The sequence below is a fragment of the Streptomyces sp. NPDC013187 genome (genome assembly GCF_042899705.1).
GTDB classification, from domain to species: Bacteria; Actinomycetota; Actinomycetes; order Streptomycetales; family Streptomycetaceae; genus Streptomyces; species Streptomyces hawaiiensis_A.
In genome coordinates this window covers 428,402-472,738 of sequence record NZ_JBIBAF010000006.1, presented here as the reverse complement: position 1 = coordinate 472,738, position 44,337 = coordinate 428,402, and the positions used below count along the sequence as shown (strand labels likewise).

The following is a 44,337-nucleotide window of genomic DNA, read 5'->3' as shown; positions in this document are numbered from 1 at the left end:
TCAAGTGTCTTGACGATGACCCGCTCGACGTCCGCGTCGGTGATCTTCCGGGGGACGCCGGGCCGCGGCTCGTCGGACAGGCCGTCCAGGCCCCGTTCAAGGAAGCGCCGCCGCCAGGTGCGGACCGTGTCCGGAGTGACCCGCAGCCGACGTGACACCTCCATGATCGAGTGTCCCTCTGCGCACTCCAGCACGATCCGCGACCGCTGGGCCAGCGCCTGAGCCGTCGTACGGCGACGTACCCAGCCCTCCAGCACAGCCCGCTGGGCATCGGTCACCGACAACGGCGGAATCTTAGGACCCGGACGACTCATACCGAACCAACGATGAATCTCCGACTCGGGTCACTAGGACACGGTCAGGTAGATCTTGCGCACGGTTTCGATGGTCTTCCAGACACCGACGTAGCCCGGCTTCATGACAAAGCTGTCGCCTGCCTTGTAGACCACCGACTCGCCGCCTTCCGGCGTGAGTTCGACGACGCCGGAAAGGATGTGGCAGAACTCGAAGAGCTCGCCCTTGATCGAGCGCGTCTCGCCGGGCGTCGCTTCCCAGACGCCCGTTTTGATCGTTCCCTCGCGGGCGGCGTCCTGGGCCCACGTCTTGTACGTCGGGTCACCGGAAATCAGGCGCTCCGGCAGCGGGCTGGACTCCTGGGGTGCGAAGGAGGGGTTGGGATCGATGGTCTTCAGGAGCGACATGCTTATTCCTTTACTGTTTCGGGAACGGCATGAGTCGGGAACGGACATACCAAGGTCGCCGGACCGACCAAGCTGCGGACTGTTGCTGTCCGTCGAGTATCTCCGTCACCCCGCACGGAGCCCACGCGTGATCTGTCCGTTGCGGACACGGTGATCGGACGTTGTGTCAAGCACGGGGCCGGCAATCGGCATTCCCGGCCCTCTCGGCCCGGGGAGATATGAGACCTCCGCCGTGTGCACCCGCAGCGGTGTCCTTACAACAAGACTGCGCCGAGGCGGCGGAAGTGGGCGGCTACCTGGTCTTGAACCGGCCCGGACGCACGAAGTCCAGGCCGTCGACGGTCTGCTTGCCGAGCGCCTCGTGTGCGGCGATCTGCCCGAAGCCGGTCGGCATTTTGAAGCCCTTTCCCGAGAATCCCGTGGCGCAGTAGACCCTGGAAGAATTCGGTGACGATGTCGGTGACCTTTTCTGATTCTTCCCTGGTGAGTTCTCTGGGCACGCGGTCCGGGTCGGGGGTCTTCCTTTCGCGTCCGTCCAGCGGTGCGTCCACCGATGCCTTGACAATCACACCGTCGACCGCGGGTGCGCCGAACATGGAGCGATCACCGTACAGCCGGCTGAAGACGGGGAAGTTTTGATATCCGAGACGGCCTTGAGGTGGTCGGGCATGAGCCTTCGGGACCAGCCGCCCGAGGCGACGATGACGCTCTGCCCCATTGACGCACGCGGCGAGCGCGAGGGCTGGGGCCGTCGTGACGATCGGGAAGCTCATGTGCCTGTTGACCTGCAGGGCGGCGGCCACAGCGCCTGCGGTGCGGAGTACGGTTCTGCGGCCTGTCCGGTCGCATCGCGCGTCAGATGCCCAGCATCTGGTTGAGCTCGTTCAGGGACTTGATGGTCACGTAGTCGTAGCCGTGAGTCACCGGGTCGCAGCCGCGGTCCAGGAGGACGAGATTGCGGAAGCCCATGTCGTGCATCGGCATCAGGTCGTAGCGGGTGTGCGAGGAGACGTGCACGAAGTCCTCGGGGGACGCGTCGAGCTGGTCGAGCATGTACTCGAAGGCCGCGTACCGGGGCTTGTAGTAGCCGGCCTGCTCCGCGGTGAAGACCGCGTGGAAGTCAGCGCCGAGCCGGGGCACGCTCTCCTCGAGGAAGGCGTCTTCGGCGTTGGAGAAGATCACCAGCTTGTAGTTCCCGCCCATCTTCTTCAGCGGTTCCGGCACATCCGCGTGCGGGCCCCAGCTGCGCACGCCGTCCGCGAACCGCTTGCCGGCGTCCGGGGCTGCCTTGATGCCCCACTTGCGGCAGACCCGCTCGAAGGAGTCCTGCAGCACCTGCTCGTAGGGGTAGTACTCGCCGCGGACCTGGTCGTAGCGGTAGCCGCGGAACTCCTTGACGAACTGGTCCCAGTGCTCGGCCGGGATCTGGTCGCCGACGAGTTCACGCGTGATGGGGGTCATCGGCCACTCGATCAACGTGCCGTAGCAGTCGAACGAGACGTACTTCGGGCGGAACTGGAACGAGGGAACGGGCATGGAAGCGCTCACTTTCCTGCTGCGGGGAACTGGTTACGGGCGACGGCAGCGGGCACGGTCCGGCCGTACGCCGGCCCGACCCGCCCCCGCCGCTTTCGGGCATGCCTATGACAGGGATGTCGGGGTGGGGGATGATGCGGTCGGCGTTCGGCGGGGTCAGGCGGCGTCGACTCGCGCCGGAGCGAGGAAGTCGACGGGGTGGTCGGTGGTGCCGTCGAGCGCCAGGTCGGCGGCGATCTCTCCCATGGCGGGCGAGAGCTTGAAGCCGCTGCCGGAGAATCCGGCCAGGACGATGATGTCGTCCTCGCCGGGGAGATGGCCGACGAGCGGGTTTCCGGACTTGGTGTAGCCCTCCATGTAGGCCGACATCCTGATGGGGTCGGGGTTCAGGTCGGGCATGAGTTCACTGATGAGCTCGTGGAAGGTGCCGAGTTCCTCGGGGCGGACCGTACGGTCGAGCCGTTCGGGTTCGGGCACCGGCGCATGGTATTTGAAGGACAGACCGAGCTTGACGGAGATGCCGTCGGGCGACGGGATCCCGAAGCAGTCGTGGGGTGTGCTGCGCACGAAGGAGGGAGCCCCGCCCGCGAACCAGTCGTAGCGGGTGGGCAGGTGCCAGGAGCAGACCACCCGGCGGACGTCGACGGTCTGCGGCAGTTCCGCGAGCAGTGTGTTGATCCAGGGGCCCACACTCACCACGGCGGCGTCCACATGGTCCGTGCCCTGGTCGGTGACGACGTTCACCCCGCCACCGGCCGCGGGGACGACCTCCCGCACCGGGGTGTAGCGGCGCAGCCGGGCACCCAGCTGCTCGGCACGCGCGGCGGCCGCCTGGATCGACGCCTCCGGCCTGATCATGGCGCCCAACCGGTCGAGTACGGCGGTGTGCCCGTCCGGGAGACGATGCTGCGGGTAGCGGCGGGCCAGGGCGTCCCGGTCCAGTGCCTCGTGATCCAGGCCATGGGCGGCGCTGGTGGACAGCAGGAGGCGCATGGCAGGCGAGGCGGTCTCTCCCATCACGAGGCTGCCGCTGCGGCGGCGCAGCTGCCGGCCCGTCTCCGCCTGGAGCTGCTCCCACAGCTCGTCCGCGAGCCGCAGCAGCGGAATGTACCCGGGTTCGCCGAGGTGGGCGGCTCGGAAGATGCGGCTCTCGCCCCCGGCCGCGCCGCGGTCGTGGCCCGGCGCGTACCGGTCGTAGCCGATGACCTCGGCTCCGCGGGCGGCCAGCCGCCACATGGCCTGGCTGCCCATGCTGCCGGCGCCGATCACGGCGACGCGCTTCGGGATGCTCATGAGGTCGCTCCCTTCTTCCGGTTTTGTCCCGCTGGGAATGGCGTTCACCATCAGCCCGGGAGACCTGCGGGTCAACCCACCCTTTGTGTCACCTTGAGGCAGGGGGGACGGCTCAGATGAGTTCGATCAGCTTGTCGGTGAACTCGGCGGTGCCCGCGGTTCCGCCCAGGTCACGGGTGCGGACATCGGTCTTGGCCAGGACCGTGGCGATCGCGTCCGTGATGTCCCTGGCCGCGGCGGGATGGCCGAGGTGGTCGAGCATCATGGCCGCGGACCAGATCGCGCCCAGCGGGTTGGCGATGCCCTGGCCGGCGATGTCGGGTGCGGAGCCGTGCACCGGCTCGAACATCGAGGGGAAGTCCCGCTCGGGGTTGAGGTTGGCCGCCGGAGCGATGCCTATGGATCCGGCTACGGCCGCCGCGAGGTCGCTGAGGATGTCGCCGAAGAGGTTGGAGGCGACGACGACGTCGAAACGGGCCGGGTCGAGGACGAACTTGGCCGCGAGCGCGTCGATGTGCTCCTGGTCCCAGGTGACCTGCGGGAACGAGGCGGCCCGCTCGGAGACGAGCTGGTCCCAGAACGGCATGGTGTGCACGATGCCGTTCGACTTGGTCGCGGAGGTCAGGCGGCCGCCGCGCTGGGAGGCGAGCGTGAAGGCGTAGTCCAGCACGCGTGTGACCCCGGCCCGGGTGAACACGGCCTCCTGCACGGCGATCTCCTCCGGGAACCCCCTGTGGAGCCGGCCGCCGACCTCGCTGTACTCGCCTTCCGTGTTCTCGCGCACGACGACGACATCGACCTCTCCCGGCCGTGCGCCGCGCACCGGACTGTCGATGCCTTCGAAGACACGGATGGGCCGGAGGTTGACGTACTGGCGGAATTCGCGCCGGATCGGGATCAGCAGCCCCCACAGCGAGACATGGTCGGGCACCCCCGGGTATCCCACCGCGCCCAGCAGGATCGCGTCCTTGTCGCGCAGCTGGTCGATCCCGTCGGCGGGCATCATGGCGCCCTCCCGCAGGTACCGTTCGCACGACCAGTCGTACGACGTGTAGGACAGGTCGAAGCCGTGGCGGCGGCCGACGACATCGAGTACCTGCTGTGCCGGCGGCAGTACCTCGGCGCCGATGCCGTCGCCCGGGATCAGGGCAATGCGGTGGTTCTTCGTCATGCCGACGATTGCAGCAGGGCGGTCCGCAGGGCGTCCAAGACGCAAAGCGGATCTCCTTTATAAGCCGTACCTATCAGCGGTCGGCGGCCGAGGTCGCGGCCGCGACGAACGCCGAGGCTGCGGGCGACAGGATGCCGCGGCGGGCGACGAGGGCGATGTCCAAGGTGCTCTCCGGCTCAATGTCGAGGACGCGGGCGCCCAGCCGCCCGGCGAGGTCCCGCCAGGAGTCCGTGACCACCGCGAGTCCGACCCCGGCCAGCACCAGGGGCATCAGCGACACCCGGTGCTCGGTCTCGACCGCGACGGTGAACTCGATTCCCTGCTCGCCCAGCGCATCGACGTAGGCCCGCATCCCGGTACCCGACTGCCCGACGATCAGCCGCTGTCCCGCAAGCTCCCGGTACTCCACCGCCGTTCGTCCGGCGAACGGGCCGTCGGCCGACACCACCAGCACGAAACGCTGCCGCCCCAGCGAATAGGAGACGACCTCTTTGTCGGAAAGAGAACCGGCGGACGCCAAGAGCCCCAGCTCCACCGCACCCGTGCGCACCATGTCGATCACATCACGCGCCGTGAACGCCGCATTGATCGTCACGGAGACACCGGGATAACGGCGGCTGAAGGCACTCACCAAGCTCGTCAGCGGCTCCACCGCCTGTGACGGCATCGACGCCACATCCAGGCGCCCCTCACGCAGCTCATGCACCGCCGCAACACTCGCCCGCGCCGTCTCCAGACTCCGCACGGCCTCCCGGGCAGGCTCGATCAGGGCCCTTCCCGCCTCCGTCAGCACGGCCCTGCGCCCGATGCGATGGAACAGCTCGGAGCCGAGATCACGCTCCAGTGCCCGCACTGCCTGCGACAGCGACGGCTGGGACACGTACAGAGCCGACGCCGCACGGTTGAACCCCCCACGATCAACAATCGCGAGGAAGTACTCCAGCTGCCGAATGTCCATACGCGCCCTCCGCCCTGGAAGACATAGACCGACGACTCGACCGGTCCCGACCATGGTGGCGTGAAGGATCGCCTCGACGCAGTACGGATCACCGACGCACTGGCCGTCATCCTCACCGACTCCAAGACCTCGGATCCGGCTCGCTCCACACCTCGTACCGCCACCCGCGCGACGTGACCGCTTCACGCGTCCAGACGAGAGTGCAGGCGACCGAAGTCGGCGAACATCAGCCGCCCCGGCTCCAGCCGCGACTCGTAGATCACTTGATCGTCCAGTGGCCGGCCAATCGGTGCCCGATCAGTGCTGCTGCAACTACTCGTCCACAGAGCACGATTTCCATCCCCGTGTCCTATTGGCCAAGTGGCGGCCATCGCTGATGGAAAGTGGCCACGGGGTCTGGAAACCTACTCCCGCTCAGCCGCCGTACGCGCCCGAAGCGGTCAGACGCAGCGCCGTGTCGATCAGCGGCACGTGGCTGAACGCCTGCGGGAAGTTGCCGACCTGGCGCTGCAGGCGTGGGTCCCACTCCTCGGCCAGCAGGCCGAGGTCGTTGCGCAGCGACAGCAGCTTCTCGAACAGCTTGCGGGCCTCGTCGACGCGGCCGATCATCGCCAGGTCGTCGGCCATCCAGAACGAGCAGGCCAGGAACGCGCCCTCGTCACCGGGCAGACCGTCCACGCCCTCGTCACCGCCCGAGGTCGGGTAGCGCAGGATGAAGCCGTCCGGGGTGGACAGCTCCCGCTGGATCGCCTCGATGGTGCCGATGACCCGCTTGTCGTCCGGCGGCAGGAAGCCCATCTGCGGGATCAGCAGCAGGGAGGCGTCCAGCTCCTTCGAGCCGTACGACTGCGTGAAGGTGTTGCGCTCCTTGTCGTAGCCGCGCTCGCACACGTCCCGGTGGATGTCGTCGCGCAGTTCCCGCCAGCGCTCCAGCGGGCCGTCCGCGTCACCGGACTCGATCAGCTTGATCGTGCGGTCGACGGCGACCCAGGCCATCACCTTGGAGTGCACGAAGTGGCGGCGCGGGCCGCGCACCTCCCAGATGCCCTCGTCCGGGTCCTGCCAGTGGTCCTCCAGGTAGCGGATCAGCTTCAGCTGGAGCAGGGAGGCGTAGTCGTTGCGGGCGAGGCCCGTCATGTGGGCCAGGTGCAGGGCCTCGGTGACCTCGCCGTACACGTCCAGCTGGAGCTGGTGGGCCGCGCCGTTGCCGACCCGGACCGGGGTGGAGTTCTCGTAGCCCGGCAGCCAGTCCAGCTCCGCCTCGCCCAGCTCGCGCTCGCCGGCGATGCCGTACATGATCTGCAGGTTCTCCGGGTCGCCGGCGACCGCCCGCAGCAGCCATTCGCGCCAGGCGCGGGCCTCCTCGCGGTAGCCGGTGCGCAGCAGCGAGGACAGGGTGATCGCCGCGTCGCGCAGCCAGGTGTAGCGGTAGTCCCAGTTGCGGACGCCGCCGATGTCCTCCGGCAGGGAGGTGGTCGGCGCGGCGACGATGCCGCCGGTCGGGGCGTACGTCAGGGCCTTCAGCGTGATCAGCGAGCGGACCACGGCCTCCCGGTAGGGGCCGTGGTACGTGCAGTGGTCGACCCACTCGCGCCAGAAGTCCTCCGTCGCCTCCAGCGACTGCTCCGGCTCGGGCAGCGGCGGCGGCTCCTTGTGCGAGGGCTGCCAGGAGATCGTGAACGCGATCCGGTCACCCGGCGCGACCGTGAAGTCCGCGTAGGTCGTCAGCGACTTGCCGTAGGTCTCCGCGGATGTGTCGAACCACACGGAGTCGGGGCCCGCGACGGCCACCGTGCGCCCCTCGTGCTTGTGCACCCACGGCACCACCCGTCCGTAGGAGAACCGCATCCTGAGCGCCGAGCGCATCGGCACGCGGCCCGAGACGCCCTCCACGATCCGGATCAGCTGCGGGGCGCCGTCACGCGGTGGCATGAAGTCGGTCACCCGGACCGTGCCCCGCTGGGTGTCCCACTCGGATTCCAGGATCAGCGAGTCGCCCCGGTAGCTGCGCCGCGCGGCGGTGGGGGGCTGCTGGTCGGAGGCGTAGGCGGGTCCGAGCCGCCAGAAGCCGTGCTCCTCGGTGCCCAGCAGGCCGGCGAAGATGGCGTGCGAGTCGAAGCGGGGCAGGCACAGCCAGTCGACTGTCCCGTCCCGGCAGACCAGGGCAGCGGTCTGCATGTCTCCGATGAGTGCGTAGTCTTCGATGCGCCCGGCCACGTGCAACTCCAGTCGAACGGCCACGTCACCCCACGAGGGGGCTGTCGCTAGTGCGGTCAAGGGGGGTTTCAGCAGGTCTTGCAATGCGTCATTGAGCGATGAAGCAAAACAGGTCGCTCAGCCGTGATGCAAAGCGTCAATTGTTGCTCAACGAACTGACGAGCTCACGTTGTTCCGGTGCTTACGGGCGGGGGGTGGTGCCGTTGGGCCGGACGGGCTCGGCAGCGAGTGTCCGAGCAGGATACGACGCACGCAGATGATCTGGGTGCTCGTCCAGGCAAGGTGGGTACGCCGAACGAGTGAGCAACGGGTGAGGAAGCGGTGAGTGTGGCCGCCTCCGTGTCGGGATGTGTGCGGAGCGTGGCCGGAAGCCATCGCCCCGCGGCGCTGATACGCTGGTAGCCCGTGGACCGGTGGGCCCCTTCCCGACAGGGAACCCCCGAACCGCAGCGACGGCACCCCGGAGATCTCCGGCGGGCAGCCGTACCGCACCCCCAGACCGCGACCACGGGAGCCCCGTCTTGGCCATGCCGCCCGCCGCTTTTCGTAATTCGACGACCAAGCACATCTTCGTCACCGGGGGTGTCGCCTCCTCGCTGGGCAAGGGCCTGACGGCCTCCAGCCTCGGCATGCTGCTCAAGGCCCGCGGTCTGCGCGTCGTGATGCAGAAGCTCGACCCGTACCTGAACGTGGACCCGGGCACGATGAACCCCTTCCAGCACGGTGAGGTGTTCGTCACCAACGACGGCGCCGAGACCGACCTGGACATCGGCCACTACGAGCGCTTCCTCGACCGCGACCTCGACGGCTCCGCCAACGTGACCACCGGCCAGGTCTACAACACCGTGATCGCCAAGGAGCGGCGCGGCGAGTACCTGGGTGACACCGTGCAGGTCATCCCGCACATCACCAACGAGATCAAGCACCGCATCCGCCGCATGGCGACGGACGAGGTCGACGTCGTGATCACCGAGGTCGGCGGCACGGTCGGCGACATCGAGTCGCTGCCGTTCCTGGAGACCGTCCGCCAGGTCCGTCACGAGGTCGGCCGTGACAACGTCTTCGTCGTCCATATCTCGCTCCTGCCGTACATCGGCCCCTCGGGTGAGCTGAAGACGAAGCCCACCCAGCACTCGGTTGCGGCCCTGCGCAACATCGGTATCCAGCCGGACGCGATCGTGCTGCGCTGCGACCGCGAGGTGCCCACCGCGATCAAGCGGAAGATCTCGCTGATGTGCGACGTGGACGAGGCCGCCGTCGTGGCCTGTCCCGACGCCCGCTCGATCTACGACATCCCGAAGACGGTGCACGGCGAGGGCCTGGACGCCTACGTCGTCCGCAAGCTGGACCTGCCCTTCCGCGATGTCGACTGGACGACCTGGGACGACCTGCTCGACCGCGTCCACAACCCCGACCACGAGATCACCCTCGCCCTGGTCGGCAAGTACATCGACCTGCCCGACGCCTACCTGTCGGTCACCGAGGCGCTGCGCGCCGGCGGCTTCGCCAACCGGGCCCGCGTCAAGATCAAGTGGGTCACCTCCGACGACTGCAAGACCCCGGCGGGCGCGGCCCAGCAGCTCGGCGACGTCGACGGGATCTGCATCCCCGGCGGCTTCGGCGACCGCGGGGTGCTCGGCAAGGTCGGCGCGATCAAGTACGCCCGCGAGAACAAGATCCCGCTGCTCGGCCTCTGCCTGGGCCTGCAGTGCATCGTGATCGAGGCCGCGCGCAGCCTCGCGGACATCTCCGACGCCAACTCCACCGAGTTCGACCCGGCCACCGCCCACCCGGTCATCTCCACGATGGCCGAACAGCTCGACATCGTCGCCGGTGAGGGCGACATGGGCGGCACCATGCGACTCGGCATGTACCCGGCGAAGCTGGCCGAGGGGTCGATCGTGCGCGAGGTGTACGACGGCAAGGAGTACGTCGAGGAGCGCCACCGGCACCGCTACGAGGTGAACAACGCCTACCGCGCGGAGCTGGAGAAGAAGGCGGGCATCCTGTTCTCCGGCACCTCCCCGGACGGCAAGCTCGTCGAGTACGTCGAGTATCCGCGCGACGTCCACCCGTACCTGGTCGCCACCCAGGCCCACCCGGAGCTGCGCTCGCGTCCGACGCGTCCGCACCCGCTGTTCGCCGGGCTCGTCAAGGCCTCGGTCGAGCGGAAGACTTCGAAGTAACACACCAGTTGTACGGTGGCCGGGGTGCATCCCTTCAAAGGGTGTGCACCCCGGTTTCGTTTCAGCAGGTCGCGCGGCACGTGGAAGGACAGGCATGACGATCAAGGACACCCCGGAGGAGTGGGAGATCCGGGCGACGGCGACCCCCTTCACGGGCAACAAGACCTCCGTCCGCACCGACGACGTGGTCATGCCCGACGGCACCGTGGTCGGCCGTGACTACCAGGTCCACCCCGGCTCCGTGGCCGTCCTCGCCCTCGACGAGGCGGACCGCGTGCTGGTGCTGCGCCAGTACCGCCACCCCGTGCGCCACAAGCTGTGGGAGATCCCGGCCGGACTGCTCGACGTGCCCGGCGAGAACCCGCTGCACGCCGCGCAGCGCGAGCTGTACGAGGAGGCGCACGTCAAGGCCGAGGACTGGCGGGTGCTGGCCGACGTCTACACCACGCCCGGCGGCTGCGACGAGGCCGTCCGGATCTTCCTCGCTCGGGACCTGTCCGAGGCCGAGGGCGAGCGCTTCGCCGTCGCCGAGGAGGAGGCCGACATGGAACTCGACCGGGTGCCGGTCGAGGACCTCGTGCGGGGTGTGCTGGCCGGTGAGCTCCACAACAACTGCCTCGTCGTGGGCGTCCTCTCCCTGGTCGCCGCGCGGACCGGTGACGGGCTGGACGCCCTGCGCCCGGCCCAGGCGCCCTGGCCGGCGCGGCCGTTCGAGGCGTAGCGCTTCACCGGGGGCTGGGCCGGGGCGGGTGGGTGCCGCAGAGGTCGTCGGTCGGGTGCGGCGGCGTCGTGGCTTGTCGCGCAGTTCCCCGCGCCCCTTTCAGGGGCGCGCCCCCGACGGTGTCAGTCCTACGATCTGTTGATCCGATCGGGGGATGCCTTCGCCGTGCTCCACCCGGAACGTTGCAGAGCGTGAACTAGGCTCTGGGGCACGCCCGAACCGGAGTCCCGGCGGGCTCGCGTGTGCGGTGGGACGGGAGTGTGGCCCGTGACGGATCAGGTCGTGGAGACAGGCGACGTGCGGCCGGCCGGGCCCGCTGCCGGGGCGAGCGAGTTCCTCGGCCGCACACGGGAGTTGAAGGAACTGCGCGCCGACATCGAGCGCGCCGGACTGGACACCCTGGCCGGCCGCAAGCCACCCCGCGCACGCGTGCTGCTCATCGCCGGCCGGCCGGGCTCGGGCCGCACCGCACTCGCCGAGGAGCTCGTCCGGCAGGTCGCTGACCGTTACCCCGACGGAGTCCTGCGCGCCCGCCTCACCGACCCGGACGGCACCCCCGTACCCGTCGGACGCGCCGCCCGGAACCTCCTCACCGCCCTGGACGAGCAGGCTCCCGCCGGGGCCTGCGAGGACGACCTCACCGACGCCCTGCGCACCGCCCTGGCCGACCGCCGCACCCTGCTCCTGCTGGACGACGCGGCCGATGCCGAGCAGGTCGACGCCCTGCTGCCCGACACCCCCGACTGCCTCGTCGTCGCGGTCTCCGAGGGCCCGCTGACCGGCATCTCCGACGTCCGCCCCTGCACCCTGGGCGGACTGGACGCCAAGTCCGGGGTCGAACTGCTGGCCCGGCACACCGGCTCGGTCCGCATCACCGTCGACCCCCGGGCCGCCGAGGGCCTCGCCGAGGAGTGCCAGGGGCAGCCCGCCGCGCTGATGCTGGCGGGCGGCTGGCTCGCGGCCCGCCCCAAGGCCGCCATCTCCGACCTGGCCAAACAGTTGCGCGCCGACGACTCCGAGGGCACCGCCCTGACCCGGGTCTTCCGGCTCGCCCATGCCGCCCTGCCCACGACCGCCGCCCGGATGCTGCGCCTGCTCGCCCTCGCCCCGGCCGGCCTCGTGGACCCGCAGACCGCGTCCGCGCTCGTCGGCTGCTCGGTCGACAGCGCCCGTACCCTCCTCGACGACTTCGTCGCGCTGGGCTTCCTGCACGCGGTGGACTCCCCGCTGCCGCAGTACGAGGTGCCCGGCTGTCTGCACCCGCAGCTGCGGATCCTCGCCGAGCACCACGAACGCCCGGCCGATCTCCAGTTGGCCCGCGCACGCATGCTGGAGCGCACCGTCCGGCTGCTCCAGGCCTGCCGGGCGATCACCGAGACCGACAGTCCGCAGGCCCGCCAGAAGCTCCTCGACATGCCCCGCGCGCTGCGCTTCCCCACTCCGCGGGCGGCCGCCGACTGGCTGAGCCTGACCCGCCCCGCCCTGCTGGCCGCGGCCCGGCTCGCGGTCGCCGACGGTGAGCTGGACACCCTGGCCCGACGGCTGATGTCCCAGCTGGTCCGGGCGATGGCGGCGCACGTCGGCACCCGGGCCGCCGCGCCCGACCTCTACGAGATCCACGGCATGGTGTTCGACGTCGCCGAGCGCCGTGAGCTGCCCCGGGAGCGGGCCGCCGCCCTGCTCAACCTCGGCGACCTGGACGCCCGCACCGGCCGTACGGCCGACGCCCTGGCGCGCTACCGGGCCGCGCTGGACGCCGGGCGCGAGGTGAACGACCCGTACGCGACCGGCCGCGCGATGGAATCCGTAGGCGGCGCGCACCTGGAGCTCGGCGACTTCGACCGGGCCGCCGACTGGTTCGGGCGTGCCCTGGTCGAGCGGCTCGCCCGGGGGGAGCGCGCCGAGGCCGCCCGGCTCTACGGGCGCATCGCCGCCGCCCACACGCTCGCGGGCCGCTACGGCGAGGCCCTGCGGAACTGGCGCGCGGCGATCGCCGGTCACCGCAAGAACGGCGACGTGGCCGCCCAGGCCCGGGCCCTGGGCGAGCTGGCACGGGTCCAGGAGTACGCGGGCCGCCCGGAGGAGTCGCTGCGCACCTGCCGGGAGGCCGTCGAGTGGGCGCGGCGCGCCGAGGACCCGCGGCTGCAGGCGGCCTTGCACCTGCGGGTCGCCGACACCCTCGAACGCCTGGGTGATCCGGCGTCGGCGGGGCTGCACCGGGGCGCCGCCGAGGGGCTTCTCGGCGAATCAAACCTTCAAACTGACCCTGACGCCTGCGAAATCCGTACCGCATCAGCCGAAGATTGATGCAATGAAAGGCTGGACAGCGAGAACACCTTCATTAGACTGGCTCTGCCGCACGTTCTCCTGCGGTCTCTCCCGGTGTGCCCGCGCGTGCCCGGGTATGTCTAAGTAAGACCCCCCATACCCTCTGAGCCAAGGACCGTGATCGACGTGAAGGTCGGCATCCCCCGCGAGGTCAAGAACAACGAGTTCCGGGTGGCCATCACCCCCGCCGGCGTGCACGAGCTGGTGCGCCACGGCCACCAGGTCGTCATCGAGCGCGACGCCGGCGTCGGCTCCTCGATCACGAACGAGGAGTACGTCGCCGCGGGTGCGCAGATCCTGGGCACCGCCGACGAGGTGTGGGCCGCCGCCGACCTGCTGCTGAAGGTCAAGGAGCCCATCGCCGAGGAGTACCACCGCCTCCGCAAGGACCAGACGCTCTTCACCTACCTTCACCTGGCCGCCTCCAAGGAGTGCACGGACGCCCTGCTGGAGTCCGGCACCACGGCCATCGCCTACGAGACCGTCGAGCTGCCCAGCCGCGCGCTGCCGCTGCTCGCCCCGATGTCCGAGGTCGCGGGCCGGCTCGCTCCGCAGGTCGGCGCCTACCACCTGATGCGCGCCAACGGCGGCCGCGGTGTGCTGCCCGGTGGCGTCCCCGGCGTGCTGGCCGGCCGCGCCGTCGTGATCGGCGGCGGTGTCTCCGGATGGAACGCCGCACAGATCGCCATCGGCATGGGCTTCCACGTCACCCTGCTCGACAAGGACATCAACAAGCTCCGCGAGGCCGACAAGGTCTTCGGCACGAAGATCCAGACCGTCGTCTCGAACGCCTTCGAGCTGGAGAAGGCGTGCCTGGAGGCCGACCTCGTCATCGGCGCGGTGCTGATCCCCGGCGCCAAGGCCCCGAAGCTCGTCACCAACGAGCTCGTCTCGAGGATGAAGCCCGGAAGTGTCCTTGTCGACATCGCGATCGACCAGGGCGGCTGCTTCGAGGACTCCCGCCCGACCACCCACGCCGAGCCGGCGTTCCGGGTCCACAACTCGGTCTTCTACTGCGTCGCCAACATGCCCGGCGCGGTGCCCAACACCTCCACCTACGCGCTGACCAACGCCACGCTGCCGTACATCGTCGAACTGGCCGACCACGGCTGGGCGGACGCGCTGCGCCGCGACCCGGCACTGGCCAAGGGCCTCAACACCCACGACGGCAAGGTCGTTTACCGCGAGGTCGCCGAGGCGCACGGCGTGGAGCACGTGGAGCTGTCCTCGCTGCTCGGCTGAGCCGCCCACCGGCCCTCGGCAGCCGGTAAGTCGGCTAAGTAACCAACCGGCAAAGGCGATACGTCAACACCGGTCGTCAACGCCGCAAGCCAGGCCGGACCTTGCCCGACAAGGTCCGGCCGGATGTGTGTATGGTCACTTCGCGATTCTCGGGCAACTCGCCTCGAACGTAACCCTTCAACCGATTCGCACACCGGTGAAACCTGCCGTGCGACGGCCGTACGCCCTTGACAGCGGGATGTTTCATTGCCGACACATCGGGCCGGGTCCGGCGGATTGTGTTGCTGCGGACGCCCGACACGCCATAGAGTCGCCAGCTGTCGGCATGGTGCCACGCTGACCTGTCTAGAAGTTTCCTGGTCACCAAGGAGGTAAGACGACTTGTGAATGAGTCGACATTTACTCCCGGGGGTGGCCAACCAGGAATGCCTGCACGGGACCAGGAGCCCGCGGGACTCGCGGCTGTCGGCTCCGTCGCTGTGCGCACCTTCGCAGCCCACCAGAGTCAGCAGGCGACTCACACTGCACACCAGAAGATGGATGGCCATCACGTGAACGCCATGGCCGGCGACGGAAGTGGCGCGCCCCACAACCACTTCGCCGACTACGACGAACTGCCCGAGGGGCACTTCTACGACCCCGACGCGGAGTACGAGCCCGACCCCGAGTACGCGGCCACTCTCGCGCCCGACGCGGCCAGACAGCGCCGGGAGCGTGTCGGCCCGACCGGGCGGCCGCTGCCGTACTTCCCGATCCCGGGACCGCTGCCCGAACACGGTCCCGCGAAGATCATCGCGATGTGCAACCAGAAGGGCGGCGTCGGCAAGACCACGTCGACCATCAACCTGGGTGCCGCGCTCGCGGAGTACGGACGCCGGGTCCTGCTCGTGGACTTCGACCCGCAGGGCGCGCTGTCGGTCGGACTCGGTGTCAACCCGATGGAACTCGACCTCACCGTCTACAACCTGCTCATGGAGCGGGGGATGGCGGCCGACGAGGTGCTGCTGAAGACGGCGGTCCCCAACATGGACCTGCTGCCCAGCAACATCGACCTGTCGGCGGCCGAGGTCCAGCTGGTCTCCGAGGTCGCCCGCGAATCGACGCTGCAGCGCGCCCTGAAGCCGCTGCTGCCCGACTACGACTTCATCGTCATCGACTGCCAGCCCTCGCTCGGCCTGCTCACGGTGAACGCCCTGACGGCCGCGCACAAGGTGATAGTGCCTCTGGAGTGCGAGTTCTTCGCGCTGCGCGGCGTGGCCCTGCTGACGGAGACCATCGAGAAGGTCCAGGAACGGCTCAACCCGGAGCTGGAGCTCGACGGCATCCTCGCCACCATGTACGACTCACGCACGGTGCACAGCCGTGAGGTGCTCGCGCGGGTGGTCGAGGCGTTCGACGACCACGTCTACCACACGGTCATCGGGCGCACGGTCCGCTTCCCGGAGACCACGGTCGCCGGTGAGCCGATCACGACGTACGCCTCCAACTCCGTCGGTGCCGCCGCCTATCGCCAGCTCGCCAGGGAGGTGCTCGCCCGGTGTCACGCCGAGTGAGTCTGCCGGGGGCCGACGAACTCTTCCGTACGACAGGGGGGATGGCGCTTCAGTCGTCCCAGCCCAGGCGTCAGGCGGGCGGCGACGCCCGGGTGCCCGCTCCGGCGGGGGAGGGCGACGCGGCGGCCGCCGCGGCGGAGGACGCGCCGCAGGCGGTGCCCGCGCAGGGCGGTGACGGCGAGGGTCCGGAGCATGTCGCGGCGGACGCGGAGCCGGCCGAGGCCGGGGAGGGCCACAGTCGTTCCGCGGCCGGCGAGCGCTCCGGCGCCGCCCGTCGGCAGGCGGCGCAGGAAGGTTCTGCCACCGGTGCCGCAGCGGCCGCGCCCCGCAAGCGCGGGCGGAACCCCTCGCGCCGCCCCAGCGGCCGTGAGCGGCACGACGAGAAGATCACGGTGTACGTGTCGGCCGAGGAGCTCATGGACCTCGAGCACGCCCGTCTCGTCCTCCGTGGCGAGCACGGTCTGGCCGTGGACCGCGGGCGCATCGTCCGCGAGGCGGTCGCGGTGGTCCTCGCCGACCTGGAGTCCCGCGGAGACGCCAGCATCCTCGTACGACGACTGCGCGGGCGGTAGCGGTAGCCTGCGGGGGCCATGACCTCGAACGCTTCCCCCCCTCCCCCCAGCGGCCGGCCCGGCCGCCGGCGTGCGCTGGGGCGGGGAGCGGCGGCCCCCGAGACCGAGCAGCTCGGCGCTCCCACGGCACCGGACCCGGCAGTTCCGCCGGTCGAGCAGCCGACGCATGCTGTGGAGGCGGGCTGGACAGTTCCGCCGGTCGAGGAGCCAGGCCCTGTTGTGGAGGCGGACCGGGTGGTTCCGCCGGTCGAGCAGCCAGGCCCTGTTGTGGAGGCGGACCGGGTGGTTCCGCCGGTCGAGGAGCCGGAGGAGACGGTCCCGGCCGCGGTGGCGCCTGCGGGCGGGGCGGCCGGGCAGGGCGAAGCCGTCCCCGGCCCCCGGCCCCCGGCCGACGATGCCGAAGCCACCGGCGACGGGGTTTTCAAGGTCCGGCTCGCCAATTTCGAAGGGCCCTTCGATCTGCTGCTGCAGCTGATCTCGCGGCACAAGCTGGACGTCACCGAGGTCGCGCTGTCGAAGGTGACCGACGAGTTCATGGCGTACATCCGGGCGATGGGGCCGGACTGGGACCTGGACGAGACGACCGAGTTCCTGGTCGTCGCCGCCACCCTGCTCGACCTGAAGGCCGCGCGGCTGCTGCCCGCCGCCGAGGTGGAGGACGAGGGCGACCTCGCACTGCTCGAAGCGCGGGACCTGTTGTTCGCCCGGCTGCTCCAGTACCGCGCGTACAAGCAGATCGCCGACATCTTCAGCGGGAGGCTCGACGACGAGGCCCGGCGCTACCCCCGGACCGTCGGGCTCGAGGCGCACCACGCCGAGCTGCTGCCCGACGTCGTCATCAGCATCGGGGCGGAAGGATTCGCCAAGCTCGCCGTCAAGGCGATGCAGCCCAAGCCCAAGCCGCAGGTCTACGTCGACCACATCCACGCCCCGCTGGTCAGCGTGCAGGAGCAGGCGCAGATCGTCGTGGCCCGGCTCAGGGAGCTCGGCGAGGCCGGCTTCCGGGCCCTCGTGGCGGACACCGACGACACCCTGACCATCGTGGCGAGGTTCCTCGCCCTGCTGGAGCTGTACCGCGAGAAGGCCGTCGCCCTGGAGCAGGAGACCGCGCTCGGGGACCTGCTCGTGCGGTGGACCGGCGGCGACGGGGACGAGACACCGACCGTCACCGACGAGTTCGACCGGCCGCCCGAGCCGCCGAAGGAGGAGAAGAAGGCGTGAGCGAGCGAACGACCGATCTGCCGGCCGGGCCGCGTACCGTCGCCGATCTCGACCTCAAGCCCGCCCTGGAGGCCGTCCTCATGGTCGTGGACGAGCCCGCCACCGAGGAGCACCTCGCGAAGATACTGGAGCGGCCGAGGCGCCAGATCGCGGACGCCCTGCGTGAGCTGGCCGACGAGTACACCGTCCAGGGCCGCGGTTTCGAGCTGCGGTACGTCGCGAACGGCTGGCGCTTCTACACCCGGGCCGCCTTCGCGCCGGCCGTGGAGCGCTTCGTCCTGGACGGCCAGCAGGCCCGCCTCACCCAGGCCGCCCTGGAGACCCTGGCCGTCGTCGCCTACCGCCAGCCGGTCAGCCGCAGCCGGGTCTCCGCTGTCCGCGGAGTCAACTGCGACGGCGTCATGCGCACCCTCCTCCAGCGCGGCCTGATAGAGGAGGCGGGCACGGAACCCGAAACAGGTGCGATCCTGTACAGGACGACGAACTACTTCCTGGAGCGGATGGGCCTGCGCGGTCTGGACGAGCTCCCGGAGCTCGCGCCCTTCCTCCCGGAGGCGGAGGCGATCGAGGCCGAGACCCAGGAGGGCGTACCGTCGTTCGACCCGGACGCGCCCGACGACGACGTGCCGGGCAGCCCGGTGAGCCCGGGGAACCACGACGAAGACGACCAGACGGAACTTTGATGCGAAGCAGCAGCGGCAGGAACAGCAGCGGAAACAACGGCGGGAGCCGTGGTGGCAACAGCGGCGGCCGCGGCGGGAGTGGTGGTGGTCGCGGCAACTTCCGCGGCGCCGGCAACAACCGCGACGACAAGCAGGGCAGTGGCCGTCCGAAGAAGCCGCGCCCCGAGGAGCGCCGCTACGACGTGGGCCCCGGGGCGACCAAGGACGGCCCCAAGGCCGGACGTGGCGGCGCGGCCCGCGGTGGTGCCAAGGGCGGGCCCAAGCAGCCCCAGCGGCCGGGCCGCACCGCCCCGGCGCGCCCCCGTGAGTACGAGGCGCAGATCGAGGAGCGCAACCGTGACCGGTACGCCGGGAAGAAGGAGGTCAAGCTTCCGAAGACCTTCCCCGGCGCGGAGCAGGAGGGCGAGCGGCTGCAGAAGGTCCTCGCGCGCGCGGGCTTCGGGTCCCGCCGCGCCTGCGAGGAGCTGATCGAGCAGGCCCGGGTCGAGATCAACGGCGAGATCGTCCTGGAGCAGGGACGGCGCGTCGATCCGGAGAGGGACGAGATCAAGGTCGACGGCCTGACGGTCGCCACCCAGCGTTTCCAGTTCTTCGCGCTGAACAAGCCCGCCGGTGTCGTCTCGACGATGGAGGACCCGGAGGGCCGGCAGTGCCTCGGTGACTACGTCACCAACCGCGAGACCCGGCTCTTCCACGTCGGCCGGCTCGACACCGAGACCGAGGGCGTCATCCTGCTCACCAACCACGGTGAGCTGGCCCACCGGCTGACGCACCCGAAGTACGGCGTGAAGAAGACCTACCTCGCGCACATCGTCGGCCCCATCCCGCGCGACCTGGGCAAGCAGCTCAAGGACGGCATCCAGCTGGAGGACGGCTACGCCCGCGCGGACCACTTCCGGGTCGTCCAGCAGACCGGCAAGAACTACCTCGTCGAGGTCACCCTCCACGAGGGCCGCAAGCACATCGTGCGCCGGATGCTGGCCGAGGCCGGCTTCCCGGTCGACAAGCTGGTCCGGGTGGCGTTCGGGCCGATCACCCTGGGCGACCAGAAGTCGGGCTGGCTGCGGCGGCTGTCCAACACCGAGGTCGGGATGCTGATGCAGGAGGTCGACCTCTAGACCTTGTGAGTGACCGGCACCCCCTTTTATAGTCGTGCTGACTATTAAAGGGGGTGCTGCTGCATGGACGGCTACGACAAGTACGCCCACGAACCCTTCGCCGTCACCGTCGACCTGGCCGTGTTCACCCTCCGGGAGGGCGCGCTGCACGTGCTGCTCGTCGAGCGCGGACAGGAGCCGTACGCCGGGCGGTGGGCCCTGCCCGGCGGATTCCTGCGGCCTGACGAGTCCGCCGAGACGGCCGCCCGGCGTGAACTCGCCGAGGAGACCGGCCTGTCCGACGTCTCGGGGCTGCACCTGGAGCAGCTGCGGACGTACAGCGAGCCCGGCCGCGACCCCCGGATGCGGGTCGTGTCGGTCGCCTTCGCCGCACTGCTGCCCGACGCACCCGAGGCGCACGGCGGCAGCGACGCCGCGCAGGCCCGCTGGGTGCCGTACGGGACGGCCGGGCCGCTCGCCTTCGACCACGACCGCATCCTGGCCGACGCCCACCACCGCGTCGGGGCCAAGTTCGAGTACACCTGCCTCGCCACCGCCTTCTGCCCGCCCGAGTTCACCCTCGGCGAGCTCCAGCAGGTCTACGAGACCGTGTGGGGCACCGAGCTGGACCGGCCCAACTTCCGGCGCAAGGTGCTCGCCACGCCGGGCTTCGTCGAAGCCGTCCCGGGCGCCGCGCGACTGACCGGCGGTCGCGGCAAACCCGCCGCCCTGTACCGCGCCGGAACCGCCACCGCCCTCCACCCGCCTCTCCTCCGGCCCACCCGGGAAGGACGCCCCGCATGACCATGCTCGTCCACAAGCAAGCCGCCACCGGAGCGCTCACGGGCCTGGCCCTCGGGGATGCGCTGGGCTTTCCGACCGAGTTCAACGACGTCCCCTCGATCCTCGCCAAGTGCGGGCCGTGGCGGCGGATGGAGCTGCCGCATCGCGCCTTCGTCTCGGACGACACCCAGATGACGCTGGCGCTCGGGCGGGCGGTGCGGACGGCGATGGACCGGGGGCTGCTCACCCCGCTGCGGCTGGCCCGGCCCCTGCGTGAGGAGTTCGTGGACTGGCACCAGTCCCCGGACAACAACCGGGCTCCGGGCCGTACCTGCATGAAGGCCTGCTACCTGCTGAAGGACGAGTCCCGTCCCTGGCAGGACGCCAGCCAGATCGACAGCAAGGGCTGCGGCGCCAACATGCGCGTCGCGCCCCTGGGCCTGGTGTCCGGCCTCAGTGACGAACAGCGCGCGGGGGCCGCCCAGTTGCAGTCCGCCCTCACCCACGGGCATCCCACCGCGCTCGCCGCCTCCGACCTCACCGCGCACGCCGTACGGCTGCTCGCGCAGGGCGCCGAGCCGACCGGGCTGATCGGCCTGCTGCGCTCCTACGCCCTGGAGAACCGCAGCCACTACCACGAGCGCTGGCTCGGTGACCTGTGGCGGCGGGCCGGGGATCCGAGCCCCGGGCAGTTCATCGCCCGCGGCTGGGACGAGTGCCTGGAGGCCCTCGAACGGCTCCGGCACGCCGTGCGCACCGTCTCGCCGGAGACCGACCCGTGCCTGGCCACCGGCGAGGGCTGGATCGCCGAGGAGGCGTTCGCGACCGGGCTGTTGTGCTTCCTGCTCTTCGTCGACGAGCCGGTGACGGCCCTGCGCCGGGCCGCCTGCACCGCCGGCGACTCGGACTCGATCGCCTGCCTGACGGGCGCCTTCGCGGGCGCGTACCTGGGCGCGGAGGCCTGGCCCACCGAGTGGGCCGACCGCGTCGAGTACCGGAGCGACCTGCTCACCCTCGGGGCGCTCTGGGACGCCTGACGGCCCGCTGCCGGGCGCGCGCCCTCAGGCCAGGCGGATCGAGTTCCCCTCCACGGTGATCTGCTCGGCGGGCAGCGGCCGGGTCGCCGGGCCATGGGTCACCGCGCCGTCGGCGATCTTGAACTTACTGCCGTGGCAGGGGCAGTTGATCGTGCCGTCGGAGACGGACCCCACCGTGCAGCGCTGATGGGTGCAGATCGCCGAGAAGGCTTTGAACCGACCCTGCTCCGGCTGGGTCACCACGACCTCCTCGTCCTTGAAGATCTTTCCGCCGCCGACCGGGATCTCGTCGATGCTGGCCAGGACCTGCCCGGCGGGGCCGCCCGTCGTGTCCTGGCCGGTGGGGGAGGCCGTCGACGCGGAACCGCTGTCGTCGCCGCCCCCGCCGCAGGCCGCGACGAGTGCCGCCGCCGTCGTGGCGCCGGTGGCGAGGAGAACCGTGCGGCGCGTGGTCTCGTAGGTCATGTCGTCACTCCGAACGTGCCAAAGGGGGTTAATCGGGACATCCCTCGTCTAGGCACTGAACTTACCCAAAGGTCTCGTTCCTGGCGTCTCACCGGGCGGGCGCCGCGCACCCGGGTCGCGCGGGCTGACTAGGCTGGTCGGACGTAGAGCGACACGCACGTCAGCAAGGAGCATCGCCGTGGCGGTACGAGCGGTCCGGGGCGCCGTCCAACTGGAACGGGACGAGGCCGGGCACATGGACGAGCAGGTCGGAGCCCTGCTCACGGAGATCCTCGAGCGCAACGATCTCGCCGCCGACGACCTGATCAGCATCTGGTTCACGGCCACGCCCGATCTGCACAGCGACTTCCCGGCCGCGGCCGCCCGCAAGCTGGGCATCGTCGACGTGCCGCTGATCTGCGCCCAGGAACTGGACATCGAGGGCGCCATGCCCCGAGTCGTCCGCGTCCTCGCGCACATCGAGTCCGACCGGCCCCGGGCCGAGATCGCCCACGTCTACCTCGGCGCCGCGGCCGCCCTGCGCAAGGACATCGCCCAGTGAGGACCGCACTCGTCATCGGCACCGGCCTCATCGGCACGTCCGCCGCCCTGGCCCTGTCCCAGCGGGGCGTCACCGTGCACCTCGCCGACCCGGACCCCGAGCAGGCCCGTACGGCGGCCGCGCTCGGGGCCGGCACGGACGAGGCGCCGGACGGTCCCGTCGACCTCGTGATCGTCGCCGCCCCGCCCGCGCACGTGGCCGACGTGCTCACCGACGCCATGCGGCGCGGTGCGGGACGCGGCTACCTGGACGTCGCCAGCGTCAAGGGCGGGCCGCGCCGCGAGCTGGAGGCACGCGGCCTCGACCTGTCCGCGTACATCGGCTCGCACCCCATGTCGGGCCGGGAGAAGTCCGGCCCGCTGGCCGCCACCGGCGACCTCTTCGAGGGCCGTCCCTGGGTGCTCACGCCGACCCGGGACACCGACACCGAGGTGCTGAACCTCGCCCTGGAACTCGTCTCGCACTGCCGCGCCGTGCCGGTGGTGATGGACGCCGACGCCCATGACCGCGCCGTCGCCCTCGTCTCGCACATGCCGCACCTGGTCTCCAGTCTGGTCGCCGCGCGCCTGGAGCACGCCGAAGAGGCCGCCGTACGGCTGTGCGGGCAGGGCATCCGGGATGTGACGAGGATCGCCGCCTCCGACCCGCGGATGTGGATCGACATCCTCTCCGCGAACCCCGCGCCGGTCGCCGACCTGCTCACGGACGTCGCAGCGGATCTGGAGGAGACCGTGCGCGCCCTGCGCGCCCTGCAGTCCTCCGACGACCACAAGCGGCGCGAGGGCGCCGGCGGGGTCGAAGACCTGCTGCGGCGCGGCAACGCAGGCCAGGTGCGTGTCCCCGGCAAGCACGGGTCCGCGCCGCGCGCCTACGAGGTCGTGGCCGTGCTCATCGACGACCAGCCGGGGCAGCTGGCCCGGATCTTCGCCGACGCGGGCCTGGCCGGCGTCAACATCGAGGACGTACGCATCGAGCACGCGACGGGGCAGCAGGCCGGTCTGGTGCAGCTGATGGTGGAGCCGAAGGCCGCCCCGGTACTGAGCGCTGCGCTGCGGGAACGAGGCTGGGCTCTTCGGCAGTAGGGGGTGCGGTCGGTGGGCCGTTTCCAAGGGCTGCCGCCTCCGGGCCCCGCTTCGGCCTGAGCGGCCTCGTCCTCAAGCGCCGGACGGGCTGATGCCGGCCGAGCGCCGTCGGCACGACGCGCGGCCGGACGAGTGACCCGCACCCAGTAACCTTGTGCGGGGCACTCGCGCCCTCACCCCCGCCGAGCCCGGTTCAGGAAGGTCCCCACTGTGGAAAGCGCCACGCCAGTGATTGTCGCCATCGACGGCCCCGCCGGCACCGGCAAGTCGAGCACCTCGAAGGCCGTGGCGGCCCAGCTGGGGCTGAGCTACCTGGACACCGGAGCCCAGTACCGGGCGATCACCTGGTGGATGGTGAGCAACGGCATCGACATAGATGACCCGTCCGCCATCGCCGCCGTGGCGGGCAAGCCCGAGATCGTCTCCGGCACCGACCCGGAGGGGCCCGCCATCACGGTCGACGGTGTGGACGTTTCGGCTCCGATCCGCACCCAGGAGGTCTCCTCCAAGGTCAGCGCGGTCAGCGCGGTGCCCGAGGTGCGCGCGCGGATCACCGAGCTGCAGCGCTCCATCGCCGCCTCCGCGGAGAAGGGCATCGTCGTCGAGGGCCGGGACATCGGCACGACCGTGCTGCCCGACGCCGACCTCAAGATCTTCCTCACCGCCTCCCCGGAGGCGCGTGCCGCCCGCCGCAGCGGTGAGCTGAAGGGCTCCGACGTCCACAGCACCCGCGAGGCCCTGATCAAGCGGGACGCCGCCGACTCCAGCCGCAAGACCTCCCCGCTCGCCAAGGCGGACGACGCCGTCGAGGTGGACACCACCGAGCTCACGCTGGCCCAGGTCATCGAGTGCGTCGTCACCCTCGTCGAGGAGAAGCGGGCCGGAAAGTGACCGAGCTTCCTTCGGCGCGGGGTGCCGAGGTCGGGCGGCGCATCGGCGTCGGCCTGATGTACGGGCTGTGGAAGCCGCGCGTGCTCGGCGCCTGGCGGGTGCCCGCGAGCGGCCCGGTGATCCTCGCGGTCAACCACTCCCACAACATCGACGGCCCGATGGTCATGGGCGTGGCGCCCCGGCCCACGCACTTCCTGATCAAGAAGGAAGCCTTCATCGGCCCGCTGGACCCCTTCCTGCTCGGCATCGGGCAGGTCAAGGTCGACCGCGACACCACCGACCGCACGGCGATCACCCGGGCGCTGGGCGTCCTGGACAGCGGCGGCGTGCTCGGCATTTTCCCGGAGGGCACCCGGGGCGAGGGCGACTTCGCCTCGCTGCGCGCCGGCCTGGCGTACTTCGCGGTGCGCAGCGGCGCCCCGATCGTGCCGGTGGCCGTACTGGGAAGTTCCGAGAGGCGGGGACGGTTGATAAAGGGGCTGCCTCCACTGCGCTCCCGCGTCGACGTCGTCTTCGGCGAGCCCTTCGAGGCGGGCGACGGCAGCGGTCGCCGGACGCGCAAGGCGCTGGACGAGGCGACCGGGCGCATCCAGAAGCAGCTGGCGGCCCACCTGGAAAACGCCAGGCACCTCACCAGGCGCTAGGCGACACTGAGTAGTGGATCAGCCCGGAACACACCGGGTACTCCACCGACCACCACGAATGAACGACGAGGTACGGACTTCATGAACGACCACATCCAGCCCGACGGCTCGGACGCGTCCGAGGGCGCCCACGAGCACGACCACGGGGCGCTCGGCGACGCCGAGTTCGCGGAGTTCATGGAGCTCGCCGCGGAGGAGGGCTTCGACCTCGAGGACGTCGAGGGCGCCATCGAGGAGGCGGGTCACGGCCCGCTGCCCGTGCTCGCCGTCGTCGGCCGCCCCAATGTCGGCAAGTCGACTCTGGTGAACCGCATCATCGGGCGCCGTGAGGCCGTCGTCGAGGACAAGCCCGGAGTCACCCGCGACCGGGTGACCTACGAGGCCGAGTGGGCGGGCCGCCGCTTCAAGGTCGTCGACACCGGCGGCTGGGAGCAGGACGTCCTCGGCATCGACGCCTCCGTGGCCGCCCAGGCCGAGTACGCGATCGAGGCCGCCGACGCGGTCGTCTTCGTCGTCGACGCCAAGGTCGGCGCCACCGACACCGACGAGGCCGTCGTCCGGCTGCTGCGCAAGGCCGGCAAGCCGGTCGTGCTGTGCGCCAACAAGGTCGACGGCCCCAGCGGCGAGGCCGACGCGTCCTACCTGTGGTCGCTGGGCCTGGGGGAGCCGCACCCGGTCTCCGCGCTGCACGGCCGCGGCACCGGCGACATGCTCGACCAGGTCCTGGAGGTGCTCCCCGAGGCGCCGCGCCAGACCTTCGGCGGGGGCGGCATCGGCGGCCCGCGCCGCATCGCCCTGATCGGGCGCCCGAACGTCGGCAAGTCCTCCCTGCTGAACAAGGTGGCGGGCGAGGAGCGCGTCGTCGTCAACGAGCTGGCGGGCACCACCCGCGACCCGGTCGACGAGCTGATCGAACTCGGCGGCGTCACCTGGAAGTTCGTCGACACGGCGGGCATCCGCAAGCGCGTCCACCTCCAGCAGGGCGCCGACTACTACGCCTCGCTGCGCACGGCGGCCGCCGTCGAGAAGGCGGAGGTCGCGGTCATCCTGATCGACGGCTCAGAGTCCGTCTCGGTGCAGGACCAGCGGATCGTCACCATGGCCGTCGAGGCGGGCCGCGCGATCGTCATGGCGTACAACAAGTGGGACACCCTCGACGAGGAGCGCCGCTACTACCTGGAGCGGGAGATCGAGACCGAGCTCGGCCAGGTGGCGTGGGCGCCGCGGGTCAACGTCTCGGCGCGCACCGGCCGGCACATGGAGAAGCTCGTCCCGGCGATCGAGACCGCTCTGGCGGGCTGGGAGACCCGGGTCCCGACGGGACGGCTGAACGCCTTCCTCGGTGAGCTGGTCGCCGCTCACCCGCACCCGGTCCGGGGCGGCAAGCAGCCGCGCATCCTGTTCGGCACGCAGGCGGGTACCAAGCCGCCGCGGTTCGTCCTGTTCGCCTCCGGCTTCATCGAGGCGGGCTACCGGCGCTTCATCGAGCGCCGCCTGCGCGAGGAGTTCGGCTTCGACGGGACGCCGATCCACATCTCCGTGCGGGTGCGCGAGAAGCGCGGCAGGAAGAAGTAGCGCGAAGCGCCACAAAGGGCGGCCCCGTTCGGGGGCCGCCCTTTGTGGTGTCCGGTGCTCGCTCAGATGTCGCCGCGCCGTCCCGGCGGAAGCGCGGCCGGTACGTAGTGCATCCCCGTGCCGTACACGCCCGTGCCGTACGCGCCGACGGTCCCGACGCGCTGCCACTGCGGCTGCTGCCCGGCGGCGTGGCGGGCGCTCTGGGCGCCCGCGCTGTAGGCGCTGTACGAGCTGCCGTACGTCCCTGCGTACGAGCCCGAACCGTACGGGGTGTTCCCGAAGGCGGTGAAGCCCAGCTTCTCCTCGCCGCTGCGGTCGCCTGGCAGTGCGCGGAAGGACTTGACGTACTCGGCGTAGAGCGCGTCGTAGATCGGCGTGGCCGATGGGCCGCACTGGGAGTCCTGAGCCGATCGCGCGGACGGGATCGGCGAGAAGGACTGGCGGCGGGGAACGTCGTATGCGTGCACGTATGTCCAAACGACCCCGGGGGTCAAGGGATGCGGCCCGGGTACCGCTTTCGCAGGTGGACGGCGTGGACGGGTGACGTGTGGCTCAGGTACCGGCCAGCGGCAGCGCCGAGGCGACCAGCTTTCCGTTCGCCGCCGCCTTGTCCAGCGCGTCCCGCAGCAGGTCCTCGCGCGGCTGGCGGCCGATCGAGCCGGCCGGCGCGGCGAACATCAGCACCTGCTGGTGCTTGTTGGCGGCCGCGCGCCACCCCTCGGTCACCTGGAGCGGCTGGTGCGCCTGCCACCAGGCCACCGGCTGGCCGCCGCCCGCGCCCGGCTGGAGCACCGCGTGCAGCCGGCCCACGGCGAGCAGCACCGACCAGCCGTGCAGCACCGGCGGTACGGCGGCCAGCTCCGTCAGCGGCATGAAGCCCTGCTCGATGAGCAGCGGCAGGAAGTCGTCGCCGCCGCCGGTCGCGCCGGGCCGGGCGATGGGACCGGTCGGCTCGACCACCAGGGCCGGGTGCAGCTCCCCGCCGATCAGGACGAGCCCGCTGGTCACGCCGAGCACCGCCTGCTCGGGCACCGCCTTGTCGGGCACCGCCCTGTCGGGCTCCAGGTCGACCGTGTCGCCGGTGATGGACTTCACGGCGCCCCGCAGCTGCTCCTCGGTGACCTGCACGACCTGCGAGGGCAGGCAGCCGGCGTGGGCGAAGGCGAGGACGGCGGTCTCGTCCCCGATGAACAGGACGGTGCTGGTGCGCTCCTGCGCGGAGTCGCCCGGAGTGCGGCAGGACGTGCAGTCGTAACTGCCCGGGGCGGTCTCTCCGGCGAGCAGGCGGTCGGCTTCTTCGTCGCCGATCTCGGCGCGTACCTCGTCGCTGACGTCGAGCATGCGCGGCACGGGTGGCTCCCTCGGGGATGCGGTGCGTGGCAAAGCCGGGTGGCTCCCGGCCCGTGGTCCGGGTAGGTCCCGGCTCATGCAGAAGACAACGGGCGATCTGTGGCGGGAGTCACGCCCCAGGGCGAACGGAATCGAACCATCCAGCGCACGGAGTCACGCTTCGCGCGGAATCGCGCACTCACCGTCAACTCGGCGTGCTGCAAAGGGTGTTGGGAGGGTGAAGTGGGTCACAGATCGCCAGGGTTGCTGGTCGACAAATCCGGAAATCCGCGAATGAAGTGGGTGTCCGGAAATTGCCGTTACCCGAGGTATCGGTGAACTGGCCTGCCCGGACGGGCGACTGGTTGATGCCGGCCGCCCGCCTCCTTAGATTCCTCCGCCGTGTGCAACGAGCACCGCTCGGGTACGTCCACCGGCCGCCGGGTTCCCAGGAACCGGGCACGGCACCGCTCCGGTGGACGGGGCGAGCGCGACCCTCGCGCCCCATGGCGCGGGAGTGGCGCTCCGCCTTGGGGGATCCCGGGTGTTTCGAAAGGGACCTACATGTCCGAATGTGCCGATACCAATCGCTCCCACGCCCGGAAGCACCAGGTGCGTACGACGGCGGTCCTCGCCGGGGCGGCACTGCTCGCGCCCCTAGGACTGCTGGCCGCGACCGGTGACGCCGCGGCGGCCGACAGCGGAGTGTGGGACCGCATCGCCCAGTGCGAGAGCGGCGGCGACTGGCACATCAACACCGGCAACGGCTACTACGGCGGACTCCAGTTCGCCCCGTCGACCTGGAGCGCCTACGGCGGCACGGCGTACGCGCCCACCGCCGACCGGGCGAGCAGGACCCAGCAGATCGCCGTCGCCACCAAGGTCCAGCGCGCCCAGGGATGGGGCGCCTGGCCCGTCTGCTCGGCACGCGCCGGGGCGAGCGGCGGCGCACCCGCCGCAGACCCGGTCACCTCCACCAAGCCCTCGGCGGCGAAGCCGTCGAAGGCCCCCGCGCGCGCAGCGGGACACGCGGACCGCGGCTCCTCCCGCGGTGACTACACCGTCCGCCGGGGCGACACACTGAGCGGCGTCGCCGCCCGGCACGGAACCACCTGGCAGCGCCTCTACGCCGCCAACGAGACCGTCATCGGGACCAACCCCGACGTGATCGTGCCCGGCCTGCGCCTCAGGTTCTGAGCCGCTGCTCCCCCTCGCCGGGACACGGGCCCCGTCCGGTCCACCGACCGGACGGGGGTTCAGGCGTGATGCCGCCCGACCGACCGACCGGACGGGGTTCAGGCGTGATGCCGCCCGGCCGACCGGACGGAGTTCAGGCCTGAAGCCGCCCGGCCGACCGCACCACGACGGCCGGCACGCGAGTGTCCCGGATCAGCCGGCGAGCTCACCCGCCTCCCCGGCGAACACGACCGCCCCGCGGCGCAGTTCGTAGACGACGGCCGGCCGCTCCCGCAGGGCGGGCGGCAGCCGCTGCTCGGCGATCACCACACAGGCGTCGAGCGCGCCCAGCAGCTCGTACGTCCGGTCCGCGACCGAGGGGGACATGCCCTGGGCGGGCTCGTCGACGAGCACCACGCGCGCGCGTGCGAGCAGCGCCCGGGAGAGGGCGAGCATGCGCTGCTCCCCGCCGGAGAGGGTGCCGGCGCGCCGCTCCAGCAGGGGCCGCAGCTGCGGGTAGGCGTCCAGGGCCACGGTGTGGTCGCGCGCGGCGAGTTCGAGGTTCTCGCGCACGGTGAGCGAGCCGAAGACGGCCCGCCGCTCCGGCACCAGGCACATCCCGCGCCGGGCGCGTTCGTACGCCGGGACGCGGGTCACGTCCGTGCCGTCCCACACCACCGCGCCGCCCGACAGGGGCAGCGTGCCGGCCAGGGCGTTCAAAGCGGTGGTGCGGCCGGAGCCGTTGCGGCCCAGCAGCAGGGTGGGGCCCGGGCCGTGAGCGGCGAGGGTGATGCCGTGCAGGGCCTCCAGGGGTCCGTAGCGCACGCGTGCGTGGCGCAGGGAGAGCGTCGTCATCGGCCGGCCCCCCGGTCCAGGGCGTCCAGGACCTGCCCGGGCGGACCGGAGGCGACGATGCGGCCCGCGGTCATCACCTGCACGACGTCGGCGAGACCGGCCACCAAATCCAGGTCGTGCTCGACGACGAGGAGGGCCGTGCCGTCGGCGGCCAGGGCCTTCAGGACCCGGGCCAGGGCGGTCACTTCGGCGGTGTCGAGACCTGCGGCGGGCTCGTCCAGCAGAAGGACGCGGGGGCTGCCCGCGAGGACCCGGGCCAGCTCGACGCGGCGCAGCGTCCCGGTGGGCAGTGAGGCGGCGGGCCGTGCGCGTACGGGCCCGTCGAGCCCGAACAGTCTGAGGGTGCGCTCGACCGCGCCCGGGTCGGCCACCCGGCCCTGCTCGGCGCCCACCCGGACGTTCTCGGCCACCGTCAGCGAGGGGAAGACGGCCAGCTGCTGGAAGGTGCGCGCGATACCGAGCCGGGTGCGGGCCTGGGCGGACAGAGCGGTGATGTCCCGCCCGCCGAGCCGCACGGTCCCGCGCCCCGGCCGCAGCGTCCCGGCCAGACAGTGGAACAGGGTGCTCTTCCCGGCCCCGTTGGGTCCCACGACCGCGGTGATCCGGCCGGGGGAGAGGCCCAGGTCCACCCCGTCGAGAGCGGTGAAGCCGCCGTAGCGGACGTGGAGGCCCCGGGCGGTGAGGAGGGGCGCGGTCGCGGCGGGGGCCGCTGCGGTCGGGCGGGGTTCCGGACGGGGTTCGCCGTCTCGGTGTTCGTGCCCAGCCGCGGATCCCGTCGCTCCGGCCCGATTCGCCCCCCGCACCACGCCCGTCGCCCCCGTCGGCGTCGGTGCCCTCCGCGCCGGCTGCGGCTCCGCCGCGTGCAGCAGTGCGCGGGCCCGCCGGCCCGCCTCCGTCAACGCCGGGGCACGGCGCAGCCGCAGATGTTCCGCCGTCGTGCGCAGGGCCTCGTACGGGCCGCCCGGGAAGCGGCCCACCAGGATCGCGAGGACACCGACGAGGGCCGCCGCGACCCCGCCCCGGGTGCCCGCGTCCAGCCCGACCAGGAGAGCCGCGGCGGCGAGGGCGCCGAGCGTGCTGTCGGCGCCCAGCACCACCACCGCCGCGAACCACAGCAGGCCCCGCACCGGGTCGTAGGCGCCCGCGTCGAAGGCACGCAGCCCCATGCCGAGCATGGCGCCGCCCAGTGCGGCCAGCGCGGCGCCCGCGACGAACGCCAGCAGCTTGAGGGACGGCACCCGGACCCCCGCCGCCTGCGCGCCCCGCTCGTGATCCCGCATGGCGGCCAGGGCCCGGCCCGTCCGCCCCCGGCGCAGCGCGTGCGTGGCCAGCAGCGCGACCGCCAGCAGGAGCAGCTCCAGGACGTAGTACGCCCGGTCCCCGTCGAAACCCGCCGGGCGGCCGAGCGTGAGGCCCGCCGTGGCGTACGGCTGGGCGAAGACGAAGCGGCTCACCCCCACGCCGACCGCGAACGTGGCCAGCGCCAGCGCCAGGCCCCGGCGGCCGATCGCCGGCCAGCCCGTCAGCAGGCCGAGCGGCGCCACCAGGACCACCGACACCCCGAGGGCCGCCAGCTCCGGCAGGGCGGGCAGCCCCGGGAAGCGGCCCGCCGCCAGCAGCGCCGTGAACAGGGCGCCCAGGCCCGCGTAAGCCGCCTGCCCCAGCGAGATCTGGCCGCCGCGCCCGGTGACGATCACCAGGGACAGCAGGATCACGGCCAGCGCCGGCACCTGGACCGCGGTGTGCAGATCCTGGCCTGCGAGCCCCAGCGGCAGCAGGAACAGCACGAGCACCACGATCCAGGCGCCCGGCGGGGTCGGCACGCGCGCCGTTGCCGTGCGGGGCAGCGCGTCCCGCTCCCCGACGCCCGGCAGGACCAGCGCCGCGACCAGCAGCGCGACGACGAACAGGTTCGTGCCCACCGCCTGGAGCAGCGGCTCGGCCCAGCCCGACGGGTGCAGCCGCGTCAGCTGGCTCTGCGCCACCCCGATGCCGAGTGCCACCACCACCGCGACCGGCAGGCTCCGCATCCGCGCGGCCACCGCGACCGCCACGACCTCCATCACGAGGAGCGAGAGACCGTACGGGTCGAGCCGCACGTACGGTGCCAGCAGCACACCCGTCAGGCCTGCGGTGAACGAACCGAACGCCCAGCCGGTGGCCGCGACCCGGTCCGCGTCGACACCGCCCAGCACCGCGAGCCGCCGGTCGTCCACCACGGCCCGCAGCTCCCGCCCGAACCGCGTCCGGCGGACCACCGCCGCGACCCCGGCGGCCAGCACCAGCACCACCGCCGGCTGCCCCCACGGCTCGTCCGGCACCAGCACCGGGGCGTCGTCCCGTGCCCCCTGCCCCCACAGCAGCGCCGCGCCGCCCACCAGCAAGACGAACACCCCGATGGACGCCACCAGCGTCTGCGCGGGATCGCCGCCCAGGACCGCCAGGGGCCGGAAGACGAACCGTTCCAGGACCACCCCCAGTCCCGGCGCCAGCACCAGCAGCGTCACCACGGCCCCGAGCCAGAGGGGCCAGCCCCACTCGACCACGCACTGCCGCAGCACGTACGCGCACACCATGGCGATCGCGCCGTGCGCGAAGTTGAGCACCCCGGTCGCGCGGTACGTCACGACCAGGCCGATCCCGGTGAGCGCCGCCGCGCTGCCGACCGAGAGCCCGGCGAGCGTGAGGTCGTACGTCAGCGAGGACATCAGTCGGTTTCTTCGGCCGGTTCGCAGATCGGGCAGGCGTCCAGCTCACCGCGCTCCACCAGCTTGGAGTCCACCGGGACGGCCTCCGCCTTACCGGCGACCAGCGGGCAGTCCGCGCGGTGCCACAGCGTGCCGCCCGGCACCATCAGCAGGTCGCCGCTGACCGCGAGCGGTGCGAGCGCGGCCCGGCCGGTCCCCTCCGGCTCGTCCGGCTCCGCCGCCACCAGCAGGTGGTACAGCTCCTCCACGCGCGTGGCGGCGATCGACTCCCGGCCCCGGGCGAGCAGCACCGCCCCGGCGATGATCAGCGCGGCCCCGGGGATCGTGCAGGAGGCGAGGTAGGGCAGCTGCCGTTCGGCGTAACGCTCGCCGGAGACCCCGTACCAGCCGACGACGCACAGCACCGCCCCGGCGGCCAGGGCGGCCCAGCCCGCCCACAGGACGGGATGCACGGTCCGCAGTCGGCTGGTCCGCATCGCTGGCTCCCACACATCGGATTCGGCTGTGCGTGCGTCGGGCTGCCTGTTCAAGTCCGCCGATCGCTTGCACTATGCCCTGTGGAAGCTGACCCTGAAAGCACCGGGCGCACATGGCCCGGACCGACACCCGGTGGTGAGCCAGATGGTTCTCGGCAGCGACCTCAAGCGGGGGAACGCGACGGGGGGTCCACGCACCGCGCGGCGGGGTACGGCGATCGCCGCGGCCCTGGTCCTGGCCCTCGCCCCGGCCCTGGCGGCCTGCAGCGACGACAGTGGCGGCGGCAGCGAGTCCACGCCCCCCACCCCGGCCCCGGAGCGGACCACCAGCGCCCCGGCCTCCGCGCCGGCGGACCGGGCCGCGGCGGAGGCGGAGATCCGGCAGAACTGGCAGAAGTTCTTCGACCCGAAGACCTCGACCGAGGAGAAGCAGGCCGTCCTGGAGAACGGCGACCGGATGGGCCCGGTCCTGCAGGCGTTCAGCGGTGACGAGCGCGGCGGGCAGGTCGAGGCGAAGGTCACCAAGGTCGAGTTCACCTCGGCGACCGGGGCGGACGTGACGTACACGCTCACCCTGAAGGGCGCCACCGCCCTGCCCGACGCCTCCGGAAGCGCCGTCGAGCAGGACGGCACCTGGAAGGTGTCCGCCAAGACGCTGTGCGCGCTGGTGCAACTGAGCGGCAATGCGTCACCGATCCCGGGCTGCTGAGGCCCTGGCCGCTGCGCTGCTGCTCGCCCTGAGCGCGGCTTGCGGCAGCCGGCTCCCGGAGAGCGACTTCGACCACGACGACCGCACCCCCGCGCCCCGCGACGCCGCGCCCCTGCGGGTCGGCATCATCACCAGCGCCACCAGCCCGGTCGGCGGCAGCGCCTTCACCGGCCCGCGCGACGGCGCCCGGGCCTTCTTCGACCGGCTCAACTCGCGCGGGGGCATCGACGGCCGCCGGGTCGAGGTGCGCACGTGCGACGACGGCGGCAGCGGCGTCGGCAACAACGAGTGCGTGCACCGACTCGTCGAGGAGGACCAGGTCGTCGCCCTGGTCGCCACCACCGCCCTCGACTACGCGGGGGCCTCCCGGGTCTCCCGCGCGCGCGTGCCCGACATCGGCGGCCAGCCCATCGGCACCGCCTACGACACCTTCCCGCACCTCTACGGCATCTACGGCAGTCTCGCGCCCCGCGACGGCACCCCCGGCTGGGACGGGAAGCTGTACGGCGGCACCGAGGTCTACCGCTACTTCGAACGCGAGCACGGCGCCCGCACCGCCGCCGTCGTCTCCTACAACCAGTCCGCCTCGGCCGCCTACGCCCGGCTTGTCGAGCGGGGCCTGCGCGCCGAGGGCTACAAGGTCGTCACCGAGCAGGTCGACTTCGCCCTGCCGAACTTCCGCGCCGTCGCCGCCGATCTGAAGGAGCAGGGCGCCGACCTGGTGTTCGACGCCATCGACGGGCACGGCAACGCGCAGCTCTGCCGGGCCATGGACGAGGCCGGTGCCGACGTCACCGCCAAGGTGACCAACGTGCAGAACTGGACGTCCACCGTCACCGACGACTACAAGGACGCCCCGCGCTGCCGCAACGTCCTCTGGGCGACGGGCGCCAGCCGCAACTTCGACGACACCGGGCACCCGGCCGTACGGGAGTTCCGCGAGGCGACGAAGGACCTCAAGACGCACTCCCAGTGGCAGCTGGAGGGGTGGGCGGCCGCGCGCTGGTTCACGGACGCGGCGAAGTCCTGCGCGAACACGGGCATCACCCGCGCGTGCGTCGACTCCTTCATGGACCGCAGCCAGGGCTACACCGCCGGAGGACTGCTGCTCCCCGTCCGCTTCGACCGCCTGCCCGAGCCGCCGAAGAGCAGCAGGACCTGCCTGTCGGTGGCCCGCTGGCAGGACGGCAGGGGCTGGGTGGGCCAGGGGGACATGAACCGCACCTGCTTCACCGTCCCCCAACTGGCCTACGCGCCTTGAGGACAGCAGTTGTCCGCAAGGCCTGGCAGACTCGCCCCATGTTGGAGACCTCGGCCCGTCTGCTGCGTCTGCTGTCCCTGCTCCAGGCCCACCGCGAGTGGTCCGGCGCCGACCTGGCCGGCCGGCTCGGCGTCAGCGCCCGCACCCTGCGCCGGGACGTCGACCGGCTGCGCGAACTGGGCTACCCGGTCAACGCCAGCCCCGGCACCGGCGGCGGCTACCAGCTGGGCGCGGGCGCCGAACTCCCGCCGCTGCTCCTGGACGACGACGAGGCCGTCGCCGTGGCGGTCGGACTGCGCACGGCCGCCGGGCAGGGCATCGACGGTATCGGGGAGACCTCGGTCCGGGCCCTCGCCAAGCTGGAACAGGTGCTGCCGAACCGGCTCCGCCGCCGGGTGAGCGCCCTCAACGCCGTCACCGTGCCCATGCTGCGCAGCACACTGCCCTCCTCGGTCGACCCGGCGGTGCTCACCGAACTCGCCCATCTGTGCCGGGACGCCGAGCGGCTGCGCTTCGAGTACCGCGGCCACGACGGCACCCCCTCCCGCCGCACCGTCGAACCGCACCGGCTGGTGTGCACCGAACGCCGCTGGTACCTGGTCGCCTGGGACCTCGACCGGGACGACTGGCGCACGTTCCGCGTGGACCGCGTCACGCCCAAGCCGCCGCACGGCCCGCGCTTCAACCCCCGCAAGCCTCCCGCGGAGGACCTCGCCGCCTACGTCTCCCAGGGCGTCTCCACGCGCGCGTACGCCACTCACGCCGTCGTGCGGCTCCTGGTGCCCCTGGAGGAGGCCGCCGAGCACATCTCGCCCTCGGCCGGGGTGCTGGAGGCCGAGGGCCCGGACAGCTGTCTGCTGCGCTGCGGCGCCGGCAGCCTCGACGTGATGGTCATCCACGTCGTCCTGCTGGGCTTCGAGTTCGAGGTGCTGGAGCCGGTCGGGCTGATCGAGGCGATCAGGAGGACTCGGGACCGGCTTGATGGCGCTCTGGCTCGGGCTGCGCAGTCACCGCCGCGTACTGGGGATGGTGCAGATCGAACGCCGGGGACTCGGAGCGGATCCGGGGCAGCGTCGTGAAGTTGTGCCTCGGCGGCGGGCACGAGGTCGCCCACTCCAGGGAGCGGCCGTAGCCCCAGGGGTCGTCGACCTCGACCTTCTCGCCGTACTTGGCGGTCTTCCACACGTTGTAGAGGAACGGCAGCGTCGACATGCCGAGCAGGAACGCGCCGATCGTCGACACCGTGTTGAGCGCCGTGAAGCCGTCCGCCGCGAGGTAGTCGGCGTACCGGCGGGGCATGCCCTCGGCGCCCAGCCAGTGCTGCACCAGGAACGTGGTGTGGAAGCCGACGAAGAGCACCCAGAACTGGATCTTGCCGAGCCGCTCGTCGAGCATCTTCCCGGTGAACTTCGGCCACCAGAAGAAGAACCCGGCGAAGATCGCGAACACGACGGTGCCGAAGACGACGTAGTGGAAGTGCGCCACCACGAAGTACGTGTCCGTCACGTGGAAGTCCATCGGCGGAGACGCCAGGATCACCCCCGTCAGGCCGCCGAACAGGAACGTCACCAGGAAGCCGGTCGCCCACAGCATCGGCGTCTCGAAGGACAGCGAGCCCTTCAGCATGGTGCCGGCCCAGTTGAAGAACTTCACCCCCGTCGGCACCGCGATCAGGAAGCTCATGAAGGAGAAGAACGGCAGCAGCACCGCACCCGTCGCGAACATGTGGTGCGCCCACACGATCATCGACAGGCCGGTGATCGCCATCGTCGCCCCGACCAGCGTCAGATAGCCGAACAACGGCTTGCGGCTGAAGACCGGGATGATCTCCGTGATGATGCCGAAGAACGGCAGCGCGATGATGTACACCTCGGGATGGCCGAAGAACCAGAACAGGTGCTGCCACAGGATCGCGCCGCCGTTGGCCGCGTCGAAGACCTGAGCACCGAACCGCCGGTCCGCCTCCAGCACCAGCAGCGCCGCCGCCAGCACCGGGAACGCCATCAGGATCAGGATCGACGTGAACAGGGTGTTCCAGACGAAGATCGGCATCCGGAACATCGTCATGCCCGGGGCGCGCATCCCGATGATCGTGGTGATGAAGTTGACCGCACCGAGGATCGTGCCGAAGCCCGACAGTGCCAGCCCCATGATCCACAGATCGGCCCCGATCCCCGGCGAGCGCTCCGCGCTGTTGAGCGGGGCGTAGGCGGTCCAGCCGAAGTCCGCCGGTCCGGAGGGCACCAGCAGCGAGCCGAGCACCATCAGCCCGCCGAACAGGAACAGCCAGTACGAGAACATGTTCAGCCGCGGGAAGGCGACGTCGGGCGCGCCGATCTGCAGCGGCATCAGCTCGTTCGCGAAGCCCGCGAAGCTCGGCGTCGCGAACAGCAGCAGCATGATCGTGCCGTGCATCGTGAAGGCCTGGTTGAACTGCTCGTTGTCGATGATCTGCAGGCCCGGCCGGGCGAGCTCGGCGCGCATCAGCAGCGCCATCACCCCGGCGATCAGGAAGAAGACGAACGAGGTGACCAGGTAGAGATGGCCGATCTTCTTGTGGTCCGTCGTCGTCAGCCAGTCCACCACCACCCGCCCGTGCCGGGTGCGCGGCTCGTGCGGCGTCACCGCCTGTACGGTCTGCGTCCCCATCGCTCGCTCGCCCCTTCGCTCATCGCGTACCGGGCCCGCCGTAGCCCGCGCCTCACCTGCCCGCGAGCTCACGCCATGATGCTCGCGCCACCGCGCGCTCCGACAGGGGGAGTACCGGCCTCTCTGTGCCGGAGCCATGCATTTTCTGTACCGCCCCGACTTCACCGGGCCGAGCCGGCAGTGGAAAGGGACGGAGCTCAGAAGGCACTTCTCCCGGAACTTTCCGCCGGGCTTTCCCATGAGCTCATGGGACACGCGGGAATTACGATCGAATGCCTGCGGAAGGCGTACGGAACCGCTCGTCCGTGTGACGGACAGCTCCCGAAACTCCTGTCGTGATCTTGTGACAGAAGCGTGACGGGAGGCGGACGGTGACCGGCCGCGACCCCGCTCGCGCGGCCGCCGCCCGGACTTCCGCGGTCGCCCGGCAGGACATAGCGTGGCGGCATGGCACCGACTCCGACACCTTCCGCCGAACCCGACGACAGCCCGGACACCTATGTCGGCTTGGAGGCCGGCCGAGCCGAACGCCTCGCGCGTCAGCGCGGCTGGCCGACGGTGCGTGCGCTGCCGCCGGGGGCGATCATCACGATGGAGTACCGCGTGGGCCGGCTGAACTTCGAGGTCAAGGGCGGTCGGGTGGCGCGGGCCTGGAAGGGCTGAGATCCGGCGAAGGCCCCGGTTCCGCTCTGGAACCGGGACCTTCGCCACGCCGGGCGGGGTCGCGTACGCCGGTGGTCAGCCGCCCGTAACGGGCCGGGCCGACGAGGCGGAACCGCGCGGGTGGCGCTCGGCGTGCGGCGGGCGGCGGCTGCCGGCCGGAGTGATCGGCGAGCGCTCCGAGCGGACCGTGTGCGGGCCCGACGCCAGATGGACCGGGGCCCGCGACGAGCGGGCAGCGATGTCGTCACGGTCGGGCAAGGGCGTGACCACGACGGGCGGCGCGCCGACCGGGACTGCCGAGGTGCGGCGCCTGCGGGCCCGCACGCGGTCGCGGAGGTCGAAGATCGCGTTCTCGGCCCGGGCGATCAGCGGCTCGAACCACGGCAGCCCGAGCAGGATCAGCAGACCCGCGGTCCAGCCGAGGAGTACATCGCTCAGCCAGTGCGTACCGAGGTAGACGGTGGCCATCCCGACGCCGAGCGAGGTCACCGCGGACACGGCGGACAGCCAGCGCTGCGCTCTGGCACTGGAGGCCAGATAGGCCAGGATTCCCCAGGTCACCACGGCATTGGCGGTGTGACCGCTCGGAAATATATCGCCGCCGAGCCACATCTCGTTCGAGCCGATGATGGTCGCGTAGTGCGGTCCCAGGCGGCCCATGCCGTACTTGGCGGCGCCGACCGTGATGTTCAGCAGCAGCAGTGAGACGCCGAGCGCGAGCAGGGGCCGCAGGGTGTGCTGCCGCCAGGAGCGCCAGCCCAGCCAGGCCGCGACCATCACGGCGGTCGGGCCGCGCTGTCCGAGGACCACGTAGTAGTCGACGAACCAGTGGATCTCCGACCACTGCTGGTAGGGGCGGAAGAACATGACCTGCCAGTCGAGCCGGACCAGCCAGGACGTGATCACCACGGCCCACACGATCGCGCCGTAGAAGGCCAGGGTCGCCGCGAAGAGCACGATGCGGTGCCTGCTCATCTTCGGCACATCGATGTGGGCCGGTCGTTCCGGCTCACGGTCCAGCCGGGCGAAGACCCGGTCCAGACGGGTGAGCTTCGGTTCGGTACGCACCCAATCGACGTTACAGCGAGTGAGCTGAGATCCCGGGCGAATCAACGGCTTTGTGATGACGATGTGATGTGGGATTCCTCTCAGGAAGAGGTTTATTTCCAGCGAATCTGCAATCGCCGGACGCTGTGGCCTTCAATTCCTTTGATCATTTCGGATGGGGGTTTTATTGCGCTTTTGAATTCGTTCACCGGAGCATGGTGCCGAATTCCCCTGGCGCTCACAGCGGGTCAGGGTGGACCGGAACCGTTCAGCCAGAACGCCCCGTACACCGCGGAGGCCACCGCAACGCACCCCAGTACGGCCGCTGACCTGCGGATACGCGCCTTCGCCAAGGCGACGGCGAGGGGCAGCAGCAGGGGGAAGGCGGGCAGCAGCAGCCGCGGTTTCGAGCCGAAGTAGCTCGACGCGCACAGGGCCAGCGCGGTCACGACGCCGGTGTAGACCAGCAGCGGCAGCGGCTGGCGCTGACGTACTCCGGTCACATACAGCCAGACGACTGACGCGACCCCGAGGATCAGTCCCACGCCGGCCAGGGCCGCCGGGAACGAGGTGAACTTCTCGGCGACGAACCGGGCGAAGGCGTACCCGCCGTCGAAGCCGTTGCGCCATCCGGCCTGGACGTCGAGATATCCCAGCGGACCCCTGCCCGTGCGGTGCCCGACCCAGAAGACGTAGCCGGCGGTGCCCAGGGGGGCCAGGAGCATGGCGAGGACGCGCCGGGTCCGGGTCTCGCGGTCGGCCGGGGCCTCCGTCACGTGCGAACCGGTCGTGCGCCCCTCCTGCACGAAGGCGGCCGCCGCCGTCGCCCACACCGCCGCCACCACGGCCAGGCCCACCGGGCGGGTCAGTCCCGCGAGCAGGGCCAGCGCGCCCGCCGTCACCCACCGGCCGGTCAGCACCGCGTACAGCGACCAGGCCGCGAGCGCCGTGAACAGGGACTCGCTGTACGCCATCGACTGCACGATCCCGACCGGCAGGACGGCCCACAGCAGCACCGCGCACACGCCCGCCCGGCGGCCGTACACATGGTCCGCCACTGCGAAGATCCCCCACGCCGCCGCGAGCGAGGCGAGCAGGCTGACGAGGAACCCCCCGTCCGCGTACGACAGCGGCGAGATCGCCGCCACCAGCCGCTCCAGCCAGGGCAGCAGCGGGAAGAACGCCAGGTTCGAGTGCACGTCCCCGTTCGCCAGCCGCACCTCGTAGCCGTACCCGAGCTCGGCGACCCTGACGTACCAGAGCGCGTCCCAGCGGGCGGTCAGCAGCGTGTACGCGCTCTTGTCCCGCGCCTCGCTCCACAGGAACAGGGCGAGCAGGCCCAGCGCGCGGACGGCCGCGTACCCGGCGAGCGCCGGGGCCGCCAGGCGCAGCGCCCCGGCGCGGGACGGGGCCGCGCGCGTCTCGAGATCGGTCACCCGCCCGATTATCGACCCGGGCCGGAACCACCCGGTCGGCCGACGCGTCGACGACACGGGAGGAAGTGGCGCACGCCACATCCTTACGCCGGAGGTGTGAGAGGTCCGCCACTGGTCTCCGCCGGGGACTCGCGTACGCTGACGTGTCACTCGCTTTTCGTTTGCGCCGGCCGGATACCGCCGCTCCTCTCCGGCCGAGTCGCGGGGGCGTCCCCCACCCCGCGAGCCCGCCGATCGCGAGGGAGCATCTGGGAGGTACGTACATGTCCGGGACGACCACGGCCGCCGCTGCGCTGCGCCGTCGGGCGGCCGGGGCCGGGGCCGGTGCCAACCGCTGGGTGGTCCTCGTCGTCCTCTGCGTCAGCCTGCTGCTGGTCGCCGTCGACGCCACCGTGCTGCACGTGGCGGTCCCCGCCGTCACCGAGGACCTGAGGCCCGGCGGGATCGAGCTGCTCTGGATCGTCGACGTCTACCCACTGGTCTGCGCCTCGCTGCTGATCCTGTTCGGCACGCTGGGCGACCGCATCGGCCGCCGGAGAGTCCTGCTCCTCGGATACACGCTGTTCGGCGTCGCCTCCGGCCTCGCGGCCCTGGCCGACAGCGCCCACGTGCTGATCGTGGCGCGGGCGCTGCTCGGGGTGGGCGGCGCGATGATCATGCCCGCGACCCTCTCGATCCTGCGGCAGGTCTTCCCGGACCGGCGCGAGCGGGCGCTCGCGATCGGCATCTGGAGTGCCGTGGCCGCGGTGGGCGCGGCCGTCGGTCCGCTGCTCGGCGGCTTCCTGCTGGAGCACTTCTGGTGGGGCTCGGTGTTCCTCGTCAACATTCCGTTGATGCTGGTCAGCCTTCCGGTGGGACGACTGCTGCTGCCCGAGTCCAAGGGGGACGGCAGGGGCCCCTGGGACGTGGTCGGTGCGCTGATGGCGGCGGCCGGACTGTTCGGTGTCGTGCTCGGCGTGAAGCGGCTCGGCAGCGGGGAGTCCCTGGGCAGCCTGCTCACCGTGCCGTCGCTGGTGGTGGGCGCCGCGCTGCTGGTCGCCTTCGTACGGCGGCAGCGGCGGCGGACGTATCCGCTGGTGGACCTGAAGATGTTCGCGCGGCCGGCGTTCAGCACGTCCGTCGGGTGCATCGTGCTGGCCATGCTCGCGCTGGTCGGGCTGGAACTGATCGCGGCGCAGTACCTGCAGCTGGTGCTCGGACTGTCGCCGCTGGAGACCGGGCTGCGGTTGCTGCCGCTGACGTTCGCGGCGATGGCGGCCGGGCTGGCCGGCGCGCGGATGCTGCGGCGGTTCGGGCCGCGCCGGATGGTGTGCGCCGGGTTCTGCCTCACGGCGTTCGCGGTGGTGCTGCTGACGGCGCTGGGGCGGACGGACGACTGTGCGCTGATGGTGAGCGGGTTCGTGCTGCTCGGCTTCGGGCTGGAGACGACGCTGTTCGGCGCGTACGAGTCGATGCTGAGCGAGGCGCCGCCGGAGCAGGCCGGTGGGGCGGCGGCGATCGGGGAGACGTCGTACCAGCTCGGGGCGGGCATCGGGATCGCGCTGCTCGGCACCGTCATGAACGCGGCGTACGCGCCGGGGCTGTCGGGCGTGCCCGGGGTGCCGGCGTCGGCATCCGCGTCCGCGGGGCATTCGCTGGGGGAGGCGTACGAGGTCGCCGCGCAGCTGGGCGGGTCGGCCGGGGCCGCTCTGCGGCATGCCGCCCGGGACGCGTTCGTGCACGGGCTGCACGTCACGTTGCTGGTGAGCGCGGGGTTGTTGCTGCTCGGGGCGGCGATGGCGCTGCGGCTGCCGCGGGTGATGCAGTGTGAGCCGGAGCAGGTGGAGCTGCCCGCCCCCAGGGACGCGGCGGAGTCCCGCGTCTCGGTGTGACCCCCCTTCGCCCACCCACGCACCGCCCGTAGCTGCCGGACGAGGGGTGAGGGTCGCCCGTGGGGGTGCTGCGCCGTTGGCGGCTTGCGGGTGTCGGCCCTTGCCCACCCCCGCGCCGTCCGTAGCTGTGGCTGCAGGGGCGAGGATCGCTCGTGGGGGTGGTTCGCCGTGGCGGCTTGCCGGTGTCGGGGCTGTGGGTGGTGCTTGGGCGGGCTCAGGCCGTAGCGTCTGACTAGCGGTGCTAGTTAAGAGCTTCGGAGGGTGTCGATCATGTCCGGTTCGTCCAAGCTGCCTCCCTTCGATCCGGGCGATCCCCTCGGCCTGGACGATCTGCTGGAGCCCGAGGATCTCGGGATCAGGGACACCGTGCGGGCCTGGGCCGCGGACCGGGTGCTGCCATATGTCGCCGAGTGGTACGAGAAGGGGGAGCTGCCGGGGATCCGGGAGCTGGCCCGTGAGCTCGGCGGTATCGGAGCCCTCGGCATGTCCCTGGACGGGTACGGGTGCGCCGGCGCGTCCGCCGTGCAGTACGGGCTCGCCTGCCTGGAGCTGGAGGCCGCCGACTCCGGCATCCGTTCCCTCGTCTCCGTGCAGGGCTCCCTCGCCATGTACGCCATCCACCGCTTCGGCAGCGAGGAGCAGAAGCAGCGGTGGCTGCCGCGCATGGCCGCCGGCGAGGTCATCGGCTGCTTCGGGCTCACCGAGCCCGACCACGGCTCCGACCCCGCCGCCATGCGGACGTACGCCAAGCGCGACGGCTCCGACTGGATCCTCAACGGCCGCAAGATGTGGATCACCAACGGGTCGGTCGCCGGTGTCGCCGTCGTGTGGGCGCAGACCGAGGAGGGGATCCGCGGGTTCGCGGTGCCCACCGACAGCGGTGGGTTCTCCGCTCCCGAGATCAAGCACAAGTGGTCCCTCAGGGCCTCCGTCACCAGCGAGCTCGTGCTCGACGACGTGCGGCTGCCCGCCGACGCCGTCCTCCCGGAGGTCACCGGTCTGCGCGGGCCCCTCAGCTGTCTGTCGCACGCCCGGTACGGAATCGTCTGGGGCGCCATGGGCGCCGCCCGCGCCAGTTTCGAGGCCGCGGTCGACTACGCGAAGTCGCGGGAGCAGTTCGGGCGGCCCATCGGGGGCTTCCAGCTCACCCAGGCCAAACTCGCCGACATGGCGGTCGAACTGCACAAGGGGATTCTGCTCGCCCACCACCTGGGGCGGCGTATGGACGCCGGCCGCCTGCGTCCCGAGCAGGTCAGCTTCGGCAAGCTCAACAACGTCCGGGAGGCGATCGAGATCTGCCGCACGGCCCGGACGATTCTCGGCGCCAACGGGATCTCGCTCGAATATCCCGTGATGCGGCACGCGACCAACCTCGAGTCGGTGCTCACCTATGAGGGCACCGTCGAGATGCACCAGCTCGTGCTGGGCAAGGCGCTCACCGGACTCGATGCCTTCCGTTAGGCCGGTCCCGTAACCCTGCGCGGGGGCAGGGCCGGTGAGCGGCCCTGCCTCAGCTCTGGTTGAAGAAGCCGTCCGTGCGGTGCCCGGCCGGGTCGCCGTTGACGATCTCCGTGTTGGCGGGGGTCAGCAGGAACACGCGGGTCGACACTCTCTCGATCGAACCGCGCAGGCCGAAGATCAGCCCGGCCGCGAAATCGAC

The 44,337-nt window shown here is 71.4% G+C and carries 39 protein-coding genes and 1 pseudogene (1 of these 40 running past the window's edge); 23 read left to right on the top strand and 17 right to left on the bottom strand.

The genetic code is table 11. The features are described 5' to 3' along the window. The 7 genes from ACFY5B_RS15650 to ACFY5B_RS15620 form a co-directional block, all read right to left on the bottom strand. Positions 1-278 (bottom strand): helix-turn-helix domain-containing protein (locus ACFY5B_RS15650; RefSeq protein WP_389969212.1); only part of this gene is annotated, 278 nt, incomplete at its 3' end. A 69-nt stretch (positions 279-347) separates the two neighbouring features. Continuing rightward, positions 348-701, bottom strand: coding sequence for a cupin domain-containing protein (locus ACFY5B_RS15645; RefSeq protein ID WP_389969182.1), 354 nt, complete (start codon positions 699-701; stop codon positions 348-350). A gap of 855 nt (positions 702-1,556) precedes the next feature. Then, entirely contained in the window at positions 1,557-2,237 is a 681-nt protein-coding gene (locus ACFY5B_RS15640; RefSeq protein ID WP_389969180.1) for a haloacid dehalogenase type II, read from the bottom strand. A gap of 156 nt (positions 2,238-2,393) precedes the next feature. Beyond that, on the bottom strand, positions 2,394-3,530 hold the full coding sequence (solA, locus tag ACFY5B_RS15635; protein ID WP_389969178.1) for an N-methyl-L-tryptophan oxidase: 1,137 nt from the start codon (positions 3,528-3,530) through the stop codon (positions 2,394-2,396). A gap of 112 nt (positions 3,531-3,642) precedes the next feature. Then, positions 3,643-4,701, bottom strand: a complete 1,059-nt coding sequence (locus tag ACFY5B_RS15630) for a tartrate dehydrogenase (protein ID WP_389969176.1) — start codon at positions 4,699-4,701, stop codon at positions 3,643-3,645. A gap of 73 nt (positions 4,702-4,774) precedes the next feature. Then, entirely contained in the window at positions 4,775-5,659 is an 885-nt protein-coding gene (locus tag ACFY5B_RS15625; protein WP_389969174.1) for a LysR family transcriptional regulator, read from the bottom strand. Between the two features lie 414 nt (positions 5,660-6,073). Then, entirely contained in the window at positions 6,074-7,876 is a 1,803-nt protein-coding gene (locus tag ACFY5B_RS15620) for a glycoside hydrolase family 15 protein (protein ID WP_344462131.1), read from the bottom strand. A gap of 527 nt (positions 7,877-8,403) precedes the next feature. Here ACFY5B_RS15620 and ACFY5B_RS15615 point away from each other — a divergent pair. The 11 genes from ACFY5B_RS15615 to ACFY5B_RS15565 all read left to right on the top strand — a co-directional run bounded on the left by ACFY5B_RS15615 (position 8,404) and on the right by ACFY5B_RS15565 (position 21,299). Beyond that, positions 8,404-10,062 carry a CTP synthase gene (locus tag ACFY5B_RS15615; protein ID WP_389969210.1) on the top strand — a complete coding sequence of 553 codons (1,659 nt, stop codon included), beginning with the start codon at positions 8,404-8,406 and terminating at the stop codon, positions 10,060-10,062. A 94-nt stretch (positions 10,063-10,156) separates the two neighbouring features. Then, positions 10,157-10,783 carry an NUDIX domain-containing protein gene (locus ACFY5B_RS15610; RefSeq protein WP_389969172.1) on the top strand — a complete coding sequence of 209 codons (627 nt, stop codon included), beginning with the start codon at positions 10,157-10,159 and terminating at the stop codon, positions 10,781-10,783. Positions 10,784-11,050: 267 nt separating this feature from the next. Beyond that, the gene (locus tag ACFY5B_RS15605) at positions 11,051-13,090 is read left to right on the top strand and encodes a tetratricopeptide repeat protein (protein ID WP_389969170.1); all 2,040 of its coding nucleotides are present in this window, start codon (positions 11,051-11,053) and stop codon (positions 13,088-13,090) included. Positions 13,091-13,228: 138 nt separating this feature from the next. Continuing rightward, a complete protein-coding gene (gene ald / locus ACFY5B_RS15600) occupies positions 13,229-14,353 on the top strand; it encodes an alanine dehydrogenase (protein WP_389969168.1) in 1,125 nt (374 codons plus the stop codon). A gap of 425 nt (positions 14,354-14,778) precedes the next feature. Next, entirely contained in the window at positions 14,779-15,906 is a 1,128-nt protein-coding gene (locus ACFY5B_RS15595; RefSeq protein WP_107458077.1) for a ParA family protein, read from the top strand. Then, the gene (locus ACFY5B_RS15590) at positions 15,891-16,478 is read left to right on the top strand and encodes a hypothetical protein (RefSeq protein ID WP_389969166.1); all 588 of its coding nucleotides are present in this window, start codon (positions 15,891-15,893) and stop codon (positions 16,476-16,478) included. The genes ACFY5B_RS15595 and ACFY5B_RS15590 overlap by 16 nt, the downstream gene beginning before the upstream one ends. 18 nt (positions 16,479-16,496) lie before the next feature. After that, the gene (locus ACFY5B_RS15585) at positions 16,497-17,699 is read left to right on the top strand and encodes a segregation/condensation protein A (RefSeq protein WP_389969164.1); all 1,203 of its coding nucleotides are present in this window, start codon (positions 16,497-16,499) and stop codon (positions 17,697-17,699) included. Next, positions 17,696-18,382 (top strand): SMC-Scp complex subunit ScpB, encoded by a 687-nt coding sequence (gene scpB / locus ACFY5B_RS15580; protein WP_389969162.1) that lies wholly within the window; start codon positions 17,696-17,698, stop codon positions 18,380-18,382. The genes ACFY5B_RS15585 and scpB overlap by 4 nt, the downstream gene beginning before the upstream one ends. Beyond that, positions 18,382-19,500: a pseudouridine synthase gene (locus tag ACFY5B_RS15575; RefSeq protein ID WP_389969160.1), complete on the top strand. Its 1,119-nt coding sequence runs from the start codon at positions 18,382-18,384 to the stop codon at positions 19,498-19,500. Before scpB ends, ACFY5B_RS15575 begins: the two co-directional genes overlap by 1 nt. Before the next feature lie 63 nt (positions 19,501-19,563). Beyond that, entirely contained in the window at positions 19,564-20,283 is a 720-nt protein-coding gene (locus ACFY5B_RS15570; protein WP_389969158.1) for an NUDIX domain-containing protein, read from the top strand. Further along, the gene (locus ACFY5B_RS15565) at positions 20,280-21,299 is read left to right on the top strand and encodes an ADP-ribosylglycohydrolase family protein (RefSeq protein WP_389969156.1); all 1,020 of its coding nucleotides are present in this window, start codon (positions 20,280-20,282) and stop codon (positions 21,297-21,299) included. The genes ACFY5B_RS15570 and ACFY5B_RS15565 overlap by 4 nt, the downstream gene beginning before the upstream one ends. A 24-nt stretch (positions 21,300-21,323) precedes the next feature. Here the strand turns inward: ACFY5B_RS15565 and ACFY5B_RS15560 are convergent, their stop codons facing one another. Beyond that, the gene (locus ACFY5B_RS15560) at positions 21,324-21,764 is read right to left on the bottom strand and encodes a Rieske (2Fe-2S) protein (RefSeq protein WP_389969154.1); all 441 of its coding nucleotides are present in this window, start codon (positions 21,762-21,764) and stop codon (positions 21,324-21,326) included. Positions 21,765-21,942: 178 nt separating this feature from the next. Between ACFY5B_RS15560 and aroH the strand changes: the two genes are divergently transcribed. From aroH to der, 5 genes are all read left to right on the top strand, one after another. Continuing rightward, positions 21,943-22,305 (top strand): chorismate mutase, encoded by a 363-nt coding sequence (aroH, locus tag ACFY5B_RS15555; RefSeq protein WP_344461948.1) that lies wholly within the window; start codon positions 21,943-21,945, stop codon positions 22,303-22,305. After that, the gene (locus ACFY5B_RS15550) at positions 22,302-23,387 is read left to right on the top strand and encodes a prephenate dehydrogenase (RefSeq protein WP_344461950.1); all 1,086 of its coding nucleotides are present in this window, start codon (positions 22,302-22,304) and stop codon (positions 23,385-23,387) included. Before aroH ends, ACFY5B_RS15550 begins: the two co-directional genes overlap by 4 nt. Positions 23,388-23,615: 228 nt before the next feature. Beyond that, the gene (gene cmk, locus ACFY5B_RS15545) at positions 23,616-24,278 is read left to right on the top strand and encodes a (d)CMP kinase (protein ID WP_389969151.1); all 663 of its coding nucleotides are present in this window, start codon (positions 23,616-23,618) and stop codon (positions 24,276-24,278) included. Next, on the top strand, positions 24,275-24,922 hold the full coding sequence (locus tag ACFY5B_RS15540) for a 1-acyl-sn-glycerol-3-phosphate acyltransferase (RefSeq protein WP_053672310.1): 648 nt from the start codon (positions 24,275-24,277) through the stop codon (positions 24,920-24,922). The genes cmk and ACFY5B_RS15540 overlap by 4 nt, the downstream gene beginning before the upstream one ends. Before the next feature lie 81 nt (positions 24,923-25,003). Continuing rightward, positions 25,004-26,497, top strand: coding sequence for a ribosome biogenesis GTPase Der (gene der / locus ACFY5B_RS15535; RefSeq protein WP_389969149.1), 1,494 nt, complete (start codon positions 25,004-25,006; stop codon positions 26,495-26,497). A gap of 62 nt (positions 26,498-26,559) precedes the next feature. On the opposite strand, the gene ACFY5B_RS15530 is transcribed toward der, so the two are convergent. Next, positions 26,560-26,964, bottom strand: coding sequence for a hypothetical protein (locus ACFY5B_RS15530; protein ID WP_389969147.1), 405 nt, complete (start codon positions 26,962-26,964; stop codon positions 26,560-26,562). An 85-nt stretch (positions 26,965-27,049) separates the two neighbouring features. Continuing rightward, entirely contained in the window at positions 27,050-27,847 is a 798-nt protein-coding gene (locus ACFY5B_RS15525) for a hypothetical protein (protein WP_389969145.1), read from the bottom strand. Positions 27,848-28,390: 543 nt separating this feature from the next. On the opposite strand from ACFY5B_RS15525, the gene ACFY5B_RS15520 reads away from it, so the two are divergent. Beyond that, complete coding sequence (locus tag ACFY5B_RS15520) at positions 28,391-29,023, top strand: transglycosylase family protein (RefSeq protein ID WP_389969143.1); 633 nt, start codon at positions 28,391-28,393, stop codon at positions 29,021-29,023. 192 nt (positions 29,024-29,215) lie between these two features. On the opposite strand, the gene ACFY5B_RS15515 is transcribed toward ACFY5B_RS15520, so the two are convergent. Genes ACFY5B_RS15515 through ACFY5B_RS15505 form a run of 3 tightly spaced genes read right to left on the bottom strand, consistent with a single transcriptional unit; the run spans position 29,216 to position 33,041 of the window. Continuing rightward, the gene (locus ACFY5B_RS15515) at positions 29,216-29,857 is read right to left on the bottom strand and encodes an ATP-binding cassette domain-containing protein (protein WP_389969141.1); all 642 of its coding nucleotides are present in this window, start codon (positions 29,855-29,857) and stop codon (positions 29,216-29,218) included. Beyond that, entirely contained in the window at positions 29,854-32,565 is a 2,712-nt protein-coding gene (locus ACFY5B_RS15510) for a branched-chain amino acid ABC transporter permease/ATP-binding protein (RefSeq protein WP_389969139.1), read from the bottom strand. Before ACFY5B_RS15510 ends, ACFY5B_RS15515 begins: the two co-directional genes overlap by 4 nt. Continuing rightward, positions 32,565-33,041 (bottom strand): hypothetical protein, encoded by a 477-nt coding sequence (locus ACFY5B_RS15505; protein WP_389969137.1) that lies wholly within the window; start codon positions 33,039-33,041, stop codon positions 32,565-32,567. Before ACFY5B_RS15505 ends, ACFY5B_RS15510 begins: the two co-directional genes overlap by 1 nt. A gap of 145 nt (positions 33,042-33,186) precedes the next feature. On the opposite strand from ACFY5B_RS15505, the gene ACFY5B_RS15500 reads away from it, so the two are divergent. Genes ACFY5B_RS15500 through ACFY5B_RS15490 form a run of 3 tightly spaced genes read left to right on the top strand, consistent with a single transcriptional unit; the run spans position 33,187 to position 36,090 of the window. Further along, positions 33,187-33,750, top strand: a complete 564-nt coding sequence (locus ACFY5B_RS15500) for a hypothetical protein (RefSeq protein ID WP_389969135.1) — start codon at positions 33,187-33,189, stop codon at positions 33,748-33,750. Then, entirely contained in the window at positions 33,725-35,011 is a 1,287-nt protein-coding gene (locus tag ACFY5B_RS15495; RefSeq protein WP_389969133.1) for an ABC transporter substrate-binding protein, read from the top strand. The genes ACFY5B_RS15500 and ACFY5B_RS15495 overlap by 26 nt, the downstream gene beginning before the upstream one ends. A 38-nt stretch (positions 35,012-35,049) precedes the next feature. After that, positions 35,050-36,090, top strand: coding sequence for a helix-turn-helix transcriptional regulator (locus tag ACFY5B_RS15490; protein ID WP_389969131.1), 1,041 nt, complete (start codon positions 35,050-35,052; stop codon positions 36,088-36,090). Here the strand turns inward: ACFY5B_RS15490 and ctaD are convergent. Further along, a pseudogene (ctaD, locus tag ACFY5B_RS15485) lies at positions 35,975-37,660 on the bottom strand (cytochrome c oxidase subunit I); the annotation flags it as partial. The gene ACFY5B_RS15490 and the pseudogene ctaD sit on opposite strands and share 116 nt — an antisense overlap. 447 nt (positions 37,661-38,107) lie before the next feature. Here ctaD and ACFY5B_RS15480 point away from each other — a divergent pair. Then, positions 38,108-38,323, top strand: a complete 216-nt coding sequence (locus ACFY5B_RS15480; protein ID WP_389969129.1) for an I78 family peptidase inhibitor — start codon at positions 38,108-38,110, stop codon at positions 38,321-38,323. Between the two features lie 75 nt (positions 38,324-38,398). On the opposite strand, the gene ACFY5B_RS15475 is transcribed toward ACFY5B_RS15480, so the two are convergent. Then, positions 38,399-39,391: a phosphatase PAP2 family protein gene (locus tag ACFY5B_RS15475; protein ID WP_389969127.1), complete on the bottom strand. Its 993-nt coding sequence runs from the start codon at positions 39,389-39,391 to the stop codon at positions 38,399-38,401. Between the two features lie 227 nt (positions 39,392-39,618). Beyond that, on the bottom strand, positions 39,619-40,806 hold the full coding sequence (locus ACFY5B_RS15470; RefSeq protein ID WP_389969125.1) for a mannosyltransferase family protein: 1,188 nt from the start codon (positions 40,804-40,806) through the stop codon (positions 39,619-39,621). A 263-nt stretch (positions 40,807-41,069) separates the two neighbouring features. Here ACFY5B_RS15470 and ACFY5B_RS15465 point away from each other — a divergent pair, with 263 nt between their 5' ends. Beyond that, positions 41,070-42,677, top strand: coding sequence for an MFS transporter (locus tag ACFY5B_RS15465; RefSeq protein ID WP_389969123.1), 1,608 nt, complete (start codon positions 41,070-41,072; stop codon positions 42,675-42,677). Between the two features lie 270 nt (positions 42,678-42,947). Beyond that, complete coding sequence (locus ACFY5B_RS15460; RefSeq protein ID WP_389969122.1) at positions 42,948-44,138, top strand: acyl-CoA dehydrogenase family protein; 1,191 nt, start codon at positions 42,948-42,950, stop codon at positions 44,136-44,138. Between the two features lie 49 nt (positions 44,139-44,187). Here ACFY5B_RS15460 and ACFY5B_RS15455 read toward each other — a convergent pair whose 3' ends face one another. Beyond that, a protein-coding gene (locus ACFY5B_RS15455) for a cell division protein SepF (protein ID WP_030850887.1) crosses the window boundary here: on the bottom strand, positions 44,188-44,337 show its final stretch. Its footprint extends 291 nt past the window's final position; 150 of the gene's 441 nt are visible here — the last part of the coding sequence; its start codon lies beyond the right edge, outside the window; its stop codon occupies positions 44,188-44,190.

Excerpts from the sequence above, each read along its gene's own strand:
- ACFY5B_RS15645 (WP_389969182.1), bottom strand. The coding sequence starts at position 701 with ATGTCGCTCCTGAAGACCATCGATCCCAACCCCTCCTTCGCACCCCAG.
- ACFY5B_RS15640 (WP_389969180.1), bottom strand. The coding sequence starts at position 2,237 with ATGCCCGTTCCCTCGTTCCAGTTCCGCCCGAAGTACGTCTCGTTCGAC.
- solA (WP_389969178.1), bottom strand. The coding sequence starts at position 3,530 with ATGAGCATCCCGAAGCGCGTCGCCGTGATCGGCGCCGGCAGCATGGGC.
- ACFY5B_RS15630 (WP_389969176.1), bottom strand. The coding sequence starts at position 4,701 with ATGACGAAGAACCACCGCATTGCCCTGATCCCGGGCGACGGCATCGGC.
- ACFY5B_RS15625 (WP_389969174.1), bottom strand. The coding sequence starts at position 5,659 with ATGGACATTCGGCAGCTGGAGTACTTCCTCGCGATTGTTGATCGTGGG.
- ACFY5B_RS15615 (WP_389969210.1), top strand. The coding sequence starts at position 8,404 with ATGCCGCCCGCCGCTTTTCGTAATTCGACGACCAAGCACATCTTCGTC.
- ACFY5B_RS15610 (WP_389969172.1), top strand. The coding sequence starts at position 10,157 with ATGACGATCAAGGACACCCCGGAGGAGTGGGAGATCCGGGCGACGGCG.
- ACFY5B_RS15595 (WP_107458077.1), top strand. The coding sequence starts at position 14,779 with ATGCCTGCACGGGACCAGGAGCCCGCGGGACTCGCGGCTGTCGGCTCC.
- ACFY5B_RS15585 (WP_389969164.1), top strand. The coding sequence starts at position 16,497 with ATGACCTCGAACGCTTCCCCCCCTCCCCCCAGCGGCCGGCCCGGCCGC.
- ACFY5B_RS15575 (WP_389969160.1), top strand. The coding sequence starts at position 18,382 with ATGCGAAGCAGCAGCGGCAGGAACAGCAGCGGAAACAACGGCGGGAGC.
- ACFY5B_RS15570 (WP_389969158.1), top strand. The coding sequence starts at position 19,564 with ATGGACGGCTACGACAAGTACGCCCACGAACCCTTCGCCGTCACCGTC.
- ACFY5B_RS15565 (WP_389969156.1), top strand. The coding sequence starts at position 20,280 with ATGACCATGCTCGTCCACAAGCAAGCCGCCACCGGAGCGCTCACGGGC.
- ACFY5B_RS15560 (WP_389969154.1), bottom strand. The coding sequence starts at position 21,764 with ATGACCTACGAGACCACGCGCCGCACGGTTCTCCTCGCCACCGGCGCC.
- der (WP_389969149.1), top strand. The coding sequence starts at position 25,004 with ATGAACGACCACATCCAGCCCGACGGCTCGGACGCGTCCGAGGGCGCC.
- ACFY5B_RS15520 (WP_389969143.1), top strand. The coding sequence starts at position 28,391 with ATGTCCGAATGTGCCGATACCAATCGCTCCCACGCCCGGAAGCACCAG.
- ACFY5B_RS15515 (WP_389969141.1), bottom strand. The coding sequence starts at position 29,857 with ATGACGACGCTCTCCCTGCGCCACGCACGCGTGCGCTACGGACCCCTG.
- ACFY5B_RS15510 (WP_389969139.1), bottom strand. The coding sequence starts at position 32,565 with ATGTCCTCGCTGACGTACGACCTCACGCTCGCCGGGCTCTCGGTCGGC.
- ACFY5B_RS15505 (WP_389969137.1), bottom strand. The coding sequence starts at position 33,041 with ATGCGGACCAGCCGACTGCGGACCGTGCATCCCGTCCTGTGGGCGGGC.
- ACFY5B_RS15500 (WP_389969135.1), top strand. The coding sequence starts at position 33,187 with ATGGTTCTCGGCAGCGACCTCAAGCGGGGGAACGCGACGGGGGGTCCA.
- ACFY5B_RS15495 (WP_389969133.1), top strand. The coding sequence starts at position 33,725 with ATGCGTCACCGATCCCGGGCTGCTGAGGCCCTGGCCGCTGCGCTGCTG.
- ACFY5B_RS15490 (WP_389969131.1), top strand. The coding sequence starts at position 35,050 with ATGTTGGAGACCTCGGCCCGTCTGCTGCGTCTGCTGTCCCTGCTCCAG.
- ACFY5B_RS15480 (WP_389969129.1), top strand. The coding sequence starts at position 38,108 with ATGGCACCGACTCCGACACCTTCCGCCGAACCCGACGACAGCCCGGAC.
- ACFY5B_RS15465 (WP_389969123.1), top strand. The coding sequence starts at position 41,070 with ATGTCCGGGACGACCACGGCCGCCGCTGCGCTGCGCCGTCGGGCGGCC.
- ACFY5B_RS15460 (WP_389969122.1), top strand. The coding sequence starts at position 42,948 with ATGTCCGGTTCGTCCAAGCTGCCTCCCTTCGATCCGGGCGATCCCCTC.